This window comes from Streptomyces sp. SYP-A7185 (genome assembly GCF_046103685.1).
In the GTDB taxonomy this organism is placed as follows: domain Bacteria; phylum Actinomycetota; class Actinomycetes; order Streptomycetales; family Streptomycetaceae; genus Streptomyces.
Genome location: NZ_CP122310.1, coordinates 5,528,773 through 5,585,512, shown reverse-complemented (window position 1 = coordinate 5,585,512; position 56,740 = coordinate 5,528,773). Strand labels below are relative to the sequence as shown.

Annotated in this window: 51 protein-coding genes, 3 tRNA genes and 2 pseudogenes (2 of these 56 running past the window's edge); 26 read left to right on the top strand and 30 right to left on the bottom strand. The window is 70.1% G+C overall.

The window, feature by feature from the left end; translation table 11 throughout:
- The 4 genes from QBL25_RS24540 to QBL25_RS24525 all read right to left on the bottom strand — a co-directional run.
- Nucleotides 1-19, bottom strand: the start of a protein-coding gene (locus QBL25_RS24540) for a MaoC family dehydratase N-terminal domain-containing protein (protein WP_409059155.1). The gene continues 446 nt to the left of window position 1, outside the view; 19 of the gene's 465 nt are visible here — the first part of the coding sequence; the start codon lies at nucleotides 17-19; its stop codon lies off the left edge, out of view.
- A gap of 84 nt (nucleotides 20-103) precedes the next feature.
- The gene (gene rpmG / locus QBL25_RS24535) at nucleotides 104-268 is read right to left on the bottom strand and encodes a 50S ribosomal protein L33 (protein WP_004571794.1); all 165 of its coding nucleotides are present in this window, start codon (nucleotides 266-268) and stop codon (nucleotides 104-106) included.
- A 91-nt stretch (nucleotides 269-359) separates the two neighbouring features.
- Nucleotides 360-432 (bottom strand) — tRNA-Met (locus QBL25_RS24530).
- Nucleotides 433-479: 47 nt separating this feature from the next.
- Nucleotides 480-552: transfer RNA gene (locus tag QBL25_RS24525), tRNA-Thr, on the bottom strand.
- Between the two features lie 560 nt (nucleotides 553-1,112).
- Between QBL25_RS24525 and QBL25_RS24520 the strand changes: the two genes are divergently transcribed.
- The 3 genes from QBL25_RS24520 (at nucleotide 1,113) to QBL25_RS24510 (ending at nucleotide 3,697) form a co-directional block, all read left to right on the top strand.
- Nucleotides 1,113-2,417 (top strand): amidohydrolase family protein, encoded by a 1,305-nt coding sequence (locus QBL25_RS24520; protein ID WP_409059154.1) that lies wholly within the window; start codon nucleotides 1,113-1,115, stop codon nucleotides 2,415-2,417.
- A 74-nt stretch (nucleotides 2,418-2,491) separates the two neighbouring features.
- Nucleotides 2,492-3,148 (top strand): SDR family oxidoreductase, encoded by a 657-nt coding sequence (locus tag QBL25_RS24515; protein WP_409059153.1) that lies wholly within the window; start codon nucleotides 2,492-2,494, stop codon nucleotides 3,146-3,148.
- 171 nt (nucleotides 3,149-3,319) lie between these two features.
- The gene (locus QBL25_RS24510) at nucleotides 3,320-3,697 is read left to right on the top strand and encodes a nuclear transport factor 2 family protein (protein WP_409059152.1); all 378 of its coding nucleotides are present in this window, start codon (nucleotides 3,320-3,322) and stop codon (nucleotides 3,695-3,697) included.
- A gap of 55 nt (nucleotides 3,698-3,752) precedes the next feature.
- Here QBL25_RS24510 and QBL25_RS24505 read toward each other — a convergent pair whose 3' ends face one another.
- On the bottom strand, nucleotides 3,753-3,971 hold the full coding sequence (locus tag QBL25_RS24505; protein ID WP_409059151.1) for a hypothetical protein: 219 nt from the start codon (nucleotides 3,969-3,971) through the stop codon (nucleotides 3,753-3,755).
- Between the two features lie 220 nt (nucleotides 3,972-4,191).
- Nucleotides 4,192-4,393: pseudogene (locus QBL25_RS24500) on the bottom strand (hypothetical protein); the annotation flags it as partial.
- Nucleotides 4,394-4,595: 202 nt separating this feature from the next.
- Here QBL25_RS24500 and QBL25_RS24495 point away from each other — a divergent pair.
- Both QBL25_RS24495 and QBL25_RS24490 read left to right on the top strand, forming a co-directional pair.
- A complete protein-coding gene (locus QBL25_RS24495) occupies nucleotides 4,596-5,780 on the top strand; it encodes a DNA cytosine methyltransferase (protein WP_409059150.1) in 1,185 nt (394 codons plus the stop codon).
- 97 nt (nucleotides 5,781-5,877) lie between these two features.
- Entirely contained in the window at nucleotides 5,878-7,125 is a 1,248-nt protein-coding gene (locus tag QBL25_RS24490) for a Shedu anti-phage system protein SduA domain-containing protein (protein ID WP_409059149.1), read from the top strand.
- Between the two features lie 99 nt (nucleotides 7,126-7,224).
- Here QBL25_RS24490 and QBL25_RS24485 read toward each other — a convergent pair whose 3' ends face one another.
- Together QBL25_RS24485 and QBL25_RS24480 are read right to left on the bottom strand one after the other, a co-directional pair.
- Nucleotides 7,225-7,590 carry a hypothetical protein gene (locus QBL25_RS24485; RefSeq protein WP_409059148.1) on the bottom strand — a complete coding sequence of 122 codons (366 nt, stop codon included), beginning with the start codon at nucleotides 7,588-7,590 and terminating at the stop codon, nucleotides 7,225-7,227.
- Between the two features lie 652 nt (nucleotides 7,591-8,242).
- Nucleotides 8,243-8,908, bottom strand: a complete 666-nt coding sequence (locus QBL25_RS24480) for a hypothetical protein (protein ID WP_409059147.1) — start codon at nucleotides 8,906-8,908, stop codon at nucleotides 8,243-8,245.
- Between the two features lie 261 nt (nucleotides 8,909-9,169).
- Here QBL25_RS24480 and QBL25_RS24475 point away from each other — a divergent pair, with 261 nt between their 5' ends.
- Genes QBL25_RS24475 through QBL25_RS24455 form a run of 5 tightly spaced genes read left to right on the top strand, consistent with a single transcriptional unit; the run spans nucleotide 9,170 to nucleotide 16,287 of the window.
- On the top strand, nucleotides 9,170-11,752 hold the full coding sequence (locus QBL25_RS24475) for a Z1 domain-containing protein (RefSeq protein WP_409059146.1): 2,583 nt from the start codon (nucleotides 9,170-9,172) through the stop codon (nucleotides 11,750-11,752).
- On the top strand, nucleotides 11,749-12,765 hold the full coding sequence (locus QBL25_RS24470; RefSeq protein ID WP_409059145.1) for a PD-(D/E)XK motif protein: 1,017 nt from the start codon (nucleotides 11,749-11,751) through the stop codon (nucleotides 12,763-12,765). Before QBL25_RS24475 ends, QBL25_RS24470 begins: the two co-directional genes overlap by 4 nt.
- Entirely contained in the window at nucleotides 12,762-14,600 is a 1,839-nt protein-coding gene (locus QBL25_RS24465) for a hypothetical protein (protein ID WP_409059144.1), read from the top strand. Before QBL25_RS24470 ends, QBL25_RS24465 begins: the two co-directional genes overlap by 4 nt.
- Complete coding sequence (locus tag QBL25_RS24460) at nucleotides 14,600-15,520, top strand: hypothetical protein (protein WP_409059143.1); 921 nt, start codon at nucleotides 14,600-14,602, stop codon at nucleotides 15,518-15,520. Before QBL25_RS24465 ends, QBL25_RS24460 begins: the two co-directional genes overlap by 1 nt.
- The gene (locus QBL25_RS24455; protein WP_409059142.1) at nucleotides 15,517-16,287 is read left to right on the top strand and encodes a DUF6339 family protein; all 771 of its coding nucleotides are present in this window, start codon (nucleotides 15,517-15,519) and stop codon (nucleotides 16,285-16,287) included. Before QBL25_RS24460 ends, QBL25_RS24455 begins: the two co-directional genes overlap by 4 nt.
- A gap of 52 nt (nucleotides 16,288-16,339) precedes the next feature.
- Here the strand turns inward: QBL25_RS24455 and QBL25_RS24450 are convergent, their stop codons facing one another.
- Nucleotides 16,340-16,885 carry a protein NO VEIN domain-containing protein gene (locus QBL25_RS24450; protein WP_409059141.1) on the bottom strand — a complete coding sequence of 182 codons (546 nt, stop codon included), beginning with the start codon at nucleotides 16,883-16,885 and terminating at the stop codon, nucleotides 16,340-16,342.
- A 111-nt stretch (nucleotides 16,886-16,996) separates the two neighbouring features.
- Here QBL25_RS24450 and QBL25_RS24445 point away from each other — a divergent pair, with 111 nt between their 5' ends.
- Nucleotides 16,997-17,185 (top strand): helix-turn-helix transcriptional regulator, encoded by a 189-nt coding sequence (locus QBL25_RS24445; protein WP_409059140.1) that lies wholly within the window; start codon nucleotides 16,997-16,999, stop codon nucleotides 17,183-17,185.
- Nucleotides 17,186-17,240: 55 nt separating this feature from the next.
- Nucleotides 17,241-18,613: pseudogene (locus QBL25_RS24440) on the top strand (tyrosine-type recombinase/integrase).
- A 171-nt stretch (nucleotides 18,614-18,784) separates the two neighbouring features.
- On the opposite strand, the gene QBL25_RS24435 reads toward QBL25_RS24440, so the two are convergent.
- Nucleotides 18,785-18,919, bottom strand: a tRNA-OTHER gene (locus QBL25_RS24435).
- Between the two features lie 113 nt (nucleotides 18,920-19,032).
- On the opposite strand from QBL25_RS24435, the gene QBL25_RS24430 reads away from it, so the two are divergent.
- Nucleotides 19,033-19,521 (top strand): YajQ family cyclic di-GMP-binding protein, encoded by a 489-nt coding sequence (locus QBL25_RS24430; RefSeq protein WP_055564526.1) that lies wholly within the window; start codon nucleotides 19,033-19,035, stop codon nucleotides 19,519-19,521.
- A 138-nt stretch (nucleotides 19,522-19,659) separates the two neighbouring features.
- On the opposite strand, the gene QBL25_RS24425 is transcribed toward QBL25_RS24430, so the two are convergent.
- The 13 genes from QBL25_RS24425 to QBL25_RS24365 form a co-directional block, all read right to left on the bottom strand.
- Nucleotides 19,660-19,926, bottom strand: coding sequence for a GlsB/YeaQ/YmgE family stress response membrane protein (locus QBL25_RS24425; RefSeq protein WP_409059139.1), 267 nt, complete (start codon nucleotides 19,924-19,926; stop codon nucleotides 19,660-19,662).
- Between the two features lie 123 nt (nucleotides 19,927-20,049).
- The gene (locus QBL25_RS24420; RefSeq protein WP_409059138.1) at nucleotides 20,050-20,442 is read right to left on the bottom strand and encodes a YccF domain-containing protein; all 393 of its coding nucleotides are present in this window, start codon (nucleotides 20,440-20,442) and stop codon (nucleotides 20,050-20,052) included.
- The gene (htpX, locus tag QBL25_RS24415) at nucleotides 20,439-21,302 is read right to left on the bottom strand and encodes a zinc metalloprotease HtpX (protein WP_409059137.1); all 864 of its coding nucleotides are present in this window, start codon (nucleotides 21,300-21,302) and stop codon (nucleotides 20,439-20,441) included. The genes QBL25_RS24420 and htpX overlap by 4 nt, the downstream gene beginning before the upstream one ends.
- A gap of 265 nt (nucleotides 21,303-21,567) precedes the next feature.
- Nucleotides 21,568-23,106 carry an NADH-quinone oxidoreductase subunit N gene (locus tag QBL25_RS24410; protein ID WP_409059136.1) on the bottom strand — a complete coding sequence of 513 codons (1,539 nt, stop codon included), beginning with the start codon at nucleotides 23,104-23,106 and terminating at the stop codon, nucleotides 21,568-21,570.
- Complete coding sequence (locus QBL25_RS24405) at nucleotides 23,103-24,701, bottom strand: NADH-quinone oxidoreductase subunit M (RefSeq protein WP_409059135.1); 1,599 nt, start codon at nucleotides 24,699-24,701, stop codon at nucleotides 23,103-23,105. Before QBL25_RS24405 ends, QBL25_RS24410 begins: the two co-directional genes overlap by 4 nt.
- 6 nt (nucleotides 24,702-24,707) lie before the next feature.
- On the bottom strand, nucleotides 24,708-26,741 hold the full coding sequence (locus QBL25_RS24400; protein ID WP_409059134.1) for an NADH-quinone oxidoreductase subunit L: 2,034 nt from the start codon (nucleotides 26,739-26,741) through the stop codon (nucleotides 24,708-24,710).
- Nucleotides 26,738-27,163, bottom strand: a complete 426-nt coding sequence (gene nuoK / locus QBL25_RS24395; RefSeq protein WP_409059133.1) for an NADH-quinone oxidoreductase subunit NuoK — start codon at nucleotides 27,161-27,163, stop codon at nucleotides 26,738-26,740. Before nuoK ends, QBL25_RS24400 begins: the two co-directional genes overlap by 4 nt.
- Entirely contained in the window at nucleotides 27,163-27,828 is a 666-nt protein-coding gene (locus QBL25_RS24390) for an NADH-quinone oxidoreductase subunit J (RefSeq protein WP_409059132.1), read from the bottom strand. The genes nuoK and QBL25_RS24390 overlap by 1 nt, the downstream gene beginning before the upstream one ends.
- Nucleotides 27,825-28,454 carry a NuoI/complex I 23 kDa subunit family protein gene (locus tag QBL25_RS24385; protein WP_409059131.1) on the bottom strand — a complete coding sequence of 210 codons (630 nt, stop codon included), beginning with the start codon at nucleotides 28,452-28,454 and terminating at the stop codon, nucleotides 27,825-27,827. Before QBL25_RS24385 ends, QBL25_RS24390 begins: the two co-directional genes overlap by 4 nt.
- Nucleotides 28,455-29,423: a complex I subunit 1/NuoH family protein gene (locus tag QBL25_RS24380; RefSeq protein ID WP_409059130.1), complete on the bottom strand. Its 969-nt coding sequence runs from the start codon at nucleotides 29,421-29,423 to the stop codon at nucleotides 28,455-28,457.
- Nucleotides 29,420-30,793 (bottom strand): NADH-quinone oxidoreductase subunit C, encoded by a 1,374-nt coding sequence (locus tag QBL25_RS24375; RefSeq protein WP_409059129.1) that lies wholly within the window; start codon nucleotides 30,791-30,793, stop codon nucleotides 29,420-29,422. The genes QBL25_RS24380 and QBL25_RS24375 overlap by 4 nt, the downstream gene beginning before the upstream one ends.
- Nucleotides 30,790-31,473: an NADH-quinone oxidoreductase subunit B gene (locus tag QBL25_RS24370; RefSeq protein WP_409059128.1), complete on the bottom strand. Its 684-nt coding sequence runs from the start codon at nucleotides 31,471-31,473 to the stop codon at nucleotides 30,790-30,792. Before QBL25_RS24370 ends, QBL25_RS24375 begins: the two co-directional genes overlap by 4 nt.
- Nucleotides 31,464-31,853 (bottom strand): NADH-quinone oxidoreductase subunit A, encoded by a 390-nt coding sequence (locus QBL25_RS24365; RefSeq protein ID WP_409059127.1) that lies wholly within the window; start codon nucleotides 31,851-31,853, stop codon nucleotides 31,464-31,466. Before QBL25_RS24365 ends, QBL25_RS24370 begins: the two co-directional genes overlap by 10 nt.
- Before the next feature lie 267 nt (nucleotides 31,854-32,120).
- Between QBL25_RS24365 and QBL25_RS24360 the strand changes: the two genes are divergently transcribed.
- The 5 genes from QBL25_RS24360 to QBL25_RS24340 all read left to right on the top strand — a co-directional run bounded on the left by QBL25_RS24360 (nucleotide 32,121) and on the right by QBL25_RS24340 (nucleotide 39,165).
- The gene (locus QBL25_RS24360; protein ID WP_409059126.1) at nucleotides 32,121-33,353 is read left to right on the top strand and encodes a sensor histidine kinase; all 1,233 of its coding nucleotides are present in this window, start codon (nucleotides 32,121-32,123) and stop codon (nucleotides 33,351-33,353) included.
- Nucleotides 33,354-33,602: 249 nt separating this feature from the next.
- Nucleotides 33,603-34,961, top strand: a complete 1,359-nt coding sequence (locus QBL25_RS24355) for a sensor histidine kinase (RefSeq protein ID WP_409059125.1) — start codon at nucleotides 33,603-33,605, stop codon at nucleotides 34,959-34,961.
- 243 nt (nucleotides 34,962-35,204) lie between these two features.
- Nucleotides 35,205-35,864: a LuxR C-terminal-related transcriptional regulator gene (locus tag QBL25_RS24350; RefSeq protein ID WP_409062760.1), complete on the top strand. Its 660-nt coding sequence runs from the start codon at nucleotides 35,205-35,207 to the stop codon at nucleotides 35,862-35,864.
- 279 nt (nucleotides 35,865-36,143) lie between these two features.
- Nucleotides 36,144-38,075, top strand: coding sequence for a 2-oxoacid:acceptor oxidoreductase subunit alpha (locus QBL25_RS24345; protein WP_409059124.1), 1,932 nt, complete (start codon nucleotides 36,144-36,146; stop codon nucleotides 38,073-38,075).
- Nucleotides 38,068-39,165: a 2-oxoacid:ferredoxin oxidoreductase subunit beta gene (locus QBL25_RS24340; protein WP_409059123.1), complete on the top strand. Its 1,098-nt coding sequence runs from the start codon at nucleotides 38,068-38,070 to the stop codon at nucleotides 39,163-39,165. The genes QBL25_RS24345 and QBL25_RS24340 overlap by 8 nt, the downstream gene beginning before the upstream one ends.
- A 48-nt stretch (nucleotides 39,166-39,213) precedes the next feature.
- Here QBL25_RS24340 and QBL25_RS24335 read toward each other — a convergent pair whose 3' ends face one another.
- Nucleotides 39,214-39,585: a winged helix-turn-helix transcriptional regulator gene (locus QBL25_RS24335; protein WP_409059122.1), complete on the bottom strand. Its 372-nt coding sequence runs from the start codon at nucleotides 39,583-39,585 to the stop codon at nucleotides 39,214-39,216.
- Between the two features lie 91 nt (nucleotides 39,586-39,676).
- Between QBL25_RS24335 and QBL25_RS24330 the strand changes: the two genes are divergently transcribed.
- The gene (locus tag QBL25_RS24330) at nucleotides 39,677-40,537 is read left to right on the top strand and encodes an SDR family oxidoreductase (RefSeq protein ID WP_409059121.1); all 861 of its coding nucleotides are present in this window, start codon (nucleotides 39,677-39,679) and stop codon (nucleotides 40,535-40,537) included.
- A gap of 341 nt (nucleotides 40,538-40,878) precedes the next feature.
- The gene (rarD, locus tag QBL25_RS24325) at nucleotides 40,879-41,895 is read left to right on the top strand and encodes an EamA family transporter RarD (RefSeq protein ID WP_409059120.1); all 1,017 of its coding nucleotides are present in this window, start codon (nucleotides 40,879-40,881) and stop codon (nucleotides 41,893-41,895) included.
- Nucleotides 41,896-42,051: 156 nt separating this feature from the next.
- Here the strand turns inward: rarD and QBL25_RS24320 are convergent, their stop codons facing one another.
- Nucleotides 42,052-42,897, bottom strand: coding sequence for an NAD(P)H-binding protein (locus QBL25_RS24320; protein ID WP_409059119.1), 846 nt, complete (start codon nucleotides 42,895-42,897; stop codon nucleotides 42,052-42,054).
- Between the two features lie 121 nt (nucleotides 42,898-43,018).
- Here QBL25_RS24320 and QBL25_RS24315 point away from each other — a divergent pair, with 121 nt between their 5' ends.
- From QBL25_RS24315 to QBL25_RS24300, 4 genes are all read left to right on the top strand, one after another.
- Nucleotides 43,019-43,885 (top strand): AraC family transcriptional regulator, encoded by an 867-nt coding sequence (locus QBL25_RS24315; protein WP_409059118.1) that lies wholly within the window; start codon nucleotides 43,019-43,021, stop codon nucleotides 43,883-43,885.
- A gap of 924 nt (nucleotides 43,886-44,809) precedes the next feature.
- Nucleotides 44,810-46,555 carry a hypothetical protein gene (locus QBL25_RS24310; RefSeq protein WP_409059117.1) on the top strand — a complete coding sequence of 582 codons (1,746 nt, stop codon included), beginning with the start codon at nucleotides 44,810-44,812 and terminating at the stop codon, nucleotides 46,553-46,555.
- 126 nt (nucleotides 46,556-46,681) lie between these two features.
- Nucleotides 46,682-47,623 (top strand): M28 family metallopeptidase, encoded by a 942-nt coding sequence (locus QBL25_RS24305; protein ID WP_409059116.1) that lies wholly within the window; start codon nucleotides 46,682-46,684, stop codon nucleotides 47,621-47,623.
- A 160-nt stretch (nucleotides 47,624-47,783) separates the two neighbouring features.
- Nucleotides 47,784-48,377 (top strand): flavodoxin family protein, encoded by a 594-nt coding sequence (locus QBL25_RS24300; RefSeq protein ID WP_409059115.1) that lies wholly within the window; start codon nucleotides 47,784-47,786, stop codon nucleotides 48,375-48,377.
- A 55-nt stretch (nucleotides 48,378-48,432) separates the two neighbouring features.
- Here the strand turns inward: QBL25_RS24300 and QBL25_RS24295 are convergent, their stop codons facing one another.
- From QBL25_RS24295 to QBL25_RS24275, 5 genes are all read right to left on the bottom strand, one after another.
- Nucleotides 48,433-49,377, bottom strand: coding sequence for an ABC transporter permease (locus QBL25_RS24295; RefSeq protein WP_409059114.1), 945 nt, complete (start codon nucleotides 49,375-49,377; stop codon nucleotides 48,433-48,435).
- Complete coding sequence (locus QBL25_RS24290) at nucleotides 49,364-50,335, bottom strand: ABC transporter ATP-binding protein (protein WP_409059113.1); 972 nt, start codon at nucleotides 50,333-50,335, stop codon at nucleotides 49,364-49,366. The genes QBL25_RS24295 and QBL25_RS24290 overlap by 14 nt, the downstream gene beginning before the upstream one ends.
- 89 nt (nucleotides 50,336-50,424) lie before the next feature.
- Nucleotides 50,425-51,738 (bottom strand): LolA family protein, encoded by a 1,314-nt coding sequence (locus QBL25_RS24285; protein WP_409059112.1) that lies wholly within the window; start codon nucleotides 51,736-51,738, stop codon nucleotides 50,425-50,427.
- A 249-nt stretch (nucleotides 51,739-51,987) separates the two neighbouring features.
- Complete coding sequence (locus QBL25_RS24280; protein WP_409059111.1) at nucleotides 51,988-52,917, bottom strand: CHRD domain-containing protein; 930 nt, start codon at nucleotides 52,915-52,917, stop codon at nucleotides 51,988-51,990.
- A gap of 272 nt (nucleotides 52,918-53,189) precedes the next feature.
- Complete coding sequence (locus tag QBL25_RS24275) at nucleotides 53,190-54,200, bottom strand: polyprenyl synthetase family protein (protein WP_409059110.1); 1,011 nt, start codon at nucleotides 54,198-54,200, stop codon at nucleotides 53,190-53,192.
- A 298-nt stretch (nucleotides 54,201-54,498) separates the two neighbouring features.
- Here QBL25_RS24275 and QBL25_RS24270 point away from each other — a divergent pair, with 298 nt between their 5' ends.
- A complete protein-coding gene (locus tag QBL25_RS24270; RefSeq protein WP_409059109.1) occupies nucleotides 54,499-56,013 on the top strand; it encodes a peptide MFS transporter in 1,515 nt (504 codons plus the stop codon).
- Between the two features lie 10 nt (nucleotides 56,014-56,023).
- On the top strand, nucleotides 56,024-56,740 hold the beginning of the coding sequence (locus QBL25_RS24265) for a CocE/NonD family hydrolase (RefSeq protein WP_409059108.1). Its footprint extends 1,272 nt past the window's final position; the window shows 717 of its 1,989 coding nt (coding positions 1-717); the start codon lies at nucleotides 56,024-56,026; the stop codon falls past the right edge of the window.

Here is a 56,740-nt window from a genome sequence, read left to right as displayed (position 1 = left end):
AGGACTGGTCGAGCGCCATGGACTCGGTACCTCCTGAAGGTGTGGGTAAACGACGCGAGGCCGCCCCCAGAAATCGGGGACGGCCTCGTGTACGAGCCTGTGTCTAGCGCGTTTCGCGGTGCGCAGTGTGCGCGTTGCAGCGCGGGCAGTGCTTCTTCATCTCAAGACGGTCCGGGTCGTTACGCCGGTTCTTCTTGGTGATGTAGTTCCGCTCCTTGCACTCCACGCAGGCCAGCGTGATCTTCGGGCGGACGTCTGTGGCAGCCACGTGAGTGCTCCTTGACGGACGGATGGACGGATGAACGCAAAAAAATAGTAGCCGATCGAAGGTCCGACCCCACAATCGGCTACCAAATCAGTAGCGGTGACCGGACTTGAACCGGTGACACAGCGATTATGAGCCGCTTGCTCTACCGACTGAGCTACACCGCTGCGATGCCGGATCCCCTCGCCCGAGGGCGAGGATCACGCGACATCAGAGCCCCAATACGGAATCGAACCGTAGACCTTCTCCTTACCATGGAGACGCTCTACCGACTGAGCTATTGGGGCGAGCGATGAAGACATTACACGGTCGGTCGCCGATCGCCCAAATCCGTTTCGCCGGGGCTGTCCGGGGGCATGTCGGCAGGCGTCCCGGCCGCCTCACCACGTCACTTCAGCGCCTCACGCCACACCGGTTCGGCCTCCTGCGCGGGGCTGCCGGCGGGGCTGCTGGCCGGCCTGCTGGCGGGTCTGCTGGCGGGTCTTCTCGGTGGCCGGCGTCGGGCTCGTCCCGTGGTTCGTGGGTTTGTGCCGGGGTTTGTGCCGGGCCCGCCCCGTGGCCTGCGTCAGGCTCCTCCCGTGGTCCGTGCCGGGGTTTGTGCCGGGCCCGCCCGGTGGTCCGCGTCAGGTCCGCCCCGTGGCTCGTGCCGGGACCCCTCCCGTGGCTCGTGCCGAGCCCGACCGGAGGGCCGCACCACGCCGGTACGACTATTCCGCTCCTCCTCGAAGAGGGCCGGTCGTCGCCCTAGGCTCGACCCACTCTGCGTGATCTTGGACGTCTCGGTCCCGGACGCCTCCGTCCCGGACGACGCCTCGCCCCGCAGCCGCCCCCGAACCTCAGGAGCGCGATGCCCGACAGCCAGCCGCAGCCCCACTCCTCCGGGTCCTCCGGCTCTTCAGGCTCTTCCGGCTCCTCGGGTGACGACGCCGACGCCTCCACGCTCCTCCTCAGCGGCGCCCGGCTGACCGACGGCCGGACCGTCGACGTGCGGCTCGGTTCCGGGCGCATCGAGGCGGTCGGCACCGCGGGCAGCCTGACCGCGCACGCCGCGCGCGTGGACCTCGGCGGCTACCTCCTGCTGCCGGCCGCGGCCGAACCGCACGCCCACGGCGACACGGCCCTGTCCGCGGACGCGGAGGGCCCCGTCTCGTACGAGGTCTCCGACGTCCAGCGCAGGGCCACCGAGGCCGCCTTGCTGCAACTGGGGCACGGCGCGACGGCGCTGCGCTCGCACGTACGGATCGGGGACGTTCCCGGGCTCTCCTCGATGGAGGCGGTGCTCCAGGCCAGGCGTTCGCTGCGCGGCCTGGTCGACCTGACGGCCGTGGCCGTGCCGCGCCTGCTGACCGGGGTGGCGGGCGCGGACGGGCTCGCGATGCTGCGGGACGCGGTGAAGATGGGCGCCTCCGTGGTGGGCGGCTGCCCCGACCTCGATCCCGATCCGACCGGGTACGTGGAGGCGGTCCTCGAAGTCGCCGCCGAGCACGGCTGCCCCGTCGACCTGCACACGGACGGCGGCGATCCGGCGCGGCTCGGGCGGCTCGCGGCGATGGCCGGCGGGCTGCGGCCCGGGGTGACGATCGGGCCGTGCGGAGGGCTCGGACGGCTGCCGTCGGACGTGGCCGCGCGGACGGCGGAACAGCTGGCGGCGGCAGGAGTGACGGTGGTGTGCCTGCCGCAGGGCGGCTGCGGGAGCGTGGAGCGGCGGGGCGCGGTGGCTCCGGTGCGGCTGCTGCGGGCGGCCGGGGTGCGGGTCGCGGCGGGCAGCGGGGCCATGCGGGACGTGGCGAACCCGGTGGGGCGCGGGGATCCGCTGGAAGCCGCCTATCTGCTGGCCTCGCGGTGCGGGCTGCGCCCCGAGGACGCGTACGGCGCGGTCAGCTCGGCGGCGCGGGCCGCGATGGGCCTGCCCCAGGTCCGGGTGGAGGCGGGATTTCCCGCCGAACTGCTCGCGGTGCGCGGCGACCAGCTCGCCGGGGCGCTCTCGCTCGCGTACAGCCGCATCGTGGTGCACCGGGGGCGCGTGGTGGCACGAACCAGCGCGGTGCGGGAGTACTGCGACTCGGCGGCCGCCGTCGCGCTCGACCTGCCGCGGCAGGGCCGCTCCAAGGGGGGCGGCCAGGGCCGGCCGAAGGGCGCGGAACCCTCTTGACGGCGGGCGACACCCCCTGACGTGCTCCCGCGTGCGCGGGGCGATCTTGCGGGGGCTGTCGTACGGTCGGAGACATGCGCATTGTCATCGCTGGTGGTCATGGTCAGATCGCGCTGCGGCTCGAGCGGTTGCTCGCCGCGCGGGGTGACGAGGTCGTCGGGATCGTCCGCAGAAGCGGGCAGGAAGCCGATCTGCGGGCCGCGGGCGCCGAAGCGGCGCTGTGCGACCTGGAGTCGGCGTCCGTCGACGAGGTCGCCGGGCTCCTGGAGGGCGCCGACGCGGCGGTCTTCGCCGCGGGCGCGGGGCCGGGCAGCGGCGCCGACCGCAAGAACACCGTGGACCGCGACGCCGCCGTGCTCTTCGCGGACGCGGCGGAGCGCGCGGGCGTACGGCGGTATGTCGTCGTGTCGTCAATGGGCGCGGACCCCGCGCACCAGGGCGACGAGATCTTCGACGCCTATCTGCGCGCCAAGGGCGAGGCGGACGCGTACGTACGCAGCCGTACGGCCCTGGACTGGACGATCCTGCGCCCCGGGATGCTGACGGACGACGCGGGCACCGGTCTGGTGCGCCTGGAGGCGTCCACCGGACGCGGCCCCGTCCCGCGCGACGACGTGGCCGCGGTCCTCGCCGAGCTCGTCGACTCGGCGGCGACGGCAGGGCTGACGCTGGAGCTGGTCAGCGGGTCCACGCCGGTATCGGTGGCGGTCAAGTCCGTAGCGGGGAACTGACGTTCGTCCGTCGCGGGAACCCGACGTCCACGGAACCTCGCGTACCCACGCACACCCACACGTCCGACCGCACACCCACACACCCGTCCGTACGGTGAAGTCGGTCTTCTGAGGGATGTCCCGCGCGCGGGGCGGTGCTTGGCTGGAAGTGCCGCCTACGTGAGGAACGCCATGAACGCCTCCGACGTGCCCCCCGCGCACGCAGCCCTCCTGCGGCAGATGTACGCCGTCTTCGGCACCGAAGAGCGCGACGCGTTCATCCCCCGCTCGCTGGCGCCCGACGTGAACTGGCCGAACCTCCTGGACAACACCCGCGCCCGCGGCATCCCGGCGGTCCGCGCCTACTGGGCACGGCAGTTCGCGGTGATGCACCCCCTGGTGCACCTGGAAGGGCTGCGGCTCGACGCCGACGGGCGGCGGGTCGTGGCGACTGTGCGGCCCGGGCTGCGGGACGAGACGGGCGACCACTGGGCGCCGACGACGGTCGAGCACGTCTACACGTTCCGGGCCGACGGCCTGGTGAGCCGCATGGACGTACGCCAGCCGTAGGCCGCGGTCCCGCCGGGAGGCCCGTCAGAGCACCCCCAGGAGGGCCACAGAGGGCTCAGAACAGCGGGAGCTGTCCGGGGAAGTCCGGGACGGTGTAGCCGTCCAGAGCGGGCTGTGCGGCGCCGAGCATGGCCTGCCTGCGCGAACCGGGGCAGGAGACGAGATCACCGCTGCCGCGCGCCCCCGGCGGATCGTGCCGGGCGAACCGGCCTCCGACGACCGCGATGTCCCGACGGCATTCGGGGCAGCGCCTGCGGCGGGCTGAGGACGGCATGGCTGGCATCGACGACATGATCCCAGCGTACGAAAAGACCCCCTCCGCCTCGCGTTTCCGCGAAAGCCGGAGAGGGTCTCCTTCGTGTGGCGGCGCCAGGATTCGAACCTGGGAAGGCTGAGCCGGCAGATTTACAGCGGGCCGGTCCCGACCCGACTGACCTGGGCAGACGGACGGCAGCACGTCGCTCGGGGGACACCCGGGGGAATCGCCATGTCCAGGCCGCTTCGTATCGATGCGCCCGGCCGCCGCGCCACCCAAAGTGGATCGTCAAGAAGACCCTCGGAGTCCTCCAGTCCAGCGCGCAGGAGGAACTCAACGACGTCATGGCCTGAGTGGGCTAGACCAGGATCTGACCGCGCCGTAACCCGTCGACCGCCGGTACCCAGCTGTGGATGCACAGCTATCGGAGCACTCGCCATACCTAAAGGGTGCGTCATGCCGCCTACGCGAGCCTCGGAACGTCTGAGCAGGCACGGCGGCTCTCACACTCACTTCTTCGGCTGACACTCGCGCTGGGCAAATCGAGCGCACGACGAGCGAAATCGCTACAACACCCCCGCATCTACATGGCGCACGAGAGACTGGGCGCCGAGCCAGAAAGGACGTGGGATCATCGTCATCATGCCGAATCCCAAAGCTGCCCCTCGCCCGCTGACCGTTGCCGGGCTCTTCGCCGGCATCGGCGGCGTCGAGTGTGGACTCCAGGCAGCTGGCATGCAGACCAAGCTGCTCTGCGAATGGTGGGAGCCAGCGCAGGCAGTGCTTGAGCATCGATTTCCTGACACTCCCCTGCACGATGACATCCAGACTCTGTCCCACTTGCCCGAAGTCGACGTAGTGACCGCTGGCTTCCCGTGCACCGACCTGTCTCAAGCAGGCCGAACGGCTGGTATCCATGGGGAAGCGTCAGGCATGGTCAAGCATCTCTTCAAGCTGCTGGCCGACGCCTCACCTCGATGGGTGGTCATCGAGAACGTTCGCAACATGCTGTCGCTGGACCGTGGCACGGCCATGGAGTACCTGGTCGGCGAGTTTGAACGTCTCGGCTATACATGGGCCTACCGCCTGGTGGACTCTCGCTTCACCGGAGTACCTCAGCGGCGACACAGAGTGATCTTCGTTGCCTCCCGAACCGACGACCCCCGCGCAGTACTCTTCGCCGAAAACGCTGGCGAGCTCCCTGAGAGTGAGTACAAAGAAGACGCGTTTGGCTTCTACTGGACGGAAGGCAATACGGGCCTTGGATGGGCTAAGGATGCCCTCCCCACACTCAAGGGAGGCTCCGGGCTCGGCATCCCCTCCTCGCCAGCCATGTGGATCCCCGGAGCCCCGTCCGGTCGAGCGATCGTCACGCCTCGTATCGAGGACGCCGAAGCACTCCAGGGGTTTCCGCGAGGCTGGACCGAAGCCGCTCTCAAGAAGGCCAAGCCAGGAGTCCGGTGGAAGCTGGTCGGCAACGCCGTCACCGTGGGCGTATCCGAGTGGCTCGGAAACCGCCTCCTCCGACCAGGCATGTACGACGAAGCAGGCCAGGCCTTCTTGCTCAAGGGAATGCGATGGCCAACAGCGGCCTGGGGGAACGCCGAAGAGCGCTGGGAGGCTCCCGTGGGCCTATGGCCGGTGCGAAACCCCTACCAGCACCTGCTTGAGGTCGTCGATGCCAGCAAGGCCGCGCCTTTGAGCCTCCGAGCGACGGCTGGCTTCCACGGACGGCTCCTCAAGAGCCGGCTGCGTTACAAGGACGAGTTCTCCGAGGCGCTGGGGCTGCACAGCAAGCACATGTCTGAGCCCGTTCCCGTCTCGTAGCACGTCTGTCCTGCTGTCCTGGGGACATGTGGCGCTTGCCCCAGGGCAGTACGGAAAATGTGCTCCGCATGGGTGAGTAACTGCCTAAGATCCAGCTATGTCTCACGACGAGAATCTGACGGCGCTTTGGCAGTTGATTGACACCCAGCACACGTCGACGAGCTCCCACAAATACGACGTGGCCGAGAGGACGATTGGCAGCCTCGTCGGCGACACCTCACCGCAGATTTACTACTTCACCTATATCAGCAGGGTGAGTAATTTCAGCGTTCGCGCCTCACAATCGACAGGCGCACTGAAATCCGATGCGGTTGTGGCTTTGATCCAACGCCGCACCGAGGACTCAAAAACTCACAGGGCAGCGCGCACCTTTGTTGAGCGCACAGGTAAACCCGTATTCCTCTTGCAAAGAGAGGCAGAAGAGAGCAAGAAGTGGTTTCCGATTGGCGGCTACGCACTCTCAGTTGATTCCCGCGGCCAAGCACTCCTGAGCAACCTCACCAAAACCTTTGGCGGTCCATCTCATGTGACGATTGACGCAAGCCAAGAGTTCACCGCCGTGAATGCAGTAAAATACCTTGAGAGCCTGGGAATTAGCGGATCCGCGATAGGATCCGCACTTTCCGGTTGGCATGATCTAAGAAGCCTGCTGGACACTGCCACTAAAAGCTCTATGGGACTTTCGGCCGCAGAAGCAGCAATTGTCGCTCGGCGGCGTGAGATCGTTGCCGAGCTCAAAGAAATGATCGCTGAAAAGTCGGTGACGGAACGAGACCTTCATCGGAAAATCCACGGAAACTATTGGATTTTTGGAGGCAAGTACACCGGCGTGTCCGAGCGGAATGGCCTCATCCCAATGGATGAGTACGATGTACCCCTGTTCTGCGCCGATGGCTCGATTCACATCGTCGAACTAAAAGGTTCCCACATCCCTTCGCTCGTTGAGCGTTACAGATCTCACTTGATTCCTGGCACACAAGTACATCAGGCAGTGGGCCAGGCGCTCAATTACTTACGCGATCTTGACGAAGTAGGATCCGCAATGGAGAGCTACTATAAAAGGAACGGATTCGAGTACGACCTCTGCCGCGCGCGGGCGACGGTCGTGATCGGTAATCCCGCGTTCGTGAACATTCCCGAGGATAAAAAGCGAAAGTTCGAAGCCGTAACGCGACAGATGGTTGACCAGACCATCCGGACCTACAACGGCTCGATCAACCGCATCGAGGTTCTGACCTGGGCAGACCTCTTGGATGCAGCCGACAGATCTCTTACGTTCGAGGGAGAGAATGGTGGCCATCTCGCGAATCCCAGCCCCGACGACACAGCATCAACGATCTTTTGATCTTTAACGGCCGCGACCCCGTCGGGCGGTAGGCAAAGAGCCGCCCGACGGGACAACGCGACTCGTAATCGCTCAAGCTGTGGCGCGTCCGGTACCGGCCTACACCTCGTCTTCTCCGCTGCTGCGACTCTGTCGCCACCGCTCAGCATCTGCTTCGAACAGCTCGCGCGTCTGTCGCAACAGAGCCTCCATGTCGGACGCGCTCTTGCCCTCGATTTCGACTGTGCGGTCTCCCAGCTCGACACGGATCCGGGCGCCTTGGTGACGGTTGGCGACAGCCTCGATGGCAGTCCGCAAAGTCATCCAGGCGCCGCTGTCACGCATCATCAGCGCAACGATGAGAAGTTGCCCAGAGTCGATACTGAACTCTGCTCCGTAGCTGGCATCTGCCCCTTGTGCTTCCAGCTCTGCCAGAAGTTCGCGGGCAAGGCCCGGCGTCGCTCGCAGCTTGACCTGGTCGAACATGGCGGCAGGATCAAGGCGGAGTCGGAGAACACCTGGGGCAGCAGGCGGGGGCTGGGGCATGAAGTCGTGGCCATGCGTCATGACTCAAGGCTAGGCGGGGCGGCAGGTTCAACATCCGGCGGTCGACAAAACTCGTCGGACGTCGCCGCTTCGCGAGCTGCGGCGTCATCGGAGGCTGGCCCGCAGCACAACGCGCGCTCAAGGTCGGCGTCATTCCGAAGGGAGAGAAGTAGAGCCGTGGACATCAGACCGGAACGGCGCCTGACAGCTGTCCGCCCCCGTGTGGCAGGTACTCGCTCTTGTTGATGAGGCCAGCAAGTTCTGGGGCCCGGCCTCACTGGCCCCCAGACTCGGTCGGTGTCGCTCAGCGCGCACAGGACTCGTCACGGCTGGGCGCGGGTCAGGCCGCGAAGGGTAGCTGCGCTGGCATTAAGGTGGTGGAAGCCATGCACCACAGGGCACGTTTCGCCCTAAGCGAGCCGTCCGGACACCAGGGCCCACCGTTAGCCGCCGCGCCAATTTACAGCGGGCCGAGTGCAATCTCGTCCACCTGCGGGTTCCTATGGAAATGCCCTCGCTGGGGGCACATGAGGGAACGAACGCGCTGCCAGTTGCTTCGACGCGTCATCGGGCCCGCTCCTCACGTGCCACGCTACAGATGCAAGGCCGAGGGGAACACCACCCGGCCAACCGCGGAAGCGACCATTGCCGCCCCCTTCGGCAGTTCCACTTCCGAGAGAGCCTTCCAGGCAGCGAGAGTGAGTCGACTGAGCTCCGGTATCCGCTGCGAATGGTTGGCACCGCGGGAACGGCTTCGCGTGAGATTCCGCGGCTGCCAGTCGCCGGAAGTTCGCCGTCGGCGGCTGTTCAACGGAGGAGTTGTCGCCACTTGGAGCGTGTGCTCCAGCGCAAGGCCGCAGACCGCGGAACTCATCGCTTCGACCTCCACCTGCTCGGACGCCGGCGCCTCGCAGAGCAGCAGTGGCCATCGGATCACCACCACCCTCTCCCAGACCTCAGGAGGCACCGTGTTGGCCAGGTGATGGCTCTCGCCCACTGGAAGGTCCCGCAGGCGACGCTCCGCCTCCTGCGTCTGCCCTACGTAGCAGAGCCCTGCTCCTGACGCGAACACTCCATAGAGCACGGGGCCCACCGTGACAGAGCTTTCTGCATGCGCCTCGGTCAGGAGGACCCCCACTCGGTGAGCGAACTGATACCGGCGCTCCTGCCACCGCGCCAGCAGCGAGGCATCCCCGAGCAGAGTCGTCAGCGACGATCGCCAGGCGCGAAAGGCGTCCTCATGTACCTGATCACTCATGGGGACTTGCCTCAAGAGATCATCCACACACCGCAGCGTAGACCTTTCACTGATTGATGACTGTCTTGAGAGAGCCGCAACCCAACACCACTTTCACACCCTGCCATCCCGCCACTGCCCCCTACCAGCCGTCGGCCCGGACGGACGCCGCGGCACATGGCACGCGCCGACCCGAGCGCCGTCCTGTTCGGGAAACGCCCCGAGTGCCTGGAGTGCCCCAAGTGCGCCTGTGTGTCAGTAGGTTGCCCTAGAGTCGGGTCCGTGGATGACTTCTTCGACGTCTTTGCAGCTCAGGCTCAGCGCAATGGTCTGGAGCAGACGGTGCTCAAGTTCCAGAAGCGGTTCGACCCGGACGAGATCGAGGGCTACGTCCGGGAGTTTCAAAGGCGTGCGGAATCGGTCCGGGTGGGTTACCCGCCGAAGATCCTTGCCGCACCAGGGATGAAGCCCTGGTATCCGGGGCCGTTGGCGGACGATCCGTATTGGGTGCCATACGCCGAGTTCCTGCGACAGGACGGCTGGCCCACGGATCGCTTGGAGGTGCTGGACGAGGCGTCCTCGAAGATCATCGCGTACACCAACGACCCCTCGCACGCGACGTTCTTGACGAAGGGTTTGGTCGTTGGGCACGTGCAGTCGGGAAAGACGACGAACTACACGGCGGTGATCGCGAAGGCGGCCGACGTGGGGTACCGGTTGATCATTGTGCTGTCCGGCATCCACAACGGGTTGCGCCGGCAGACCCAGGAGCGGTTGGCCGAGCAACTATTGGCCCGCAAGGACGACGGGTGGTTCACCCTGACGTCCGCGGAGGCGGACTTCGAGGAGCAGAACTCCAAGGCGGCCGCGTATCTGCATCAAAGCGGCACCGGAGTGACCCTGTGCGTGGTTAAGAAGAACCACAAACGGCTGCAGCGGTTGATCGAGTGGCTCAGGCCTGCGGTCAAGGCCGGGACGTTCGCCGACCTGCCGGTGCTGATCATCGACGACGAGGCCGACCAAGCGAGCGTGGATACCCCCATCATCAATCCGCAGATCCGCCAGTTGCTCGACCTGTTCGACAAGCGGACCTACCTGGGCTACACCGCCACCCCCTTCGCCAACGTGCTCATCGACCCCTCGGCCGGTGATCTGTACCCGGAGACGTTCATCCTCAGCCTGCCGCAGCCGGACGGATATTTCGGCGCCGAGAAGATCTTCGGCCGGGAGGCGGTCGAGGGAGAGGCGACGGGCAGTGATCTCGACGGCCACGACATGATCCGCATCGTTCCCGCCGCCACGGTCGAACGGCTGCGGCCGCGCCGGCGGGCAGACACCGCCGGCTTCGCCCCGACCATGACCGACGAACTGACCGCGGCGGTGCACTACTTCTGGCTGGCGACCGCGGCCCGCCGCTGCCGCGGGGACAACGAGCACTCCACCATGCTCGTGCATCCCAGCATGCAGACGGTGGTGCACGAGGCCTACCGGGAGCCGCTGGAGCGGATGCGGCAGGCCATGATCGACGCCTTGGAGCAGGACGACGAGGAGGTGGTGGGGCGGTTGCGCCAGCAGTGGGAGGAGGAGAGCCGCAAGGTTCCCGCCGCTCAGTTCGGCAATCGTTTCGTCCCCTTCAACGAACTGCGCGAGCACCTGTCCGGCGTCGTGGCGCAGACCGATGTAGTCCTCGACAACCACCGCAGCCGCGACCGATTGGACTACTCCGGGCCCGAGCCGGTGGTGGCGATTGCGGTGGGTGGCAACACCCTCTCGCGGGGCTTGACTCTCGAGGGTCTGGTGGTGAGCTTCTTCGTCCGTTCGGCCCGCACCTACGACACGCTGCTGCAGATGGGCCGCTGGTTCGGGTTCCGTCCCGGCTACGAGGACCTGCCCCGGATCTGGATGACGCAGCAGCTCAAGGAGTACTTCCGGCATCTGGCGACGGTCGAGCACGAAATCCGCCTGGACATCAGGCGTTATGAGGAGGACGACATCCCGCCCGGCGAGGTGGGGGTGCGCATCCGCACGCACCCGGTGTTGAACGTGACGGCGAAGATGGGGCGGGCCCGGACGGCATACGCCTCCTACGGCGGCCGCCGGGTGCAGACCCGCTACTTCCCCGAGGACGAGCGGGAGTGGCTGTCCGGCAACTTGCGCGCGGCTCGCACCCTGGTCGGCGACGCGCTCCGCGACGGCGCGGCGCTGGACGACCGCGGCACCGGGGAGGTGCTTTTGCGCGACGTGGACGTGCGTCACGTCCTGCACTTCCTGGAGAGCTATCGAGTGCACGAGGACTCGCCGGACCTTGAGCCGCGTCTGATCCGCGCTTATATTGAGACCGAGAACCGGCGTTCGCCGCAAAGCCTGCTCAGTTGGACCGTCGCCGTCATGGGCGGCCCCGCCGCGGACGCCCGGCACGTGGTGGAGCTCGACGAGCGCGTGCGGGTCGGCACCATCAACCGGTCCAAGTTGAAGGACAGCGGCGGTGCGAAGGCCGACATCAAGACGCTGATGACGAAGGAGCACCGGGTCGTCGACATGGACGTGCCCGCGGCCGAGGCGCGCCGCCGGTCCGAGGCGGGCCTCGTGGCGCTGCGCAACGACCACCCGGACTTCCAGGATCGGGGTCTGCTCCTGCTGTATCCGATCGCCAAGGACTCCCCGCCCGACGAGGCCAACCGGGACACCCGTCGGCCGCTTCAGGCCGTCGAGCACGTCGTCGGCGCCGCCTTCGTCTTCCCGGGCAACTCCAAGGACACCGTCCCCAACCGGTACGTGCAGGTGGGCGTCGACCACCAGGCGGTCGACGACGCGGAGTACGACGACCAGGCCCACGCCCTCGACGACGAGGCGGATGACGCATGAGCGGCGCGGACACCGACTGGCGGCGCGAGCTGCGATTCACCTGGCCGGTGGTGGGGGCCAGGCGGATAGCTGGCGAGCACATGACGATGGCGCCGATCGGCCTGGCCGTGACGGCAGGCGAGGTACAGGTGGGACTGGACGCCCGGGGGGATCGCCATCTGCTGCTGCCCGTCACCCGCCCGGAGGAGGTCCACGAGGACCTGCGCTCGGCGCACGTGCGGCTCAAGCGGGACAGTCTGCGGGTCGAGGGCCGGATGCAGCACTACGCGGACCTGGTCTGCCACCGCACGGACCTGGGCGACCTCTTCGACGACGTGGTCAGCGAGGTCCTGCAGCGCCTGGCCGAGGACGGCGGCGCTCCCGCGCAGACCTGCCGGCAGACCCTGGACGCCTGGCGGGAGATGTTCCAGGGCCGCGGAGGGCGGTTGGCGATCTCCGAACAGCGCGGTTTGTTTGGAGAGTTGACCGTTCTGGAGCACGTCCTGCACGGCGATGCGTTCCTGCGGCCCACTCAGATCTGGACCGGGCCCGACCGGCTGCCCCACGACTTCCGCCTTCCCGGCACTTGGGATGTTGAGGTCAAGACGCTGGGTCGGGGCGGCTCCACGGTGGAGATCCACGGTCTGGACCAGCTGGCCCCTCCGCCCGGCGGCCGGTTGACGCTGGTCCTGGTCCGCCTGGTCGAGGACGCGTCCGGTACGTCGCTGCCCGAGCTCGCCGAGCGTGTGGTGGCCGCGGCCGCCGACTCCCGCGGCGTGATCGAGCAGTTGGCCAGGGCCGGATACAGTACGGCGGACGCGGATCTGTACGCCGCCGCGCGCTACGGCCGGCCTCGGCTGCTCGGGCTCGCCGTCGACGCTGGCTTCCCTGCCCTGACACCGGCTGGCCTCCGCGGCCCCCTGCCACCCGGCATCGACGCCGTCCGCTACACCCTGGACGTGGCTGATCGCCTGCCCGACGCCCTCGACCACGAACAGGTCGTGGCCCGGCTCGAGGGGCGGTCGACGCCGTGAATGCTCCCCGGTGGTGGCCCCAGCCCTCCGCCCCTGAGGGTGCCTCCGATGCGGAGGGCATCCGCAAACAGCTCGGCCGCCCCGACCTGGATCCCCTGCAGGTCCTGGTGCGAGAGGCCGCGCAAAACACCTGGGACGCCCGCCTGGGCACCGGGGAGGTCGGTTTCGATCTCGCGCTTGCCCGACCGGGCAAGTCCGGTCTGGCACCCTGGATCGACGCCCTGTTGCCGGTGTTCGGCGACGATGCGTCGCTGGGCCTGGCTGCAGTGCTGCACGACCCTGACACTGTGCTGCTGACAATCAGCGACCGCGGCACCGGTGGTCTGGGCGGCCCACTGCGGGGCGACCGCGTGTACCACGGCAGTGCAGACTTCGTGGGACTTGTCCGCGACATCGGCCGCACCAACCGCCGTGCGCACAGCGGGGGGACGTACGGATTCGGCAAGGGCGTGCTGTTCACCACCAGCGCGGCTGGCACCATCCTGGTGCGCACCCGATGCCGGTGGCAGGGCCGCGTCCAGACCCGACTGATCGCCGCCGCGCTGGGAACCGGCTTCGACCACGACGAGCGCTGTTACACCGGCCGCCACTGGTGGGGATGCATCGCCGAGGACAACATCCCCGACCCGCTGCTGGACGAGGATGCCGACGCCGTCGCCGACGCCCTGGGCCTGCCGGCGCGCGCTGGCGACGAACTAGGCACCGACATCGTGATCGTGGGTGCCCGGCTCGGCTCGAGCGCCCCCGTGGAGGCTGACGAACTCGAGCGCCCCCGCACGACGGAGGAAGCCGCCCAATTCCTCGGCTCCTCCATGCTCTGGGAGCTGTGGCCCGTGCTGATCGACAACGCCCCGGGCGCCGCGCGCATGCGCTGCCGCGTCAGCGTCGATGGCCGGCCGCTGGACCTGCCCGACCCGGGCCGGGTCCCCCGGCTGCAGCCGTTCATCCGCGCCCATCGCAGCGCCCACACCGACGGGCGCCACGTGCGCAGCAGGAATCCAGCCGTCGACCTTGGCCGCTTCGCCCTCGAGGCATTCATGACGCCGGTGCGCCCGCACTGGACGGACGTCGCCGCCCCCACCATGGGGCCCATGCACCACTGCGCCCTGATGCGGCAGGCGGGACTGGTGGTGCACTACCGACCGGGCCCCCAACTCCCCGACAGCGATGTCTCCTACGGCGCGGTCTTCCGCACCGCGGTCGGGGTGGACGACGCCTTCGCTGCCGCCGAGCCGCCCACCCACGACGCCTGGGTGCCCAAGAACATGCCTGACCCCGACGCCAGGAAGCTGGTGCGCTCGGCGCTGCGCACGATCGATAACCGCATGCGCGAGTACGCCCTCGCCGAACCCGAACGGGTGTCGGCCGCTGGCCCCCAACCGCCGTTGGGCGCCCTGTCCCACCGCTTCGCTTCCCTGGTGCCCACCAGCACCGGCCAGGGCGCCGACCATCTGCCCCCCGCCCCAGGGCGGCCAGGGGGCGGGGGAACGGGCAGCCTACTGCGCACCCTCGCCCCGCCCCGACTCGTCGAGATCGACGGCGTCTTCTACGTCATCACCGATATCACCGTCTCCTCGGCCGCCGCCCCCATCCGCGTCCTGGCGATGGCTTCAGTGGCCCTGGACCACGGCAGCGAGAACGATCCACCGGCCGGCGCGATCGGCCCGGAGGTGGTGGGCTTTCGCAGCCCCGACGCGGCGGAGATGCGCGCGGGTGACGTTCTGAACCTCACCGCTGCCGACCGACGCGACTGGGTGGTGGTGGTGCGCCCAGTCGCGGGTGCCGCCACACGAGTCCGCGTCAGCGCGCACCTCATGCAGGAAGGAGCCCGCTGATGGCACACGACATCATGCCGTTCCTGCAGCCCGCCCCTCAGGTCCTGACATGCGGACCCTGGCAGATCGACGACGCCGAGGGCACCCGCGAGCTGCCCGTGCTGCTGCCGGACTGGGACCCCCAGGCCGACCTGGCCCTTTCCCGTCATGTCACCGTCGACCACTCCCGGGCGCTGGCCGACTGCAGGTTGCCCGCCGAGACCCCGCTTGCCCTGGTCGTCGACTGGCACTCCTCAGCCGCGCACTACACGGGATCGGCGTTCCGCCGCCTTGTGGTTGACGCGACGACCCTGACCCTACAGATCAAACTGTCGGGCACCGACCTCGGCGGCACCCTCGTGATCCACACACGCCTGGTGCTCGCCGACGACGTCCCCCGCCCCGAGGCGGCGCCTCCCTTCACTCCCCACCACGCTGGGGAGATCCTGTGCGAGCAGAGCTCAGAAGTCCGCCTGGAGGGCAGTGCTTCCCGCTTCCCGATCTCTGTGATCGACTTCTCGCTGCACGGCTTCGACGAGGACGCCCGATGGGCGCTAGGCCTGCCCGACGACCCCGCCATCCCCGTCACCGGCGGCATCCGCCTCTACCTCAACCGGACCGACACCGAGCTAGTCGCCGCCGCCACCCGGGCAGCAACCCCCACCTCGATGCAACGCCGTCTGCTCGAGACGATGTACGACGACGTCGCCCGCCAACTGGTGGAAGCCTGCCTGCGCCCCGCCTGGCGCGACGCCGTCACCGACGCGGCCGACGAACCTGGCAGCCTGGCCGAAAGCCTGACGGTATTGGTCTCCAATCTGTTCCACGGCGCGTCACTGCAAACCGTGGCTACCTGGCGCGAGGCCGAACCCTCCGTTTTCGCCGCCGCCCTGCAGGGCGCCCTGCGCCGCCAGCATCAAGTGCGCCGGGAGACGCCATGAGCCTGCTATATCCACGGATCACCCCCGCCGAGGCCACGACTCTCCTGGCCCACTACATGACTCTGACCCCACAGGACATCAGAAACCACGCCGGTCACTCCCCCACCGCCTTCTACGGCACCACCGGCGGCACGCCCGTCACCTCAACCCTCCTCGACCATCTCGCCGACACCCTGCGCGACTGCGCACGGCACGCCGGTCACCCCACACCACCCGACGACCACAACAAGATCCTCTTCGATCGGGCCGCGGCTAAAGCCCTGCACACCACGATGGACATCACCCCCTCTGAGGCCGGCCAAGGCGACATGTGGACCTACCTCGCCACCTGCCTCGTCCCCGACGTCACCGCCTGGCGCTTTGGTACCCGCACCCCCGAACGCTGGATCGGCACCGGCCTGGTCCGTCACACCCTCGCCCGCCTGTGGTGGCAGGCCCATGCCCTCGCCGAGACCCGCGACGGCGTCACCCACTACGACCTGCTAGACCGACTTACCGAGTCTGACCTCAACCAGATCTTCGAACGCCGCACCATCGGCGGCACACCACCCCTCGCCCGCGCCCTCGCCCGCGAACTGACCGCCCCCCATCTCACCACCTTGCCTGTCCCCCGCCGTGCCATCGTCCGCGACACCACCAAACGGCTACGTCGCCTCCTGCCCTACACCTCCTTCACCTCCCTCGACGAAACCGTCATCCAAATCAGAATCCACACTCTCGTCGCCCAATCCATCCAAGCCCTCCAACACGCCAGCACCCGCCCCTGACCCCACCCGCCAACAACCACTGCCGCATCGGCTGCCCAGCCCTCTGAGCTGCTCAAGGGAGTATCGGCAGACTTACTGTGGGTTCCGTCCGCCATCGGTGACCTGCGACTCTTCCTGTGCAAGCCGCTGTGGGGGGACGCCTGGGGGGAACCAGGGCCGAATTCCTGGCCGCCTCACTGGACTGCGGACTTCCAACCCCCGTTCGGTACGCGTAAGAGATCACCGTGAGATCCACGTCCTCCACAACCCACGGTGACGTGCAATGGAGGACGCCACCAGATGTCGCAGGCTCCTCCCCCGTGCGGTCCAACTCGATCGAATGCACGACGACCAACGCGTTGACCGGGTAGTACTTCCGCTGCTTTTCAACCTCTGCGCGCGTGAGAATCACCTCCAGCCCGGCAGAAGTCGTTCCCTTGACCTCGACGTGCAGCCGTCGTTCGCCCCTTGTGAGTAGAAGGTCGAAGGACTCCCGGTTACCGACGTCCTTAACGTTCCATCCCTGCGCCTCGAAGTACGCCGTCGCCGCAGCCACGCTGTGCCGCTCGATCGCGCTCCGCTCCCCTGCGGTGAGCCGAAAACCCTGGCCGGAACGCATGGGACGCGCAGCCCTACGGGTACGCCGTCCCGCCACGGAGGCGGCAGCGCGCTCGGCTTCCAGTACCTCGGGAGCTGGGTCACCCGGGATGTGCGGGGCCAAGTCGCTCCCGTGGCACGCCCCAAGATGCTCAAACTCCCTGAAGTTCTCGAAGAGATCGACATGAGCCGAGCCGCTTTCTACCGCATGCGCGCCCGTGGACACGCCCCGAAGCTCAGCAAACTCCCCAACGGCCAGATCCGCGTCAGCCGCGCCGATCTCGACGCCTGGTGGGAAAGCTGCGCGGACCGCGCAGCCTGACACCGCCCGCCTTAGCCCGCCCGACCGGGGCGGGCTTTTCGCTGCCTGGAGAACCATGCCCCTCACCTTTGATGTTCGGATCTACGCCATCGAGACCCGGCGAGACCGCCCGAAGCCCTACCGCGTTCGTTGGCTGGTGGGCGCGCAGAAGCATTCCAAGAGCTACACGGTCAAAGCCCAGGCAGACGGTCGCCGTTCGGAACTGATGACGGCCCTTCGGAAGGGCGAGCAGTTCGACGAGGAGTCGGGGCTGTCCGCCTCCGAGCTGCGTGCCTTGAGCGGGTCCGTGACCTGGTACGAGCACACTCGGGCCTACGTAGGCCGCCGGTGGAAGGGGCTCCCCGCCAAATCGCGGCGCAATGACGCTGATGCGCTCGCAACCATCACACCGGCTCTGGTGAAGAACGCGGCCGGGCAACCGCACCCGAAAACGCTCCGCGCTGCCCTTTACGGTTGGGCCTACAACAAGGGGCGGTGGGACCAGGAGCCTCCCGAGGACATCGCGGCGGCGCTGCGGTGGATCGAGAAGAACTCTCTGCCCGTCTCCGCGCTTGAGGACCCCGCCACGCTCCGTCTGGCGCTCGATGCCCTCTCCACGCTGATGAACGGCAAGTCCGCCGCCGCTCGTACGGCCCGCCGCAAACGAGCCTGCCTCAGTGACGTGCTCGGACTCGCTGTCGAGCGCCGATACTTCAGCATCCCTGTGAATCCGCTCGCCACGGTCAAGTGGACCCCGCCTAAATCCGTAGAGGAGGTGGATCTGGAGAGCGTGGCGAACCCAAAGCAGGTACGGAACTTGCTCGCAGGGGTTCGAGGCCAGGGAGACCGCGGGGCCCACTTGGAAGCGTTCTTCGGCTGTCTCTACTACGCCGCCATGCGGCCGGCCGAAGCTGTGGCCCTGAAGCGTAATCAATGCCACCTCCCGAAGCGCGGGTGGGGCACTTTGACGCTGCGCGGCGGAATCGTCCACGCAGGGCGCGACTGGACGGACACCGGAGACGCCCACCAGGCCCGTCACCTGAAGGCGAGAGCCGTGAAGGAAACCCGCGCGGTGCCGATCCCCCACACTTCGTGGCGATGCTGCGGTGGCACATCGAGCGGTACGGCGCCGCGCCCGACGGACGCCTGTTCCGTACGAACCGGGGTGGTGTGATTCAAGACACAGGCTATGGGGAGGTCTGGGCGGCGACTCGCGCGGAGGTGCTGACCTCAGAGGAGGTGACGTCACCGCTAGCACGGCGCCCCTACGACCTGCGGGCCGCGGGAGTCTCCTTCTGGCTCTACAGCGGAGTGGACCCGATGGAGGTGGCCCGTCGCGCGGGCCACTCGGTGGCGGTGCTGCTCAGGGTCTACGCGAAGGTGCTCGCGCGCGCTGCGGACCGGGCCAACGTCCAGATCGAGGCCAGCCTCCGGGAGTGGCACGACTAGGCCCGTCCCCTGGGGGACGGGTGGGGGACACGCGCTGGTCACGCCTGGGATTCACCCGAGACAGGGTGAGACAAGTCGCGCATTTCGACGGCTCACCGAAGATCAGCGTTCGAAAAAAAGGAAACCCCTCCGCCCTGCGTTTCCGCAGTTCGGAGGGGCTTTTCCCAAGTGTGGCGGCGCCAGGATTCGAACCTGGGAAGGCTGAGCCACACCGCCTGGGTCGCTGCCTGGAACGGTCCGCCTGTGGGGCGGTGCTCTGTGGCAACGACGTAAACGATACCTGATGGACAGGGGTGCTTCGCCACCCGATTGATCGGCCCCCGGCGCGGGGGCGGTGGCTAGGCTTTGCGGATGCGGCCAGGGATCGAAGGCCGTGCACCAGCTGAGTACGCAGACCCCGATACAAGGAGCCACAGGACATGGCCGACTCCAGTTTCGACATCGTCTCGAAGGTCGAGCGGCAGGAGGTCGACAACGCCCTCAACCAGGCCGCCAAGGAGATTTCGCAGCGCTACGACTTCAAGGGCACGGGCGCCTCCATCGCCTGGTCCGGCGAGAAGATCCTGATGGAGGCGAACGGCGAGGAGCGGGTCAAGGCGATCCTCGACATCTTCCAGTCCAAGCTGATCAAGCGCGGCATCTCGCTGAAGTCGCTGGACGCGGGTGAGCCGCAGCTGTCCGGCAAGGAGTACAAGATCTTCGCGTCGATCGAGGAGGGCATCTCCCAGGAGAACGCGAAGAAGGTTGCCAAGATCATCCGCGATGAGGGCCCCAAGGGCGTCAAGGCGCAGGTGCAGGGCGACGAGCTGCGGGTCAGCTCGAAGAGCCGTGACGACCTCCAGGCCGTGCAGGCGCTGCTCAAGGGGCAGGACTTCGACTTCGCCGTGCAGTTCGTGAACTACCGGTAGGCGCCAGCACGTACTGGTGATCGTTTGTCGTACGACGCCGAAGGGCGGGCATCCCGTGGGGTGCCCGCCCTTGCTGCTGGCCGCAGATCGGGGGATCGCCGCCCTGGGCGGCGTGCGTGACTCAGCGGCGCGCGTGACTCAGCGGCGTGAGTGGCCGAAGAGGATGCGGTAGGCGACGAGGAGGACGAGTGAGCCGCCGACGGCCGCCGCCCAGGTCGCTCCGTCGTAGACGTCGGTGGCTATCGGGCGGTCGAAGTACCGGGCGGAGAGCCAGCCGCCGATGAAGGCGCCCGCGATGCCGATGAGGGTCGTGCCGATGAAGCCGCCCGGGTCACGGCCGGGCAGCAGGATCTTGGCGACGACACCGGCCACGAGCCCCAGAACGATCCAGCTGATGATGCCCATGCGGTGAACCTGCCCCTCTGTCGTGCTGATGTCCTGTAGGACGCCAGGGGCGTGGGGCGTGGTTGCGGTGATCGGCGGGGTGCGGCGTATGCCACAACCGGGGCTCCGGGGCCGGGAGGTGCGCTAGCGAGCGGCGAACGGCTGGTCCGTACGCACGATTTCGCGGCCGAGCGGCATCAACGACACCGGGATCAGCTTGAAGTTGGCGATGCCCAGCGGGATGCCGATGATCGTGACGCACAGGAGGAAACCGGTGACGATGTGGCCGAGGGCGAGCCACCAGCCCGCGAGGATCAGCCACAGGACGTTCACGATGCAGGAGGGCGCGCCCGCGTCGCGGCGCTCGACCGTCGTGTATCCGAAGGGCCACAGGGCATAGCGGCCGATCCGGAAGCTGGCCACCCCGAAGGGGATGCCGATGATCGTGATGCACAGGAGCACCCCGGCCAGGAGATAGCCGAGGAACATCCAGAAGCCGCACAGGACGAGCCAAATGACGTTCAGAATTGTCTTCACTGGTTGCGACCTGCCATCTGCTCGAGCCGGGCAATGCGCTCCGCCATCGGCGGATGCGTGGAGAACATCTTGGACATGCCCTGCCCCGGACGGAAAGGGTTCGCAATCATCATGTGACTCGCCGTCTCAAGTCGCGGCTCGGGCGGCAGCGGCAGTTGCTTCGTGCCCGCGTCCAGTTTGCGCAGGGCGCTCGCGAGGGCCAGCGGGTCCCCCGTGAGCTGCGCGCCGGAGGCGTCCGCCTCGTACTCCCTGGAGCGGCTGATCGCGAGTTGGATGACCGAGGCGGCCAGCGGGCCCAGGAGCATGATCAGCAGCATGCCGAAGATGCCCGGTCCGTCGTTGTCGTTCGATCTGCCGACCGGGATCAGCCAGGCGAAGTTGACCAGGAACATGATCACCGAGGCGAGTGCGCCGGCGACCGACGAGATCAGGATGTCACGGTTGTAGACGTGGCTGAGCTCGTGCCCGATGACGCCCCGCAGCTCGCGCTCGTCGAGGAGGCGCAGGATGCCGTCGGTGCAGCACACCGCGGCGTTGCGCGGATTGCGGCCGGTCGCGAAGGCGTTCGGCGCCTCGGTGGGCGAGATGTAGAGCCGGGGCATGGGCTGGCGGGCCTGCGTGGAGAGTTCGCGGACCATGCGGTACAGCTCGGGCGCCTCGAATTCGCTCACCGGGCGGGCGCGCATGGCGCGCAGGGCCAGCTTGTCGCTGTTCCAGTACGCGTAGGCGTTGGTGCCGAGGGCCACGAAGACCGCGACGATCAAGCCCGTACGTCCGAAGAAACTGCCGATGACGATGATGAGAGCGGACAGTCCCCCGAGGAGTACGGCGGTCTTCAGCCCGTTGTGCCGACGGTGCACGGTACGCCCTCCTGTGGTGCTTGGGGGAACCCTCTGGTTACTGGTGCTTCCACTCTTCAGTGGACCCTCCCGTACTGGTCAACGCCAGGCGGGGAGCACTAGTTCCCTTGTGCGCGCAGGAGCGGTGTGGGCCGCTCGGGTGACGCCCGGGCGGCCCGTAGGAGGACGGATCGCGGACGGATCGCGGACGGATCGCGGACGGATTCCCGCCGGGCCTCCCGCCCGGTGCCCGCCGGAGTCCTGCCGGAGGCCCGTCAGAGTCCCGTCAGAAGAGGCCGGTGTCGGAGAACCGCAGGACGAGTTGCGGCGCCCCGGAGAGCGCGATGCCGAGGACCGCGGTCAGGGCGATGGCCGCCGTGAGAGGGGCAGGAACGCGGTGCTTGACCGGTTCGCCCTCGGGGGCGCGGAAGAGCAGCGCGGTCCACTGGAGGTAGTAGAAGAGCGCGATCACCACGTTCACGGCCATCACCACGGCGAGCCAGCCGAGGCCCGCGTCGACCGCCGCCGAGAAGACGGTGACCTTCGCGAAGAGGCCGATGATGCCCGGCGGCAGCCCCGCGAGGCAGAGCAGGAAGAAGCCGAGCACCAGGGCCGCGAGAGGGCTCTTCGCGTACAGGCCGCGGTAGTCGCTGACCCGGTTCAGGCGCGCGGTGCGGCCGACCAGGGCGGCGACGGCGAAGGCCCCCAGGTTCACGGCCGCGTACATCAGGGCGTACGCGACGGTGGAGCCGACGGCCTTCTCGGCCTCCGCGGGGTTGTCGGCGTAGCCGGCCGCGGCGATCGGCACCAGGAGGTATCCCGCCTGGCCGACCGAGGACCAGGCGAGCAGGCGGACCGCGCTGTACGCGCGCGTGGCCTGCTGGCGCAGCGCCGCCACGTTGCCCGCGGTCATGGTGAGCGCGGCGAGCACGGCCAGGGCCGGGCCCCACACGTCCGCGTACGAGGGGAAGGCGACGACGGTGACGAGGATCAGGCCGGTGAAGCCGACCGCCTTGCCGACGACGGAGAGATACGCGGCGATCGGCAGCGGGGCTCCCACGTAGGTGTCGGGCACCCAGAAGTGGAAGGGCACGGCGGCCACCTTGAAGGCGAAGCCGACGAGGGTGAGGACGACGCCGGTCTGGGCGAGGGTGTCCAGCTGCCCGTCGACGTGCCGCAGCTCCTCGGCGATCTCCGTGAGGTGCAGGGTGCCGGTCGCGGCGTACACGAAGCTGATGCCCATCAGGGTCACGGCGGTCGCGGTGACGGAGGACAGGAAGAACTTCAGGGCCGCCTCGGAGGACCGCTTGTCGCCGTGCCGCAGGCCGACGAGGGCGAAGGCGGGCAGCGAGGCGACTTCCAGGGCGACGACGAGGGTCGCCAGGTCACGGGAGGCGGGCAGCAGCGCGGCGCCCGCGGCGGAGGAGAGCAGCAGGAACCAGAACTCCCCTTCGGGGAGTTCCTTCTCCGTGCCGTTCGCGTCCTTGAGCGCGCTCATCGAAAGGAGCGCGGCCAGCAGGGCGCCGCCGAGGACGAGCAGTTGGACGACGAGCGTGAAGCGGTCGGCGGTGTAGCTGCACGCCTCCGCGCCGCCGGTCAGGCAGAACGTCGAGCGTTCGTCGTCCACGATCGGCAGCAGGAAGAGCGCGGCGACCACGAGCCCCGCCACGGACACCCAGCCGAGCAGCGCCTTCTTGTCGTCGCCCACGAAGAGGTCGGCGACGAGCACGAGGAGACCGACGACCGCCGCGATGGTGGGCGGGGCGATCGCGATCCAGTCGACGGACTGGACGAGACGGGCGGCGCTTTCGGCGGCCACGGTCACGACTTGCCTCCTGAGAGGAGCTGCTGCACGGCCGGGTCGGTGAGGCCGAGCAGAGCGGCGGGCCAGAGTCCGGCGAGGACGGTGAGGGCGACGAGCGGGGTCCAGGCGGCGAACTCATAGCCCTGGACGTCGGCGAGTGCCGGGGTTTCGGTCGCGGCGGCGCCCCGGGACCCCTGAGCCACCGGCCCCATGCAGACACGGCGTACGACGACGAGCATGTACGCGGCGGTGAGCAGGGTGCCGAAGGCGGCGATCGCCATGAAGGTGAGGAAGGCCGGGCGGCTGAGGCCGTCGGCGGGCTTGAACGCGCCGAACAGGGCGAGCATCTCGCCCCAGAACCCGGCAAGGCCCGGCAGGCCGAGCGAGGCGACCGCGCCGAACGCGAGGAGACCGCCGAGGCGGGGCGCCTTGCCGTAGAGGGCGGCGCCGGACTCCTGCGCGAGGGTGTCGAGGTCGCTGGTGCCGGTGCGGTCCTTCAGCGCGCCGACGAGGAAGAACAGCAGGCCGGTGATGAGGCCGTGCGCGATGTTCGCGAACAGCGCGCCGTTCACGCCGGTCGGGCTCATCGTCGAGATGCCGAGGAGCACGAAGCCCATGTGGCCCACGGACGAGTACGCGATGAGGCGCTTGAGGTCGCCCTTCGCGCCCTGTTTGGCGAGGGCGAGGCAGGCGAGCGATCCGTAGATGATCCCGACGACCGCGAAGGCCGCGAGGTACGGCGCGAAGGTGTGCATCCCGTCGGGTGCGATCGGCAGCAGGATCCGGACGAAGCCGTACGTGCCCATCTTCAGCAGCACGCCGGCCAGCAGGACCGAGCCGACGGTGGGCGCGGCGGTGTGCGCGTCCGGCAGCCAGCTGTGCAGCGGCCACATCGGCGTCTTGACCGCGAGCCCGATCCCGATCGCCAGAACGGCGATGACCTGCACGGACGTGCTCAGCCGAGGGCCGTTGTCAGTGGCGAGTGCCACCATGTCGAAAGTGCCGGACTTGAGGCCGATGAGGAGGAGACCGAGCAGCATCACGACGGAGCCGAGCAGCGTGTAGAGGATGAACTTCCAGGCGGCCTGCGTGCGTTCGGCGCCGCCCCAGCGGGCGATGAGGAAGTACATCGGGATGAGGACCATCTCGAACGCCAGGAAGAACAGCAGCAGATCGAGGACGGCGAAGGTCGCGAGGGTGCCGGACTCGAGCACGAGGATCAGCGCGACGAATGCCTTGGGGGACGGCCCGGCCGGCATTTTGAAGTAGGAGTACAGCGCGCAGAGGAAGGTCAGGAGCGCGGTCAGGACCAGAAGGGGGAGCGAGATGCCGTCGATGCCGAGATGGATGCGCACGTCGAGTGCGGGGATCCAGCTGATGTCGGTCGTGGCCTGCATCTTTGACGGGTGGTCATGGTCGAAGCCGAGGGTGAGGACGAGCGCGGCGACGAGGACCGCGCCGGTCACGACCACGCCGTGGCGGAGCACGGCCTGGTCGGGCGACTTCCCCTTCAGTCCGGGCGGGGCCGGCAGCAGGGCGGCCACGGCGCCGATGAGCGGGCCGACCACGATCAACGCGAGAAGAAGCTGCATCACGGATTCACTGATATCGATCACGGCTGCTCACGCTCCGGCGGTGGCGACGAGGACGGCGGCGACGGCCAGGACGACGGTGCCCGCGAGCAGCGCGCTCAGATAGGTCTGTACGTTGCCGGTCTGCGCGCGGCGGACGGCCGCGCCGAGCCAGCGGGGTGCGGTGCCCGCGCCGCGTACGTACGTGTCGACGACCTCGCGGTCGAGGAACCGGACGAGGCGCGCGGCGGCCTGCACGGGGCGCACGAACAGCGCGGCGTACACGGCGTCGAGGTGGAAACCGACGGCGGCGTGCCGGTGCAGCGGGCCGAGCAGGAGGCGGCCGGGGTCGGCCGGGTCGTGGGCGGCGGCCACGTCTCCGTAGGCAGGGGTGTGCGTGGCGATGGCCTCGGCCTCGACGACTCCTCCGTCGGCTCCCGCGTCGGCGGCGACCGCGCCCATCGGGTGGCGGGCGGCGAGCGCCGTGGTGTGGCGCCACGCTCCGTACGTGACCAGTCCGCCGACGAGTGCGAGGCCCGTGCCCAGGACGGAGGTGGTGAGGGTCGGGGTGAGCGCGTGGCCGTCGAACCAGTCCGGCAGGTGGCCGACGGTGAGGCCGAAGGCGAGTGAGGGGACGGCGAGCACCCAGAGCACGGCGGTCATCGTGACGGGCTCCCTGGTTGGGGTCTCCCCTGCTCGAACGGAGTTGAGAGCTTGGGAAAGGTCGGGGGCTTCGGGGCCCCGGCCGTTGAAGGCGAGCAGCCACAGACGCGTCGCGTAGGCGGCGGTGAGGAGGGCGGTGAGCAGACCGGCGATCAGGACGATCCAGCCCGCCGAGACGGGGGCGGTCTCGGAGTGGCCCGTGGCCGCGTGCTCGGCGGCGCCCAGGACGGCCTCCTTGGAGAAGAAGCCGCTGAAGGGCGGGATCGCGGCGAGCGCGAGGAGCGCCACGGTCATCGTCCAGAAGGCGTCGGGGACGCGGTCGCGCAGGCCCTTCATGCGGGACATCGCGGCGAGCGAGTTGGTGCCGGCGGCGTGGATGATCACGCCCGCGCCGAGGAAGAGGAGCGCCTTGAAGGCGCCGTGCGACAGGAGGTGGAAGACGGCGGCACCGCGGTCGCCGACGGCGAGGGCGCCGGTCAGATAGCCGAGCTGGCCGATCGTCGAGTAGGCGAGGACGCGTTTGATGTCGTCCTGGGCGAGCGCCGCGAGGGCCGAGCCGGCCATCGTGACGGCGGCCATGACGGCGAGGACCACCAGGGCCGCCGACGAGGCGGCGAAGACCGGGAGGAGCCGGGCCACGAAGTAGACACCGGCGGCGACCATCGTCGCGGCGTGGATGAGCGCGGAGACGGGCGTGGGGCCCGCCATCGCGTCGGGCAGCCAGGTGTGCAGCGGGAACTGCGCCGACTTGCCCGCCACACCGGCCAGGAGCAGCAGGGCGATCAGCGTCGGGTGGTCGAGGCCGCCGACGGCGACCTTCCCGAGGATCGTCGTGATGCGGAACGAACCGGTGTCGACGGCGAGCGCGAACAGGCCGATGAGGAAGGGGACGTCGCCGAGCTTGGTGACCAGAAAGGCCTTGAGGGAGGCGGCGCGGGCTTCGGGCGTCTCCCAGTAGTGGCCGACGAGGAAGTACGAGCAGATGCCCATGATCTCCCAGCCGACCAGGAGCACCATCAGGTCGCCGGAGTAGACGACGAGCAGCATCGCGGAGGTGAAGAGGGAGACGAGAGCGGCGTACGAGGGGTAGCGCGGGTCGTCGCGCAGATAGCCCGTCGAGTAGATCTGCACGCAGGAGGCGACGACGCCGACCAGGACGGCGACGAGGGCGGCGAAGCCGTCGACGTGCAGGGCGAGTTCGACGGGGACCGAGCCGGTCGGGGTGAGCTCGGTGGCGGAGTCGATGTCGGCGCCGCCGCCGTGGCGGGCGGCGACCAGGACGGCGAGGACCAGCGCCACCAGGGTGGGCAGCACCGCGAGGGGGCGTACGAGACCGGGGACGGTGCGGCCGAGCAGCAGGCCGGCGACCGCGCCGAGGAACGGCAGGAGGGGGACGAGTACGGCGAGGGTGGTCGTGGTCACGCGGTGGCCTCAGCCTTCTGCGACGCCGTCGGCGTCTGCGGCTCCTGTGCCGGGGCGGGCTCTTCGGTGGCCGCGCCCTCGGTGTCGTCATCGTCGTCGCCGTCGTCGGGGCCGGGGCCTTCGGCGGTGTCGCGAAGGTCGTCGACGGCGGAGGAGCCGCGGTTGCGGTAGACCGCCAGGACGATCGCGAGGCCGATGCCGATCTCCGCCGCGGCGATGGCGATGGTGAAGAGGGTCAGGGCCTGGCCGGAGTGGAGGGCGTCGCGGAGCCAGACGTCGAAGGCGACCAGGTTGAGGTTGACCGCGTTGAGCATGAGCTCGACGGACATCAGGACCAGGATCGCGTTGCGGCGGGCGAGCACTCCGTACAGGCCCACGCAGAAGAGGAGGACGGCCAGGACGGCGGGATAGGCGAGGTGCATCAGCGCTGCTCCTTCTCGCCGGGGGCACCGAGGGTGGGGGTGTCGCCGGGGGCGCCGGGGGTGGAGGTGTCGCCGGGGGCGCCGTTCAGGCGGGTCATGCGGGCGTTCCTGCGGGAGAGGACGATCGCGCCGACCAGGGCGGCGAGCAGCAGGACCGAGAGGGCCTCGAAGGGCAGCACCCAGTGCTGGAAGAGGAACTTCCCGGTCACCGCGGTGGAGCCCTGGGCCTCGTCGGCGGCGCGGTCGAGGTCGATCCAGGTCGTCCGGAAGGCGTCGACGACGACCCAGACCAGGGCGGCCGCGGCGAGGACGGCCACCGCGAGGGCGACCGGGCGGTTGCCCGAATCGGCGTCCGGGGAGCGGCCGATGGGGGCCCGCGTCAGCATCAGGCCGAAGAGGAGGAGGACGACGACGGAACCGACGTAGATCAGTACCTGCACCCAGGCGATGAACTCGGCGGTGAGCAGGAGGTACTCGACGGCCAGGCCGCCGAGGGTCGCCACGAGCCACAGGGCGGCGTGCACGAGCTGCTTGGTGGTGACGGTGACGATCGCCGAGCCGAGGGTGACGAGGCCGACCAGGAGGAAGGCGATCTCCACTCCGGTCGGGGAGAGGAAGCCCTGGGGGGCGTTGGCCGCCAGGGGGGCGGTGGCTGCGAGGGTCACGCGTCTCCCTCCGGTTCCCGGGCGGCCGCCTCTTCCCGGGCGGCTTCGGCTGCGGCGGCTTCGGCTGCGGCTGCCTCCTGGGCCGCCGCGAGTTTCTCCGCCGCCTTGCGGGCGGTGGCGATCTCCTTGGGCTCCTCGGCCGCGGGGTCCAGGGCGGGCGGGGCCGGGACCGTCCACATCCAGTCGCGGAGCTTGTCGCGCTCGTGGGTGAGCTCGTGGATGTCGGTCTCGGCGTACTCGAACTCCGGGGACCAGAACAGTGCGTCGAAAGGGCAGACCTCGATGCAGATGCCGCAGTACATGCAGAGGGAGAAGTCGATGGCGAAACGGTCGAGGACGTTGCGGCTGCGCTCGCGGCCGCCCTCGACGGCCGGCGGGACCGTCTCCTTGTGGGAGTCGATGTAGATGCACCAGTCCGGGCACTCACGGGCGCAGAGCATGCAGACCGTGCAGTTCTCCTCGAAGAGCCCGATGACGCCCCGGGTGCGGGGCGGGAGTTCGGGCTGGTGCTCCGGGTACTGCTCGGTGACGGTCTTCTTCGTCATCGTGCGGAGGGTGACGGCGAGGCCCTTGGCCAGACCGGAACCGGGGATCCGTGACCGGGTGGGCGGGTGAGACGCGGCCATTTAGTTGATCGCCACCTTCACGATTCCGGTGAGCGCGATCTGCGCGAGGGCGAGCGGGACGAGGAGGGTCCAGGAGAGCTTCTGGAGCTGGTCCTCGCGGAGACGGGGGTAACTGACGCGGAGCCAGATCACGACGAAGGCGAGCAGGCCCGTCTTGAGCAGGGTCCAGACCCAGCCGAGGCCGTCGGCGCCCCACGGGCCGTGCCAGCCGCCGAGGAAGAGGACGGTGGTGAGGCCGCAGAGGACGACGATTCCGGCGTACTCGGCGAGCAGGAAGAGGGCGAAGCGCAGGCCCGTGTACTCGGTGTACGCGCCGAAGATGATCTCCGAGTCGGCGACCGGCATGTCGAAGGGCGGGCGCTGGAGTTCGGCGAGGCCCGCGACGAAGAAGACGAGGGCGCCGACGATCTGCCAGGGCAGCCACCACCACTCGAAGGCGTTCAGGATGCCGGGCAGCGAGACCGTCCCGGCCGCCATCGCGACCGAGGCCGCGGCGAGCAGCATCGGGAGTTCGTACGCCAGGAGCTGGGCGGCGGTGCGCAGGCCGCCGAGGAGCGAGAACTTGTTGGCGCTGGCCCAGCCCGCCATGAGCGAGCCGAGTACGCCGACGCCCATGACCGCGAGGACGAAGAAGATGCCGGCGTCGACGAGCTGGCCGACGGCGCCTTCGCTCGGGCCAATGGGGATGGCGATGAGGACCAGGAGGTACGGCAGGAGGGCGATGGCCGGGGCGAGCTGGAAGATGCGGCGGTCGGCGTCGGCCGGTACGACGTCTTCCTTCTGCGCGAACTTGACCCCGTCGGCGACGAGCTGGGCCCAGCCGTGGAATCCGCCGGCGTACATGGGGCCGAGGCGGCCCTGCATGTGGGCCATCACCTTGTGCTCGGTCTGGCCGACGACCAGCGGCAGGACGAGGAAGACGGCGAAGACGATGAGGAGCCGCAGGGCGACGTCAAGCACGTCGGTCACTCCGAGCCTCCTGAGCGGTCATCGTCGGGGGTGGCGGGGTCGGCGGGGTCGGTGGGGGTGGCGAGGTCGGCGGGGGTGGCGCCTGGTTCGGCCGGGTGGGGCTTGGTGGGGGCGGGTCCGGCTGGGTCGGGCTTGGTGGCGTCGGGTTCGGCTGGGTCGGGCTTGGTGGGGCCGGGCCCGGCTGGGTCGGGCTTGGTGGCGTCGGCGTCCGGCTTGGCTGCGGAGGAGTCCTTGGCTGATGCCGGGTCCGAGGCAGTCGTTTCCTTCGCCGGGGCTGTCGATTCCTTCGCCGTGGCCGTCGTTTCCTCTGCCGGGGCCGTCGACTCCTTCGCCGCGGCCGTCGTTTTCTCCGCCGGGTCGAACGCCGGGCGGGCCTGGTGCCAGGGGGCGTCGGAGCTGGGGGCCGGGGCTTCGGGCTTCGCCGCGGGAGCCGAGGCCGGGGCCGCAGCCTCCGGGGTCACGTCCGGCTTCGGCTCCGGGGCCGCAGCCCCAGGGGTCACGCCGGGCTTCGACTCCGAGGCCGCAGCCCCAGGGGTTACGTCCGGCTTCGGCGCCGGGGTCGCAGCCTCAGGGGGCACGCCAGGCTTTGGCTCCCCCGGCGGCTTCGCTTGCGGTGACGGCTCTGCCTGGGGGCGTTGGGATGCCGAGCCCTGGCCGGCGCTGCGGGCCCGGCGGGGGGCCGGGGTCTCCGTCGGGGCGGCGGGCGCCTGGCTGGCCGAGCCCTCGCCCGCCGTGCGCGCCCGGCGTACGGGGCGGTCACCCGCCGCGCGGGCGGCGCCGCGGGCCGGGCGGGCCGGGGCCGCGGGGAGTTGGCCCTTCAGGGGGCCCCATTCGTTCGGGTCGGGCACGCCGGGAGGCAGCATCTGGCGGCGCTTGGGACCGCCGTGCTCCGACTCCCCCGGCTCCTTCGCGCCGGGCCATGCCTTGGCGACCCGGGCCGCCAGGACGAAGTCCTTGCGCAGGGGGTGCCCCTCGAAGGTGTCCGGCAGCAGCAGCGGCACCAGGTGCGGGTGACCCTCGAAAGCGACGCCGAACATCTCGTGCGTCTCGCGCTCGTGCCACGCCGCGCCCGCGTAGACGTCGACCGCGGTCGGCAGGACCGGGGCCTCGTGCGGAACGGTCGTACGGATGAGGAGGCGGCGTACGGGAGCCAGGGCGACGACGTGGGCCGAGACGTGGAAGCCGGTGCCCGGTTCGTCGACGGCGCTCAGCCAGTCGAAGTAAGTGCAGGTCAGGGTCGTGCGCGCGGTTTCCAGCGCGGCGATCCAGGAGCCGGGCGGAACGTCGACCGTGAGGAGGTCGTACGACTCGTCCGCCGTGGCGTCCGCGCCGAAGAGCTCCTCGACGGGGCTCGGCAGCCAGCCGGTCATGCCTTCCCCTCCCCCGGCGCCGGGGCGTCCTGCGCCGCCGGCGGCTTCACGAGCCCGCTCCGGAGAGCCGCCGCCGAAGGCCGCTTGCCGTCGCCGTTGCCGTACCGCTCGCCCAGCGACTCCGCCGCGATCTTCTCCTGGAGCTTGAGGATGCCCTGGAGCAGCGCCTCGGGCCGGGGCGGGCAGCCGGGGACGTAGACGTCGACCGGGATGATCTGGTCGACGCCCTTGGTCACCGCGTACGAATCCCAGTACGGGCCGCCGCAGTTGGAGCATGCACCGAACGAGATGACGTACTTCGGCTCGGGCATCTGCTCGTACAGGCGCTTCACGGCCGGGGCCATCTTGTCCGTGACCGTGCCGGAGACGACCATCAGGTCGGCCTGGCGCGGCCCCGGCGCGAAGGGGATCACACCGAGCCGGATGAAGTCGTGCCGGGCCATGGAGGCGGCGATGAACTCGATGGCGCAGCAGGCCAGGCCGAAGTTGAAGACCCACAGCGAGTACCGGCGGCCCCAGTTGAGGACCACCTTCATCGGCTCGGGAGCCAGACGTGAGAGCACGCCGAGCTTCTGCGGCTCGGAACGCAGCACCGGCTCCGGCAGATCCACGGAGGCGGAGGCGGCAGCGGGGCCGGAGGCGGGGACGGAAGCGGAAGCGGAAGCGGGGGTCACGTCCATGTGAGGACGCCCTTCTTGTATGCGTACAGCAGGCCCACGGTCAGGAAGCCGAGGAAGACGAACATCTCCACCAGCGTCGTCGCACCGTAGCCGGGCGCGGCGAAGACCGTCGCCCAGGGAAAGAGGAAGATCGAGTCGACGGCGAAGATGACGTAGAGGAACGCGTAGACGTAGTAGCGGACCTGGGTGTGGGCCCAGCCCTCGCCCACCGGGTCGACGCCGCACTCGTACGTCAGGAGCTTCTCGGGTGTCGGCACGACGGGCCGCAGCAGCCGCCCCGCGCCGAAGGCGACGGCGACGAACAGCACGCCGACGAGGGCGAGCAGTCCGACGACGGAGTACGACTGGTAGTAGCTCGCCGCGACATTCGTCACGTGCACGTCAGCCCCTCACTCCCTGAACTCCTTGAGCGCTTCGCGGTCACGGACCACCGATCACTGATCACCAGTCGCTGACCGCTGATCGCTGATCGCTGACCGCTGTTCGACGATCTGTACGCACGGGAGTCTAGGGCCTGCTAAAGACGAGGTAAGCAGAGCGTCACGCATCGGCAAGCACCGGTCGCCGCGGCGGGTGGGGTTATCCCCCGGGCATCCGGGCGGTCCTCCTCATGGCATCGCGGCGGCGAGCCGTGCACCCTAACGCGTATGACCGCACGCGCCTTGTCCTCGTCCCCTTCCCCGGCGTACCCGGCGTACCCGGTGTATCCGGCGGCTCCGCCCCCGCCGCCGCCCGTGCGCTTCGCCTCGTACGACCGGCAGACCTGGAAGGAGATCGCGCACCTTCTCGCCAATCTGCCGATCGGCGTGGCCGGTTTCGTCTATGTCGTCGTGGCGCTCGCGGCCGGCGGCGGTCTCGCCGTGACGGTCGTCGGCCTGCCGCTGCTCGCCAGCGCGCTGGGCGGCTCGCGGCTGATCGGCAAGGCGGAGCGGTCGCGGGCGCGGAAGCTGCTCGGGGTGCGGGTGGACGAGCCGAGCCCGATGCCGAGGCAGCGGGGGCACGGTTTCTTCAGCTGGCTGTGGTCGAGCCTGAAGGACCCGGTCGGCTGGCGCACGATGCTGTACTCGTTCATGCGGCTGCCCTGGGGCGTGGTCACCTTCGTCGTCTCCCTGACCGGACTGATCGTGCTCTGGCCGGTGCTGCCGTACGTCGTGCGCGGTCTGACCAACGCCGACCGGGTGATGGTGCGCGGCCTCCTGTCGCCCTCCGACGAACTGGAGCGGCGGATCGTGGAGTTGGAGTCGGACCGCGGGGTCGTCGTCGACACCGCGGCGGCCGACCTGCGCCGCATCGAGCGCGACCTGCACGACGGGGCACAGGCCCGCCTGGTGGCCCTCGCCATGGGACTCGGCCTGGCCAAGGAGAAGCTCCTGGAGGACCCCGACACGGCGGCGGCGATGGTCGACGAGGCGCACGGCGAGGTGAAGCTCGCTCTCCAGGAGCTGCGCGACCTGGCCCGCGGCATCCACCCGGCGGTCCTGACCGACCGCGGCCTGGACGCGGCGCTGTCCTCGGTGGCCTCGCGGTGCACGGTCCCGGTGAAGGTGACCGCCGATCTGCCGATGCGCCCGGCCGCCGCGATCGAGGGCATCGCGTACTTCACGGTCTCCGAGTTGCTGCAGAACGTCAGCAAGCACAGCGGGGCGCGCTCGGCCTCCGTGGACGTGTGGCGCTCCGACCAGCGGCTGCTCATCCAGGTGTGGGACGACGGGCGGGGCGGCGCGAGCCTGGACGGGGGCACGGGCATGGCGGGGCTGGCGGACCGGCTCGGCGCGGTGGACGGCCTGTTCGTCATCGAGTCGCCGGAGGGCGGACCCACGACGATCACGGCGGAGCTGCCCTGGCGGGACCGCGACCGGGACCAGCCGGCCCGGACGTAGGCGCCCGGAGGCCCCGGGGGTAGGGAAAACCCCCGGGACAAGACACCTACGCACCACATGGTCCGGATCAGCCTCGGCCGACACTCTTGAGATACGACGACGCACGACGGAGTACGACGACGCACGACGAAGTACGACGAGACACGGGCGGCGCCGAAGCAGACCAGCCAGATCAGGCAGACCAGCCAGACCCGGCAGACCCGGCAGACCCGGCAGCCCAGGCAGACCAAGCAGAAACGGACGACACTGATGGCCACCGAGTACGGACAGGAGTACGGGCGCATGGACCGTTCGGAGTTCCGGGGATCCGACCTCGACGAGCGACGCCATCGCCTCCCCTCCGGGCTGCGCGCGCCGATCGAGGCCCGCGCCTGGAAGGAGTTCGGCTATGTGCTCCTCAGCCTGCCGATCAGCATCGCCACCTTCGCCTTCACGGTCACGATGCTCTCGCTCGGCGTCGGTCTGCTGATCACGTTCATCGGCATCCCGGTGCTCGCCGCCGGGCTCGCCGCCTGCCGGGGCATCGGCTCGGTGGAGCGCGTGCGGGCGCGGGCCCTCCTGGGCGTCGAGGTGGCCGACCCCGAGCCGCTGCGGCCCAAGAACGGCGGCGGGGCCATGGCCTGGATGGGGGCCGTGCTCAAGAGCGGCGTCTCCTGGCGGCACGTCCTCTACTCCGTCCTGCACATGCCCTGGGCGATCTTCTCGTTCACCGTGTCGGTGGTCTTCTGGACGTACGGCTGGGCGATGCTCACGTACCCGCTGTGGCGGTGGGTCTTCCCCGCCTACGCCGGCCAGGACGGCATCCAGCTCTACGGCGACGACGGTCACCGCATCTACCTGGACAACCCCTTCGAGATCGGCGTCACCGCCCTCACCGGCCTGATCATCACGCTGGCCACGCCCTGGATCATCCGGGCCCTGACCACCGTCGACCGCGTCATGGTGGCCGGGCTGCTCGGCCCGTCGAGCCTGGCCACGCGTGTCGTCGAACTGGAGTCGGACCGCGGAGTCGTCGTCGACACGGCGGCCGCCGACCTGCGCCGCATCGAGCGCGACCTGCACGACGGGGCACAGGCCCGCCTGGTGGCGCTCGCCATGGACCTGGGCCTGGCCAAGGAGAAGCTGACGGAGGACCCGGAGGCCGCGGCGCGCATGGTGGGCGAGGCGCACGGCGAGGTGAAGGTGGCCCTCCAGGAGCTGCGCGACCTGGCCCGCGGCATCCACCCGGCGGTCCTGACCGACCGCGGCCTGGACGCGGCGCTGTCCTCGCTCGCCGCCCGGTGCACGGTCCCGGTCCAGGTCGAGGTGGACCTGCCCGCGCGGCCCGCCGCCGCGATCGAGGGCATCGCGTACTTCACGGTCTCCGAACTCCTTCAGAACATAAGCAAGCACGCGCGGGCCTCCCGTGGCTCGGTCGACGTCTGGCAGGTCGAGGACCGGCTGATGCTCCAGGTCACCGACGACGGCGCCGGGGGCGCGGACGTGACCGCGGGGTCCGGCCTCGCGGGGCTCGCCGAGCGGCTCGACGCGGTCGACGGGATCCTGGTCGTCGACTCGCCGGTGGGCGGGCCCACGACGGTGACCGCCGAGCTGCCCTGGCGTGCGTAGCCCCGGGCTTCCTTCCGCAGGCCCACTTGATCGTCCCGCCGCGCGGGGCGGTCGGGTGGGCTCTGCCCATGTCCGGCCCGGCGCGCGCGCCCGCTTTCCCGTCCTTGGCCGCACCCGCCGGGGACTGACACGGGCAAGCGGTTGTCCGTCAACGCCGTAACGCCCCCTCGTACGCGCGATACTGAGGTGCCGGGGGACCACCAGAACCAGATATGCCGGGGGGCCGTGAACGTGGAGGACAAAGTGCGGGTCGTCATCGCCGAGGATTCGGTGTTGCTCAGGGAGGGGCTGACCCGGTTGCTGACCGACCGCGGGCACGACGTCGTCGCGGGGGTCGGCGACGCCGACGCACTGATCAAGACCATCAACGAACTCTCCTCGGCGGGCGAGCTGCCCGACGTGGTCGTCGCCGACGTGCGGATGCCGCCGACGCACACCGACGAGGGGGTGCGGGCCGCGGTGCACCTGCGCCACCAGTTCCCGGGGCTCGGCGTGCTCGTCCTCTCGCAGTACGTCGAGGAGCAGTACGCCACCGAGCTCCTGGCGGGATCAAGCCGGGGTGTCGGCTATCTGCTCAAGGACCGCGTCGCCGAGGTGCGCGAGTTCGTGGACGCCGTGGTGCGCGTCGCGCAGGGCGGTACCGCGCTCGATCCGGAGGTCGTGGCGCAGCTGCTCGGCCGCAGCCGCAAGCAGGACGTCCTCGCGGGGCTTACTCCACGCGAGCGCGAGGTACTCGGTCTGATGGCCGAGGGACGGACCAACTCGGCGGTGGCCCGGCAGCTGGTGGTGAGCGACGGTGCGGTCGAGAAGCACGTCAGCAACATCTTCCTGAAGCTGGGGTTGTCGCAGAGTGACGGGGATCACCGGCGGGTGCTTGCGGTCCTCACCTACCTCAACTCGTAGCGATCTGACACCCTGTCAGATATTTGGCACCACGGAAAAGCAATGGCAGCAACAGGAGCACGGAGAACGGTCCTAGAACCAAAGGATGAGTGGGGGGCGTCTTTCATGGCGGCCTGGGGGTGCGGCACACCATGACAAAACGGGGCATAGAAGCGTCTCAAAAGTGGGTCCGCCATGCGATCAACCCCAGGAAGGTGACCCTTACAGACGTAGGGTGGGCCTTGGGAAGGCCGGTCGCCCAGCCCTTCCCGCTCAGCCGCCCGAGGGAGGTCCAGTTCAGTGACCAGCCAGGTCAGTAGCCCAGCCGAGCAGGCCGATGGGGCAGTCGTCGGAGAGCAGCGCAAGCCCGCTGGTGAGAAGGATGTACGCCGTCTGGACCGGGTGATCATCCGCTTCGCGGGTGACTCCGGTGACGGCATGCAGCTCACCGGTGACCGGTTCACTTCGGAGACGGCGTCCTTCGGGAACGACCTCTCGACACTGCCGAACTTCCCCGCCGAGATCCGTGCTCCTGCCGGGACCCTGCCGGGTGTCTCCTCCTTTCAGCTGCATTTCGCCGACCACGACATCCTCACGCCGGGCGACGCGCCGAACGTCCTGGTCGCGATGAACCCGGCGGCCCTGAAGGCGAACATCGCCGACGTGCCGCGCGGCGCGGAGATCATCGTCAACACCGACGAGTTCACCAAACGGGCGATGCAGAAGGTCGGTTACGAGGCCTCGCCCCTGGAAGACGGTTCGCTGGACGGATACAGCGTCCACCCGGTGCCGCTGACGACGCTGACGGTCGAGGCCCTCAAGGAGTTCGACCTCTCGCGCAAGGACGCCGGCCGCAGCAAGAACATGTTCGCGCTGGGGCTGCTGTCGTGGATGTACCACCGCCCGACCGAGGGAACCGAGAAGTTCCTGCGGACGAAGTTCGCCAAGAAGCCGGACATCGCGGAGGCGAACATCGCCGCCTTCCACGCCGGCTGGAACTTCGGCGAGACGACCGAGGACTTCGCGGTCTCGTACGAGGTCGCCCCCGCCGCCCAGGCCTTCCCGACCGGCACCTACCGCAACATCTCGGGGAATCTGGCCCTGTCGTACGGCCTGATCGCGGCGGGCCGGCTGGCGGATCTGCCGCTCTATCTGGGCTCGTACCCGATCACTCCGGCGTCCGACATCCTGCATGAGCTGTCCAAGCACAAGAACTTCGGGGTGCGGACCTTCCAGGCCGAGGACGAGATCGCGGGCATCGGTGCCGCGCTGGGGGCGGCCTTCGGCGGTTCGCTGGCGGTGACCACGACGTCGGGGCCCGGGGTGGCGCTGAAGTCGGAGACGATCGGTCTGGCGGTGTCGTTGGAGCTGCCGCTGCTGGTCGTGGACATCCAGCGCGGCGGGCCCTCCACCGGGCTGCCGACCAAGACCGAGCAGGCGGACCTGCTCCAGGCGATGTTCGGGCGCAACGGCGAGGCGCCGGTGCCGATCGTGGCGCCCAGGACGCCGGCCGACTGCTTCGACGCGGCCATCGAGGCCGCCCGGATCGCGGTCAGCTACCGCACCCCGGTGTTCTTGCTGTCGGACGGCTATCTGGCCAACGGCTCCGAGCCCTGGCGCATCCCGGACACCGACGAACTGCCGGACCTGCGCGTGCAGTTCGCCTCGGGCACCAACCACACCGAGGACGACGGCACCGAGGTCTTCTGGCCCTACAAGCGCGACCCGCAGACGCTGGCCCGGCCGTGGGCGATCCCCGGCACGCCCGGTCTCGAACACCGCATCGGCGGCATCGAGAAGCAGGACGGCACGGGCAACATCTCCTACGATCCGGCCAACCACGACTTCATGGTCCGCACCCGCCAGGCCAAGATCGACGGCATCGAGGTCCCGGACCTGGAGGTCGACGACGCCACCGGCGACGCCAAGTTGCTGGTCCTGGGCTGGGGTTCGACGTATGGGCCCATCACCGCCGCCGTGCGGCGGCTGCGGGCGGTCGGCGAGAGCGTGGCGCAGGCCCATCTGCGCCACCTCAACCCCTTCCCGCGGAATCTGGGCGAGGTCCTGAAGCGTTACGACAAGGTGGTGATTCCCGAGATGAACCTCGGGCAGCTCGCCACCCTCATCCGCGCCAAGTACCTCGTGGACGCGGTCTCGTACAACCAGGTCAATGGAATGCCGTTCAAGGCCGAGCAGCTCGCCACCGCTCTCAAGGAGGCCATCAATGGCTGACACGAAGACCGAAGGCACCGGGAGCACGATCGAAGCGCTTTCGCTGGTGCCCAAGGCCGAGGCCAAGCAGTCCATGAAGGACTTCAAGTCCGATCAGGAGGTGCGCTGGTGCCCCGGCTGCGGTGACTACGCCGTGCTGGCCGCCGTGCAGGGCTTCATGCCCGAACTGGGACTGGCCAAGGAGAACATCGTCTTCGTCTCCGGCATCGGCTGCTCCTCCCGCTTCCCGTACTACATGAACACCTACGGGATGCACTCCATCCACGGCCGCGCCCCGGCCATCGCCACCGGCCTGGCCTCCTCCCGCCGCGATCTGAGCGTATGGGTGGTCACCGGCGACGGCGACGCCCTGTCCATCGGCGGCAACCACCTCATCCACGCCCTGCGCCGCAACGTCAACCTCAAGATCCTGCTGTTCAACAACCGGATCTACGGCCTCACCAAAGGCCAGTACAGCCCCACCTCCGAAGTCGGCAAGATCACCAAATCCACGCCGATGGGCTCCCTGGACGCACCCTTCAACCCCGTATCCCTGGCCATCGGCGCCGAAGCCAGCTTCGTGGCCCGCACCGTGGACTCCGACCGCAAACACCTCACCGGCGTACTGCGCGCGGCCGCCGAACACCCCGGCACCGCCCTGGTGGAGATCTACCAGAACTGCAACATCTTCAACGACGGCGCCTTCGAAGTCCTCAAGGACAAACAACAGGCCGAAGAAGCCGTCATCCGCCTGGAACACGGACAGCCCATCCGCTTCGGCCAACCCCGGCCAGACGGCCTGGGCGCCCAGGGCGTCCTCCGCGACCCGGCCACCGGCGACCTCAAAGTCGTCCCGGTCACCCCCGAGACCGAGCCGCACATCCTGATCCACGACGCGCACTCGACCTCACCCACCCTGGCCTTCGCCCTGTCCCGGCTCGCGGACCCCGACACCCTGCACCACACCCCCATCGGCGTCTTCCGCGACGTCGAGCGCCCCGTATACGACACCCTGATGTCCGACCAGCTCGACACCGCCATCGAACACAACGGCAAGGGCGACCTCGCCGCCCTCCTCGCCGGCGGCGACACCTGGACCGTCGTCGGCTAGCTCAAGCCGCCTGCGCGAGCGCACGCTTCGGGGCCCGGTTCTGATCCTTCAGGACCGGGCCTCGTCGTATGCCGCGCGTGCCTTCTCCACGTCCGGCAGGCGTCGCTCGGTCCACTCGGCGAGCGCCCGGACCTGTCCGCCGACCTCGCGCCCCAGGTCCGTGAGGGAGTAGTCGACGCGCGGCGGGATGACCGGCTTGGCGTCGCGGTGGACGAGGCCGTCGCGCTCCAGGGTCTGGAGCGTCTGCGTCAGCATCTTCTCGCTGACCCGGCCAAGCGCCCTGCGCAGCTCGCTGAAGCGGTACGAGCGCTCGTCCAGGGCGATCAGGACGAGCACGCCCCAGCGGCTCGTGACGTGCTCCAGGACGAGGCGCTGCGGGCACATGCCCTCGTCACCGAGGTTCCACGTGCTTACTGTCATGCCAGTACCTTACTTCAAAGTGGGTACTTTCCAATAGTTAGCGCTAGACGTAGGCTCATCGTCAGAACCACACCAAAGGGAGATAGCAGACATGAGCATCGTCGTCACCGGAGCCACCGGACACCTCGGCCGCCTCGTCGTGGAAGGACTGCTCGACGCGCAGGTGCCCGCCGGGCAGATCGCCGCCGTCGTCCGCGACAAGGAGAAGGCCGCCGATCTCGCCGCGCGCGGCGTCGAGGTGCGGATCGCCGACTACAGCGCGCCCGAGACCCTGTCGGGCGCCTTCGCCGCTGGCGACAGGGTCCTGCTGATCTCCGGCAGCGAGGTCGGGCAGCGCGTGCCGCAGCACACGGCGGTGATCGACGCGGCCCGTGCGGCGGGCGTCGCGCTCCTCGCGTACACCGGGGTCCTGGGCGGGCCCGACGCCGACTTCGACCTCGCGGCCGAGCACAAGGTGACCGAGCAGCTGATCCTCGACTCCGGCCTTCCGTACACGTTCCTGCGCAACGGCTGGTACCACGAGAACTACACCGCCAACCTCGCCCCCGTCCTGGAGCACGGCGCCGTCGTCGCCTCCGCGGGCGAGGGCCGGGTCGCCTCCGCCGCGCGCGCCGACTACGCGGCGGCGGCCGTCGCCGTCCTGACGGGCGAAGGCCACGAGGGCAAGACGTACGAGCTGAGCGGTGACGTCGCCTGGAGCCTCGCCGAGTACGCCGCCGAGATCGCCCGGCAGACCGGCAAGGACATCTCGTACGCGAACGTCTCCCCCGAGGAGAACCTCGCGATCCTGACCGGTGCCGGGCTGCCCGAGCAGTTCGCCGCGATCCTCGTCGACGTGGACTCGGCCATCGAGCGGGGCCTGCTGGCCGGCACGAACGGTGACCTCTCCCGCCTCATCGGGCGGCCGACGACTCCGGTCGCCGACGCGATCTCGGCCGCGCTCAAGGGCTGAATCCGCAGGTCGTACGGGTGGTGCCCGCAGGGCGGGCCGGGCGCGCGGGGGCTCGGAGGGGGCGCGTGGGGGGCTCGGAAGCGGGCGCGCGCGGGACTCGGAAGGGGGCACGCGGGGAGGGTGGCGGCGGGCTCGTCGGGGTTGTGGCGGCGGGTCCGTCGGGGGTGTGGCGGCGCGCTCGTCGGGGGTGTGGCGGCGGGCTCGTCGGGAGGGTGGCGGCCCGCTCGTCGGGGGTGTGTAGGGCGTCATGAGCGTTTTCGCGAGACGGGCATGACACGGAGGCGCCCGTGCCGCTACCTTCTTGGGGGCAGCGTGGGGCTGCCGCGCACCAAGGAGGGGCCGTGGACACCGCCGCAGCTGAGCAGTCGAAGGGCGAACAGCGCATAGGACTGCTGAACGGCATCGCGGCCTACGGGATGTGGGGCCTCGTGCCCCTCTTCTGGCCCCTCCTGAAGCCCGCGGGCGCGGGCGAGATCCTCGCGCACCGCATGGCGTGGTCGCTCGTCGTGGTCGGCATCGCGCTCCTGGCCGTGCGGCGCTGGGCCTGGGCGGGCGAGCTGATCCGCCAACCGCGCAAGCTGAGCCTCGTGACGATCGCCGCGGCGGTCATCACGATCAACTGGGGCGTCTACATCTGGGCCGTGAACTCCGGCCACGTCGTCGAAGCCTCCCTCGGCTACTTCATCAACCCCCTGGTCACCATCGCCATGGGAGTCCTGCTCCTCGGCGAACGGCTGCGTCCCGTGCAGTGGGCGGCCGTCGCCGTCGGCCTTGCGGCGGTCCTCGTGCTCGCCTTCGGGTACGGGCAGCCGCCGTGGATCTCGCTCTGCCTCGCCTTCTCCTTCGCCACGTACGGCCTGGTGAAGAAGAAGGTCGGCCTCAGCGGTCTGGAGTCGCTCGCCGCCGAGACCGCGATCCAGTTCCTGCCCGCGGTCGGGTTCCTGGTGTGGCTGAGCCTGCGCGGCGACGCCACGTTCGGCGCGGAGGGCTTCGGACACGGGGCGCTGCTCGCGGCGACCGGCGTGGTCACCGCCATCCCCCTGGTCTGCTTCGGCGCCGCCGCGATCCGGGTGCCGCTCGCGACACTGGGGATGCTGCAATACCTCGCGCCCGTCTTCCAGTTCCTCCTCGGCATCCTGTACTTCCACGAGGCGATGCCGCCCGAGCGGTGGGCCGGGTTCGCGCTGGTGTGGCTGGCGCTGACCCTGCTGACCTGGGACGCCGTGCGTGGCGCGCGGCGCAACGCGGTGCGGCTTGCCGCTGCGCGCCACGCCTCCGTCACGTCGCCGCCCGCCGCCGGGCGCGAGACCGAGCCGATGACGCCCACCGCGGGGCGGGACACGGAGTCGGCGGTCTGACCGGGGAGCGGGCGGCCGGCCTGATCAGGGCTGCTGGTCGCCGGTCGTCGGTCGCCGATCGTCGGTCGCCGATCGTCGGTCGCCGATCGTCGGCTGCCGGTCATCAGTCGTCCTGGGTGACGCGCGCCCTTCCCCGCACACTTCTCACGGGCCCTCTCAGCTTCGGGGCGCCGTCGACTTCGCGTACACGCTGAAGTCGCGTGGCTCCCGGCCCAGGACATCGCGTACGCCCGTCGTCGGCGGCGCGTTGTGGCCGTCCGCCAGCCAGGCGAGGACGTCCGCGAGGGCGCGGGCCGTGTCGGCGGGGACGCCGTCCGCGGTCAGCTCCGCCACGTACGCGTCCGCCGTGATGTGCTCGAAGCGCATCGGCCGCCCCCACGCGTCCGCCAGCTCGGCGACCGCGTCGGCGAAGGACAGCGCGCGCGGCCCCGACAGTTCGTACGTACGGCCCGTGTGCCCGTCCTCGGTGAGCAGCGTGGCGGCCACGTCCGCGATGTCCTCGGCGTCGATGAACGGTTCGGGCACGTCGCCGACGGGCAGCGCGAGACGGCCCGCGCGCAGGGGTCCGGCGAAGATGTCCTCGTCGAAGTTCTGCGAGAAGTTGTTGGGGCGGATCACCGTCCAGTCCACGCCCGCCGCGCGCACCACGCGTTCGGCCTCCGCCATGGACGGCTCGAAGGAGTCGCCGAACACCTCGACGCCCCGCCCGGACAGGACCACGAAGCGGCGTACACCCGCCGCCGTCGCTTGGTCGACGAAGTCGGCGATCGGCTCGGGCGTGGGCGGGCCGACCAGGTAGAGGGCGCTCACGCCGTCCAGGGCCGGGGCCCAGGTGGCGCGGTCGGTCCAGTCGAAGCGGGTCTCGCCGGAGCGGGACGCCGCGCGTACGGCACGGCCCTGGTCCCGCAGCCGGGCCACCAGGCGGCGGCCGGTCTTGCCGGTGGCGCCGAGGACGAGGATGAGGGCGTCGGAGGGCAGGGTGGTCTTCGCGTCGTCGGTCATGGTGACAGCCAACTCCCCCGCGCCGCCCGGTCACATGGGCGCCCGTCTCGCCCGCATGGGAGTTCGTCCACGAGGTCCTGGCACCGTCCACCGGGGCCGGGCGCCGTCTACGGTGGACGGCATGGACGCTCTGGGGGATCTGCTGCGAGGGGTGCGCGCGGACGGCGCGCTGTTCGACCGGGCCGTACTGACGGGGCCCTGGGAGACCGGTCACACCGAGGGGGCGGCCCTGACGCTGATCACGGTGCTCCGCGGCTCGGCCCGGGTCACCGTCGCGTCGGGCGAGCCGCGCACCCTGCGGGAGGCGGACGCCGCCCTGGTCTGCACGACGGCACCGTTCACCCTCGCGTCCGCCGCCGACGACCGCGAGAGCGAGCTGATCACCGGGGCCTACCAGCTGGACGGGGCCGTGGGCCGCCGCCTGATCAGCATGCTGCCGCCGCTGCTTGTGGTGCCGTCGGGCGAGGACTGCCTGCCCATCCTGGAGCTGATCGCCGCGGAGGTGGCCGCCGACCGGCCCGGGCGCCAGTACGTGATGGACCGGATGCTCGACTGGATGCTGGCCTGCACCCTGCGCGACTGGTTCGACCTGCCGGAAGCCTGCCCGCCCGCCTGGTACCGCGCGCTCGGCGACGAGGTGGTCGGCCCCGCCCTGCACGCCCTGCACGACGAGCCCGCGCGGCCCTGGACGGTGGCGTCGCTCGCCGCGCGCGCCCAGGTGTCGCGCGCGGCCTTCGCCCGGCAGTTCGCCGAGCTGGTCGGCAGGCCCCCCATGGCCTACCTCACCGAGTGGCGCATGACGCTCGCCGCCGAGCTGCTCGCCGAGCCGGGCGCGACGGTGGCGTCCGTGGCCGGGCAGGTCGGCTACGCGGACGCGTTCGGCTTCAGCGACGCCTTCAAGCGCACCCGGGGCATCTCCCCCAGCAGCCACCGCGCCTCGCTGACGGCGGGGGGCAAGGGGGCGGGGGCGTTGCGGGTGGCGGGGTGAAGGGCGCCGGGGGGCTGGGGGGGGCTGCGCAGGAGGGTTGCCCCCGGCTTCGGGCCGAGGGGTTACCCCCGGCGGCTTCGGGCCGACGGACGAGGGTCAGCACCGGTCGCCTGTCGGCGAGGGGGCGGGGTCCCTCGCCGTCCGTGCGGGGGCGGGGCTTCTCGCCGTCCGCGAGGGGTGGTGGTCCTCGCCCGTCCGCGAGGGGTGATGGTCATCGCCCGCTCGCGAGAGATGGTGGACCTCGCCCGCTCATGAGAGGTGGTGGACCTCGCCCGCCCGCGAGAGGTGGCGGCCCTCGCCCGCCCGCGAGAGGTGGCGGCCCTCGCCCGCCCGCGCGGGGGCGGGGCTACTCACCGTCCGCGAGAGGCGGTGGCGCTCGCCGTCCGCGCGAGCTGATGGTCCTCGCCCGTCCGCGCGGGGTGGCGGTCCTCGCCGTCCGCGAGGTGGCGGGGCTCCTCGCCGTCCGCGAGGGGTGGTGGCCCTCGCCCGCTCGCGCGAGGAGGTGGCCCTCGCCCGCTCGTGACGCGTGTCCGTGCCTGGGCATGCGCCGCGCCTGTCGCTACCTTCGCCCAAGAGGGGCCAGCCGCAACCGAAAGCGCAGCACAGCCCGACCCGACCTGGTCAGACCCGGTCCGCCCGACCTGACCCGACCGGACGCCTGACCCGACCAGACCGCCCGACCCGGCCGCCCTGACCCGACTGGACGCCTGACCCGACCGGACCGGACCGCCCGACCTGACCCGACCACCCGACCCGACCGGACCACCCGACCCGACCCGACCACCCGACCCGACCCGACCACCCGACCCGACCCGACCACCCGACCCGACCCGACCACCCGACCCGACCCGACCGCCCGACCCGACCGGACCACCCGCCCCAACCGCCCGACCTGACCGAGCCCGGCAGGAGGTCGAGATCCTCGTGCCCCGTGTGCGCTTCTGGTTCGCGCCGACGCGGCGCGCCGACCTTCCCCTCCTGGCCGTCTGCGGCGCCTTCGCCGGCCTCTCCCTCGCGCTGGTCCCGCCCACCCTGCCCCTCGGGTGGGACGAGATCGTGTACGCCAGCCGCTTCCCGCCGTACGCGCCCGCCACCCCGTTCAGCGCTCCCCGCACCCGGGGCGTCCCGCTGCTCATCTCCCCCGTGGCGGCCTGGAGCGACTCCACCGTCCTGCTCAGGCTGTGGCTGACGCTGCTCTCGACCGCGGCCCTCTACCTGGGTTTCCGCCCCTGGCTGCGCGTCACCGTGGTCCGGCGCCCCGCCGTCGTCGGCGTGGCCGCCGGGCTCTACGGAAGCCTGTGGTTCGCCCTGTTCTACGCGAACTCCGCGATGCCGAACCACTACACCGCCATGGGGGCCACGGCCGCGGTCGGACTCTTCCTCGGGGCCCGCCCCGGGCGCCTCGCCCACGCGGGCATCGCGGTGGGGCTGGCGCTGGCCGCCCTGATGCGCCCCAACGACGGTGCCGCCGTGGCCCTCCCGCTGCTCGTCGCCGCCCTGCTGGTGCCGGCCTGGCGGACCCGGGGGCGCGTACTCGCCGTGGTCGGCGGTGTCCTGGCCGGTCTGCTGCCGTGGGCGATCGAGGCGTACCTCCGTTTCGGGGGCGTACGGGAACGGCTCACCGCCGCGAGCGAGGTGCAGGGCGGGCTGCGGCCCCTCGCGTCCATCGAGGCCCAGTTCACCGTGCTGGACGGCCCGTTGCTCTGCCGCCCGTGCGCAGCCGACCGCCTGGGCGTCGCGGCCGCGGAGTGGCTGATCCTGCTGTCGCTGCTCATGGCGGCGGGGGTGCGCTCCGCAAGGCCGACAGCCTCCACCCCCGACCAGACCCCCCGCCGCCAAACGACAGCCACCGCAGGCCAGTTCACCCGCCGACCAACGACAGCCACCCCTGGCCAGGTTCCCCGCCCACCGGTTCCACCCACCCCCCACCAGGTCGCCCGCCGCCAGACGAGAGACGCCCGCGACCAGATCGCCCGCCGCCAGACACCAGGCACCCCCAACCAGACCCCCCGCCAACCGACACCACCCACTCCCCACCAAAACCCCCGCCACCCCCTCTGGCTGACTCTGGTCGTCGCTGGGGCCGTTGCCCTGCCCTATCTCCTCCTCGTCCCCTACGGAGCGCCCCGCTTCCTCCTCCCCGCCCACGCCCTCCTCGCCATCCCCGCGGCCCTGGGCCTCTTCACCCTCACGGCCGCCCGATCGAAGCCCACCCCCGTCCATACCTCCGCCCGATCGAAGCCCACCCCCGTCCACACCCCCGCCCGCCGGCACAGACTCGCCCTCACCACCGCTCTCGCCGTCCTCCTCAGTGCCCACCTGGCGGTCCAGCTCCTCCTCGTCCTCGGCAACTCCCGTATCCAGGCGGGCGCCCGTGGCGACTGGGGCCGGATCGCCCACGTCCTGCACGAGCACGGGGTGCGTGCCCCGTGCGTCCTGGACGGCAGCGCTTCGGTGATCCCCCTCGCGTACGTCTCGGGATGCTCGGCCGCCCGTGAGAGCGACCGGCGGCGGCCCGACGCCCTGGTCCTGCGCGAGAAGCGGCCCCCGCCCTGGGCCCGCGACTGGCGGCGCCATCCCGTGCCGGACACCTACGCCCCCGGCTGGACGGTGCTCGTGCCGCCCCCGGCGCCCGTCATGCGGAACCCGGCGACCGATATGCGCTCTTGACGCGCGGTCAACCTCAGCCGCACCATCAGGCACGCCAATTCCGTCCGGCCACAGCGGAGTTCGACGGCCACGGAAGCGGCGTACCCCCACAGAACGAACGAACCAACAGAACACGGAGCCCCCCACATGAAGCTCTCCGTTCCCGGACGCACCACGGCAGCCGCCGTCATAGCCGTCGCCGGACTCCTCACCACCAGCGCGATATCCTCGGCGGCCCCCGCCCCCACGGCGGCCGCCCCCGACATCTCCGTGGCCAACGTCCAGGGCCACCTCTCGCAGTTGCAGAACATCGCGGCGACCAACGGCGGCAACCGCGCCCACGGCAGCGCGGGCTACAAGGCCTCCATCGACTACGTGAAGGGGAAGCTGGACGAGGCCGGATTCACCACCTCGCTCCAGGAGTTCACCTCCAACGGCAAGACCGGCCACAACCTCATCGCCGACTGGCCCGGCGGCGACGCCGACCAGGTCATCATGGCGGGCTCGCACCTCGACAGCGTCGGCTCGGGCCCCGGCATCAACGACAACGGCTCCGGCTCGGCGGCGATCCTGGAGACCGCGCTCACCGTGGCCAAGGAGCAGTACAAGCCCACCAAGCACCTGCGGTTCGCCTGGTGGGGCGCCGAGGAGCTGGGACTCGTCGGCTCCTCGCACTACGTCGACAAGCTGCCCGCCGACGAGCGCTCGAAGATCAAGGGCTATCTGAACTTCGACATGATCGGCTCCCCGAACCCGGGCTACTTCGTCTACGACGACGACCCCACCATCGAAAAGACCTTCAAGGACTTCTACGGGGGCCTCGACCTGGCCACGGAGCCCGACGAGGAGGGCGACGGCCGCTCGGACCACGCCCCGTTCAAGGACGCGGGCGTCCCGGTCGGCGGGCTGTTCAGCGGCGCCGACTACGAGAAGACCGCCGAGCAGGCCCAGAACTGGGGCGGCACGGCCGGTGAGCCGTTCGACAAGTGCTACCACTCCGCCTGCGACACGGAGTCGAACATCGACGGGACGGCCTTGAACCACAACAGCGACGCGGTGGCGTACGCGGTGTGGGGGCTCTCCGCCTGACGCCCGCTCGCAAAGGCCCCGGGGCCCCGGGCCCCGGGGTCTGTGCACCCGAACAACCCCCTGGACGCAATTACCTGCGCGTGCATATAGTGCATGCGCAGGTAATTGCGCGGCCTCGACCGTGCCGCGCACGACCACGCCATGACCCAGGGGGCCCACCATGACCCGCAAGTTCCTCTTCGTGCTCGGCAGCGCCCGCCCCGAAGGCAACTCGGAGACGCTGGCCCGCCGGGCCGCCGAACAGCTCCCGGCCGGCGTCGAGCAGCGCTGGCTGCGCCTCGCCGACCACCCGCTGCCCGACTTCGAGGACCGGCGCCACGACGGCACCCGCCCGCGTGCCCGCCCCCGCCCCGCCGGCGACGCCGAGGCCCTGCTCCTGGACGCCACCCTCGACGCCACGGATCTCGTCATCGTGTCGCCCCTGTACTGGTACTCGCTGTCGGCCACCACCAAGCGGTACCTCGACTACTGGGACGCGTGGCTGGAGGTCCCCGAGGTCGACTTCAAGAACACCATGCAGGGGCGCACCCTGTGGGGCGTGACGGCGCTCGCCCACAGCGAGGAAGAGGTCGCCGACCCGCTGATCGGCACGCTGAACCACGTCGCCGCCTTCTTCCCCCTGCGCTTCGGCGGCGTCCTGCTCGGCAACGGCTCCCGGCCGGGCAACGTCCTGGACGACACCGACGCCCTCGCCCGCGCCAAGACGTTCTTCGCCCAGGAGCCGCCGCTCGCCCGCTACCCGTACGACAGCTGACCCCGGGACCCCGGGACACTGGAAACCGGATGGCCCCGAGAAAGGCGGTGGCGGCCTACGCCGTGATGTCCTTCGCCCCGAACCTCGCCCAGGCCGCCGAGCCGAACACCGCCGCGTACAGGCCCTGGAGGCCGAGGTTCTTGATCAGCTCGTCCCAGTAGACGGGCTCGCGCATCAGGTCCGCGAAGGACAGCCAGTAGTGCGAGAAGAAGTACGGCTGGAGGGCGTGCAGCTGCGGGATCTGGTCGAGGATCTGGACCGTGATGAGCAGGCCCACGGTCGTCGCCATCGCCGCGATGCCGCTGCTGGTCAGCGTCGACACGAACAGGCCGAGCGCCGCGAGCCCCACCAGGGAAGCGGCGACCACGAGGGCGATGAGCAGGGCCCGCAGCAGTCCCTCGCCGAAGCCGATCCGGGTGCCGGAGATCGTGGTGACCTCGCCCACCGGGAAGAGCAGCGCGCCGACCGCGAGCGCGGAGAGGGCCACGACGAGCGTCGCGAGCAGGCAGAACGTCATCGTCGTCGCGTACTTGACCAGCAGCAGCCGCGTCCGGCCCGCGGGGGCGACCAAGAGGTAGCGCAGCGTTCCCGCGCTGGACTCGCCCGCGATGGAGTCGCCCGCGACGACGCCGACCGCCATGGGCAGGAAGAAGGGCAGGGTCGCGGCGAGCGCGGTGAAGACCAGGAACAGGCCGTTGTTGGTCACCTGCGCGATGAACGCCGGACCGCCCGCCTCGCCGCCCCCGCCGAGCGTCGAACCGTCACTCGTCTCGATCTTGACGGCGACGCCCACGAGGATCGGCACGGCGGCGAGCACACCGAGCAGGGCGAGCGTCCGCCAGCGGCGGAAGGTGATGCCGAGCTCGCTGCGGAAGAGCCCGAAGGTCCAGATCCGCCGGACCGTCCTCCCGCCCGCGTCCGGCGCGCCCCGCCCGTTTCCGTACCGCGGCCCCTGCTCGTCCCGCCCCTCCCGTACGCCGACACCGTCAGCCCGCGACATCGAAGCCCTCCCCCGTCAGCGCCACGAACGCGTCCTCCAGCGAGGCCCGTTCGAGGCCGAAGCCCCGTACCCGTACGCCCGCGCCGACCAGGGCGGCGTTCAGCTCCGCGAGGTCGGTGCCGGACTCCGCGCCCGGCGGCTCGCCCGTCACGCGGTCCTCCGCCACGACGAGATCGCTCACGCCCAGCTCCTTCAGGACGCGGACCGCGTCGGCCGTGTCCGGAGTCGTCACGGCGAGGCGCCCCCGCGCACCGGCGGCGAGGTCGGCGACCGGGCCCTGGGTGACGAGGCGGCCCTGGGCCATCACCGCCGCATGTGTGCAGACCTGCTCGATCTCGTCCAGGAGGTGCGAGGAGAGGAAGACGGTCGTGCCCTCCGACGCCAGCTCCCGCACCAGCGCCCGGATCTCGCGCATGCCCTGCGGATCGAGGCCGTTGGTCGGCTCGTCGAGGACCAGGAGTCTGCGCGGCTGGAGCAGCGCGGCCGCGAGCCCGAGGCGCTGCTTCATGCCCAGCGAGTACGCCTTCGCCTTCTTGCCGGCGGCGGCCGTCAGACCCACCCGGTCCAGGGCCGACTCGGCGCGGACACGCCGGGTGCGCGGATCGGCGGTCGGGTCGGCGGCGTCGTACCGCAGGAGGTTGTCGCGGCCGGACAGGAAGCCGTAGAGGGCGGGGCCCTCGATGAGCGCGCCCACGTGCGGGAGCACGGTCCGCGTCTCGCGCGGCATGGGCCGGCCCAGGACCTTGGCCCGGCCCGAAGTCGGCTCGATCAGGCCCATCAGCATCCGGATGGTGGTCGTCTTGCCCGAGCCGTTCGGCCCGAGGAACCCGAAGACGCTGCCCGCGGGGACGGTGAGGCTCAGGCTGTCCACGGCCACCTGCTTGCCGTAGCGCTTGGTCAGCGCGGAGGTCTCGATCACGCTGTCCGCCGCACTGCCGCCGGTCCTTGTGCTCGGCACCGCGTCCTCCCCGCCTCACGTCGTGACGGCGGGCCCGGGGTGCCTGCCCGGCACCTCGGGCCCGCCGCTCCATCGTCCCTCGCGGCCGGCTACTTCGCCGCGTTCGCCGCCTTCACGAGGGCGTCCTTGGTGACCGCCCCCACGTAGGCCTTGCCGTCCTCGGTGATGAGGGCGTTGATCAGACGCGTCTTGAAGACCGTGCCCGAGCCGAAGTCGCCCGACACCTTGTCGCCGAGGGAGTCGAGGAGGCGCTGCGCGTCCGGCGGGACGTCACCGGAGCCGCCCGACGGGAGGCCCTGGCCGCCCGGCAGTTCGAGCTCGGCGATGGAGTTCCAGCCCTCGCCGATGACGTTCAGACCGCTCAGGTCCTCCCCGCCCTTGAACTCCTTGCCCTTGAACTCCTTGCCCTTGAACTCCTTGCCGCTGAATTCCTTGCCGAACTCCTTGCCGCCGTCCTTGAAGCCGTGCTTCCCGGCCTTGGCGTCGTCCTCTTCGGTGACCTTCGCGCCCTTGGGCGGCGTGAAGTCGAACGTGGACGCGGCCGGCTTGCCGAAGTCGACCTTCGTGAAGCCCGCGTCGACGACCGCGCTGCCGCCGCCCGCGGGAGTGAGCGTGAACTTCAGCGGCGTACCGGTCTTGGAGTCGACCGCGACCGTGATCTGGCCGACCGTCGAGCCGGACTGCTTGGGCTTGATGACCAGGCGGTAGGCGTCCCGGCCCGCGACCTGCGCGGTGCCGTCCACCTTCACCGACGTCGTCTCGTCGGCCGCCTTCAGCGCCTCCTCGGCCAGCTCCTTGGGCGTGGACGGGACGCCCTCGGGGAGGCCCTTCTCGCCGGAACCCTTCTCCGCGTCACCGGCCTTGCCCGCCGACTTGGAGTGGTACACCTCGTTCGACTTGCTGTCGTAGGCCCAGACGTCGTCGCCGTCGTGGATCAGGCTGTACTCGGCCGCGTCGTCCAGGACGGAGAGCTTCTGCTTGTCGGGGCCGTCGGCGGCCACGCGCAGCGTGTGCGTGCCGGACGCCAGCTCCATCAGCTTGGACTGCGGGTCGGCGGCCGATCCGTCGCCGCCCTCTCCGCCGCCCTCGCCGCCCGAGCCGCCGCCCGGAGCGAAGCCGCCCGCCATGTCGCCGCCGAAGGACGGAAGGCCGAGATCGGTGCTGATCTTCACCGTGCCCGAGAGCTGCTCCGTGTCCGACGCGGCGATCTTCTCGATGAGTTCCTGTGCGGTCACGTCGGGCAGCTTGGGGTCGCCCGAGGTGGCGAGCGCCGGGACGAGCCCGATGGTCGCCGCCGCCACCCCCGCCACCGCGACGGGAACCACGTAACGCGTCGCCTTGCGGCGTCCTGCGCGCGGTTCGCCGGTCTCGCTGGTGTCCTGCTCCGGTTCGTACGGTGCCATTGTGTGCCCTACCTCCGTGGTCGGCGGCGGCCTTCCCAGTACGTGCGTGCGTCCACCCCGCGCCGCCATTCTCACCCGAATAGGTCAGGAGTGGTTGTTCTTGCTGGACCTTGCTTGCCTCTATACGACCAAATCGGCCAGCGAGAAGCGTCAGACCCCGGGAGCAACTCCACGTACTGCTGTGGGATGACACAGCACGGTGGCGCCTCCCCCATCCCGTAGGGGAAGCGCCACCTGGACGGATCCGGGTCAGCGCGGCACGAACACGTAGTCCGCCCCGTACGGCACCTTGGCGATGGCGCCCGGCTTGCAGTCACCCGCCGGTGCGACCCCGCCCACCGTGTTCAGGCGCAGGATCTCCGCCGTGCCGGCCAGGAGCCCGCGCGGCTTCCCGGTCGAGGTCGCCGCCAGGTCGAGCTCCGGGATGTTCTTGTCGCCGTTCGGGGTCCTGGAGATCAGCTTGCCGGTGACCTGGCTGCCGTCGGGGGCGGTCCAGCGCGGGGTGCCCGAGTTCGGGGCGACGAAGTCGTGCGCGATGCCGGCGCCGAGCCTGGCGCGCACGTCACGCTGCGCGAAGGCGGACCTGCCCGAACCGTCGTCGGCCTTCTTGCACTCGTAGATCTGCTTCCCCTTGAGCACGGACGCCTGGAAGCCGGCCGCCGCCTGGCGGAAGCCGACGCCCGTGGTCACCGCGTGGAGCTGGCCGCGGACCGCGCCGCCGGGGAACTCGGCGGTGTGCAGGTTGGTGTAGAAGCCGTTCGGGTCCGCCTTCAACCGCTTGAGCAGCGCCGCGTCCTCGACCTTGACCGTGCCGGTGACGCGGTGGCCCTTGCTCTTGGCCACGAGCCGGGTGAAGTCGATCTTCACGCCGCCGTTGGTGCCCTTGGCGCCCTGGTGGATGTGGAGGGCGGTGGGCTTGGCGGTGCCGCGCCAGGTGACGGTGACCGAGACCTTGTCGCCCTTCACCCCGACGAATTCGAGCGCCCGGCCGTCCTTGTCGCCGACCGCGGGGCCGCCCTGCACCGGCACCTCGTTCGCGCCGTTCATGCTCGCCACGAAGACGGATCCGCCGCCCTTGTTGCCGCTGCCGCTACCGCTACCGGCGCCACTGCCACTGCCGCCGTGCGCGACGGCCGACGGCGTCCCGATCGCCAGCCCGCCCGCTGCCGCGACGGCCACACCCGCGGCCAGCAGAGCCCGACGGCGGCGCGCCGACCTGCCCCACGCACCAGACGTGCCAGACGTGCCAGACGCACCTGCCGTACCCGTCACACCAGACGTACCGGCCGCACCAGATGTACCAAAAGTGCCCATGGTCAAAAATCTCCCCGTACCTGAGCCGACGCCCCCTGCGTCGACTTCCGGGCATGAGTACGGAGTGGATCCGATCCTGGACTCAATCCAAACTGGACGAATCGCTGTGAACTGAGTCACATTCCGCCGGCCGGGCCTCAGCCCGCCCGGTGGACCACCAGATCGCAGAGCTCGACGAGCGAGGTCTTCGCGTCGCAGTCCCGCAGCGGCGCGAGGGTGTCCCGCGCCTCCTCCGCGAACCGCACGGTGTCCTTGCGCGCCTGCTCAAGGGCGGGGTGGGCCCGCAGCAGCGCCAGCGCCTCCGCGTGCCGCGCGTCGTCCGTCAGGTCCGAGTCGAGGAGCTCGCTCAGGGCGATGTCCTCGGGCAGCCCGAGCTTCTCCACCCGCTCGCGCAGGCGCAGGACCGGCAGCGTCGGAATGCCCTCGCGCAGGTCGGTGCCGGGCGTCTTGCCGGACTCGTGCGAGTCCGAAGCGATGTCCAGGACGTCGTCGGCGAGCTGGAAGGCGACGCCGAGCCGCTCGCCGTATTGGGTCAGGACGTCCACGACGGTCTCGTCGGCGCCCGACATCATGGCGCCGAACCGGCAGGCCACGGCGACGAGCGAGCCGGTCTTGCCGCCCAGCACGTCGAGGTAGTGGTCGATCGGGTCGCGGCCCTCGGTCGGGCCCGCCGTCTCCAGGATCTGGCCGGTGACCAGGCGTTCGAACGCCTCCGCCTGGATGCGGACGGCGTCCGGGCCGAGGTCGGCCAGGATGTACGAGGCGCGGGCGAACAGGAAGTCGCCCGTGAGGACGGCCACGGAGTTGCCCCAGCGCTGGTTGGCGCTGTCGACCCCGCGGCGCACGTCCGCCTCGTCCATGACGTCGTCGTGGTAGAGCGTCGCGAGGTGGGTGAGCTCGACGACGACGGCGGAGGGCACGACGCCCGGCGCGTAGGGGTCGCCGAACTGCGAGGAGAGCATCACGAGGAGCGGCCTGAACCGCTTGCCGCCCGCGCGCACCAGATGCTGCGCGGCCTCCGTGATGAAGGGGACCCCGCTTTTGGTGGCGTCGAGCAGACCTTCCTCGACGGCCGCCAATCCGGCCTGGACATCGGCTTCGAGAGCCTGGTCCCGCACGCTGAGGCCGAAGGGCCCGACGACGGTCACGAGGGGTTCTCCTGTCTGCTGACGATCACAAGTCGGTCACTCGGTCGATCATCACTCGGTCGATCTTCGCGCGATGACGGGGTCGATGACACGGTTTGTCGATGTGTCGCTGCCATCACTCAAGTCAGCGTATCCGGTCGCCTTTCGATCACAGTGGGCACCCGCCTGTGCAATGCCGCCCAGGCGGGGTGTGACGACCACCGGTATGTTCTTGATCAGCTGATACGACGCAGAAGACCGCTTAGCCCTAGAGGCAACGGAAGCCCCATAAGTAACAGAGCTAACGGGAGCACACCCTTTGTCCCGCACCGAGGCCGACACCGAACCGCCCGCGGAGCCGCCGACGGAACCGCCGCCCGGCGACGACCACGCCTTCTTCGGGCAGCCGCGCGGGCTGCTCACCCTGTCGGGCCTCGAGGTCTGGGAGCGCTTCTCGTTCCTCGGCATGCAGGCCATCCTCGTCCTGTACTTCGCGGACTCCGTCGCGAACGACGGAATGGGCATGGATTCCGGGACCGCCGCCTCGGTGTCGGCGGCGTACGGAACGCTCGTGTACCTCGTGTCGGTGGCCGGCGGCTGGCTCGCCGACCGCATCCTCGGCTCGTACCGCGCGGTCCTGTGGGGCGGCATCCTCATCGCCTGCGGCCACTACTCGATGGCGGTCCCGACGGCGACGATGACCTGGGTCGGCCTCGGTCTGATCAGCGCGGGAACCGGCCTGCTCAAGCCGAACGTGGCCTCGATGGTCGGCAAGCTCTACCGCACGGACGACGACCGGCGTGACGCGGGCTTCGCGCTGTACTACATGGGCATCAACATCGGCGCCTTCGCCGGACCGCTGATCACCGGCTGGCTCGGCGACCACAAGGGCTGGCACTGGGGCTTCTCGGCGGCCGCGATCGGCATGACCTTCGGCCTGATCCAGTACGTCCTCGGCCGCCGCCACCTCGCCGGACGCAAGGCCTCGGCGGAGTTCGCGCTGCCCAAGGACGCGATGCGCCGCGCGGTCGTCCTGATCGTCGCCGGCGTCCTCGTGTTCGCCGCGCTCGCCGCCCTGCTCGCCGCCGTCGGCTGGCTGACGATGGACCGCTTCGTCGACCTGCTCACCGTCATCTCGGTGATCGCGCCGATCGTCTACTTCGCGGTCATGTTCCGCAGCCCGCGCGTGACGTCCGAGGAGCGCGGCCGCCTCAGGCCGTACGTGGTGCTCTTCCTCGCCTCGGTCGTCTTCAACTTCATCCTCTTCCAGGCGTACTCGACGATGATCCTGCTCGCGTCGACGAACGCCGAGACGTCCATCCTCGGCTTCACCTTCCCCGCCAGCTGGTACGCCTCCGCGCTCGGCGCCTTCGAGGTCGCGCTCGCCCCCGTCGTCGCCGCGGTCTGGGCCCGGATGGGCCACCGCCAGCCGCACGCCTCCAACAAGATCGCGTTCGGCGTGATCCTGGGCGGCCTTTCCTTCCTCCTGATGGTCCTGCCGACCTCGGGGCACGGCGACGACACGTACAAGATGGCGGTCTGGTGGATCGTCGGTTCCTATCTGCTGCTCGGGCTCGGCGACATCCTCGTGGAGACCTCCGGCATGTCGGCCACGACGAAGCTCGCCCCCCGGGCGTTCGCCAGCCAGACCATGGCCCTCTGGTTCCTCTCGCTCGCCCTCGCCAACGGCATCCAGGCCCAGATCGTGAAGCTGTACGGAGAGGTCTCCAACCCGGCGTACTTCGGCGTGAACGGCGCGATCGCCGTCGCCGCGGGCGTCGCCGTCATCCTGCTCGCGCCGTGGCTGCGCCGCACCATGCACCCCGTCCACTGAGGTACCCGCCATGCAGATTCGCACTTCCTTCCCGTACGAGACCACGCGCGAGGACGTCCTGGTACCCCTCCCGGACGGGACCACGCTGTACGCGCGCGTCTGGCGCCCGGTGACGGACGAACCCGTCCCCGCGCTCCTGGAGTACCTCCCCTACCGGCTGAGCGACTGGACGGCGCCGCGCGACTGGCAGCGCCACCCCTGGTACGCGGGCCACGGCTACGCCTCCGTGCGCGTGGACGTGCGGGGCCACGGCAACTCGGAGGGCATGCCGGGCGACGAGTACTCCCCGGTCGAGCTGGCCGACGGGGTCGAGGTCGTCCACTGGCTCGCCGCGCAGCCCTGGTGCTCGGGCAAGGTCGGCATGTTCGGCATCTCCTGGGGCGGCTTCAACTCCCTCCAGATCGCGGCCCTCGCGCCCGAGCCGCTCAAGGCGATCGTCACGGTCTGCTCCGCGGACGACCGCTATGACAACGACGTGCACTACATGGGTGGTTCCGTCCTCGCGGTGGACATGCACGCGTGGGCGGCCACGATGCTCGCCTTCGTCTCCCGCCCCCCGGACCCGCTGTACGTCGGCGACCGCTGGCGGGAGATGTGGCTGAACCGCCTCGAAGCCGTGGAGCCCTTCATCCACACCTGGCTCGACCACCAGACCCGGGACGACTACTGGCGCCACGGCAGCGTCTGCGAGGACTACTCGGCGATCGGCGCCGCCGTCCTCGCGGTG

Coding starts and splice junctions, on each gene's coding strand:
- QBL25_RS24520 (WP_409059154.1), top strand. CDS start 1,113: ATGCCCGACAGCCAGCCGCAGCCCCACTCCTCCGGGTCCTCCGGCTCT.
- QBL25_RS24515 (WP_409059153.1), top strand. CDS start 2,492: ATGCGCATTGTCATCGCTGGTGGTCATGGTCAGATCGCGCTGCGGCTC.
- QBL25_RS24510 (WP_409059152.1), top strand. CDS start 3,320: ATGAACGCCTCCGACGTGCCCCCCGCGCACGCAGCCCTCCTGCGGCAG.
- QBL25_RS24505 (WP_409059151.1), bottom strand. CDS start 3,971: ATGCCGTCCTCAGCCCGCCGCAGGCGCTGCCCCGAATGCCGTCGGGAC.
- QBL25_RS24495 (WP_409059150.1), top strand. CDS start 4,596: ATGCCGAATCCCAAAGCTGCCCCTCGCCCGCTGACCGTTGCCGGGCTC.
- QBL25_RS24490 (WP_409059149.1), top strand. CDS start 5,878: ATGTCTCACGACGAGAATCTGACGGCGCTTTGGCAGTTGATTGACACC.
- QBL25_RS24485 (WP_409059148.1), bottom strand. CDS start 7,590: ATGTTCGACCAGGTCAAGCTGCGAGCGACGCCGGGCCTTGCCCGCGAA.
- QBL25_RS24480 (WP_409059147.1), bottom strand. CDS start 8,908: ATGAGTGATCAGGTACATGAGGACGCCTTTCGCGCCTGGCGATCGTCG.
- QBL25_RS24470 (WP_409059145.1), top strand. CDS start 11,749: ATGAGCGGCGCGGACACCGACTGGCGGCGCGAGCTGCGATTCACCTGG.
- QBL25_RS24460 (WP_409059143.1), top strand. CDS start 14,600: ATGGCACACGACATCATGCCGTTCCTGCAGCCCGCCCCTCAGGTCCTG.
- QBL25_RS24455 (WP_409059142.1), top strand. CDS start 15,517: ATGAGCCTGCTATATCCACGGATCACCCCCGCCGAGGCCACGACTCTC.
- QBL25_RS24450 (WP_409059141.1), bottom strand. CDS start 16,885: ATGCGTTCCGGCCAGGGTTTTCGGCTCACCGCAGGGGAGCGGAGCGCG.
- QBL25_RS24430 (WP_055564526.1), top strand. CDS start 19,033: ATGGCCGACTCCAGTTTCGACATCGTCTCGAAGGTCGAGCGGCAGGAG.
- QBL25_RS24425 (WP_409059139.1), bottom strand. CDS start 19,926: ATGGGCATCATCAGCTGGATCGTTCTGGGGCTCGTGGCCGGTGTCGTC.
- nuoK (WP_409059133.1), bottom strand. CDS start 27,163: ATGCACCTCGCCTATCCCGCCGTCCTGGCCGTCCTCCTCTTCTGCGTG.
- QBL25_RS24385 (WP_409059131.1), bottom strand. CDS start 28,454: ATGGCCGCGTCTCACCCGCCCACCCGGTCACGGATCCCCGGTTCCGGT.
- QBL25_RS24375 (WP_409059129.1), bottom strand. CDS start 30,793: ATGACCGGCTGGCTGCCGAGCCCCGTCGAGGAGCTCTTCGGCGCGGAC.
- QBL25_RS24370 (WP_409059128.1), bottom strand. CDS start 31,473: ATGGACGTGACCCCCGCTTCCGCTTCCGCTTCCGTCCCCGCCTCCGGC.
- QBL25_RS24360 (WP_409059126.1), top strand. CDS start 32,121: ATGACCGCACGCGCCTTGTCCTCGTCCCCTTCCCCGGCGTACCCGGCG.
- QBL25_RS24355 (WP_409059125.1), top strand. CDS start 33,603: ATGGCCACCGAGTACGGACAGGAGTACGGGCGCATGGACCGTTCGGAG.
- QBL25_RS24340 (WP_409059123.1), top strand. CDS start 38,068: ATGGCTGACACGAAGACCGAAGGCACCGGGAGCACGATCGAAGCGCTT.
- QBL25_RS24335 (WP_409059122.1), bottom strand. CDS start 39,585: ATGACAGTAAGCACGTGGAACCTCGGTGACGAGGGCATGTGCCCGCAG.
- QBL25_RS24330 (WP_409059121.1), top strand. CDS start 39,677: ATGAGCATCGTCGTCACCGGAGCCACCGGACACCTCGGCCGCCTCGTC.
- QBL25_RS24320 (WP_409059119.1), bottom strand. CDS start 42,897: ATGACCGACGACGCGAAGACCACCCTGCCCTCCGACGCCCTCATCCTC.
- QBL25_RS24315 (WP_409059118.1), top strand. CDS start 43,019: ATGGACGCTCTGGGGGATCTGCTGCGAGGGGTGCGCGCGGACGGCGCG.
- QBL25_RS24305 (WP_409059116.1), top strand. CDS start 46,682: ATGAAGCTCTCCGTTCCCGGACGCACCACGGCAGCCGCCGTCATAGCC.
- QBL25_RS24300 (WP_409059115.1), top strand. CDS start 47,784: ATGACCCGCAAGTTCCTCTTCGTGCTCGGCAGCGCCCGCCCCGAAGGC.
- QBL25_RS24295 (WP_409059114.1), bottom strand. CDS start 49,377: ATGTCGCGGGCTGACGGTGTCGGCGTACGGGAGGGGCGGGACGAGCAG.
- QBL25_RS24285 (WP_409059112.1), bottom strand. CDS start 51,738: ATGGCACCGTACGAACCGGAGCAGGACACCAGCGAGACCGGCGAACCG.